This is a genomic window from Methylomonas koyamae (assembly GCF_006483455.1).
GTDB lineage: Bacteria > Pseudomonadota > Gammaproteobacteria > Methylococcales > Methylomonadaceae > Methylomonas > Methylomonas koyamae_B.
Genome location: NZ_PPPU01000012.1, coordinates 170,762 through 225,541 on the forward strand (window position 1 = coordinate 170,762; position 54,780 = coordinate 225,541).

Here is a 54,780-nt window from a genome sequence, read left to right on the forward strand (position 1 = left end):
AATCCATCGTTCTTACCGGCATCACCACCACCGGCACGCCGCATTTGGGCAATTACGCCGGGGCCATCCGGCCGGCGATCAAGGCCAGCAAAGACGAACAGGTCCGGCCGTTTTATTTCCTGGCCGATTACCATGCGCTGATCAAATGCAACGAGCCGGCCCGGGTCAAGCAATCGAGCCTGGAAATCGCCGCGACTTGGCTGGCGCTGGGGCTGGATACCTCGAACGCCGTGTTCTACCGCCAGTCCGACGTGCCGGAGATTCTGGAGCTGACCTGGATGCTGACCTGCGTTACCGCCAAGGGCTTGATGAACCGGGCTCATGCGTACAAAGCCGCCGTGGCCGAGAACGAGGAAGCTGAAGGCGCCGATCCGGACAAGGGCATCACGATGGGCCTGTTCAGCTATCCGATTCTGATGGCCGCCGATATTTTGATGTTCAATGCCAACAAGGTGCCGGTCGGCAAGGACCAAATCCAGCATATCGAAATGGCCCGCGACATCGCCGCCCGCTTCAACCATATCTACGGCGAACATTTCGCGTTGCCGGAAGCGGTGCTGGAAGAAAACGCCGCGACCTTGCTGGGCCTGGACGGCCGCAAAATGAGCAAGAGCTACAACAATACGATTCCGTTGTTCGAGCCGGAAAAGAAACTGCGCAAATTGATCAACAAGATCAAAACCAACTCGCTGGAACCGGGCGAACCGAAAGATCCGGAAGGCTGCACGCTGTTCGGTATTTACCAGGCCTTTGCCAACCACCACGAAGTCGACGCGATTCGTCAGCGCTATGCCGAAGGCATCGGCTGGGGCGAGATGAAGCAGGTGTTGTTCGAGAAAATCAACGACGAAATCGCCCCGGCCCGCGAGCGTTACGAAGCCTTAATAGCGGCGCCGGAACATATCGAACAGCAATTGCAGGAAGGCGCCGAAAAAGCCCGCGCCATCAGCCGGCCGTTCATTCAGCAATTGCGGGCAGCGGTCGGCATTTCCGGCTTGGCCGGCTAGGCAGCTTTGCCCGGCGGTTTGCGGTTTAACCCGGCGCAACCGGCCTAGGCTAGGATAGCCGCCATGCTGGTTTACGCGCTGCAGTCGCTGTTGTTGCCGCCGGTTTTACTGCTGGTTTTGGCGCTGGTCGGGGTCCTGGCCGGCAAACGCAAATGGGGGCGGAGCATGGCGCTGACGAGTTTGGTTTTGCTGTGGTTGCTGAGTCTGCCCATCGTCGTCAACCGCTTGGCGCAGTGGTGGGAGCGGGTGCCGCCGTTGCCGGCCGCAGCGGCCGCAACCTTCAAACCCGGCGCGCTGGTCGTTATCGGCGGCGGCCTGCAGTTCGACACGCCGGAATATCCCGGCCAAATCACCTTACATCCGCGCAATCTGCTGCGCCTGCGCTATGCCGCCAAATTGGCCTGGGAACTGGGCTTGCCGGTATTGGTCTCCGGCGGCGGCGCGCTGGCGGCGGACGATGTGGCCGAAGCCGACCTGATGGCGGCGATATTGGACCAGGAATTCAAAACCCCGGTGGCCTGGCAGGAGCGGGACAGCCGCAACACCGCCGAAAACGCCCGCTTCAGCCGGGACTTGCTACGCCAATACGGCATAAACGACATCGTGCTGGTGACGCAGGCCTACCACATGCCGCGGGCGTTGATGGCGTTTCGCCAAGCCGGCTTTAACGTCTTGCCCGCGCCGACCGCCTTCATCGGCCGCAGCGGCGACCCGCGTTTCGCGGACTGGCTACCGTCGCCGTCGGCCTGGGCCAACCTTTTCCTGCTGGCCCACGAGGCGGTCGGGATGGTTTGGTATCGGATTCGGTATTGATAGGGGGGCGCATAGCGTACCGTAAGAACTGATCGCTAACGGTTGAAATAACCGGAGCTGCGTGGCTTTATCGCGCTGCGTCCGTCTTGATGGATGGGGTGGGCGTCATTTTTCTGTGGACTTGGCTACTTGAATCCGTAGTACTTGAGTAACGCTTCTTTGATCACATCCGTGGCGACTGCAACTCCCATTTTCCAAGTGCCGGAGGCAGCCTTCTTGAGATTCTCAACGAGCCAGTTGCGCACTTGAGGACCCATGGGCTCTTCGTTGCTCTCAGGCTTTTCTGAAGCAGCGAGACGCGCTAGCTCTTGGGCGTCCTCTTCCACCATGCCAGAACCAGTCAAAAACTGCGTCAAGCTTTTTGCGTCATGCGGGGTCACTGCAACCTGAATCGTTGCCCGTTCGCCGGTGGCCGCGATTGATGTGAAGTTGCCGTAGATTATTTGCTGGGCAATTTGCGTTGCTGCGGCCGCGCTAGGCGCAGATGGCAAAGCAGCAGGACCTATGGCTACAGCGGCCGCATCTGGCACAGACTTCTCTAGTTCAAGGGTAAGTTCGAGTACCCGGCTGCGCACTGCGTGCCGAATAGAGGCAAGCGATGAGCGCGGAATGCTTCCAGTGACCGAATTGCAAGCGTAGTCTGGATAGACCTTGCCTTGAAGCATAAGGATAAGGTCGGCGGCATTTATTCCTAAATGGCCGCCGTATTCGGCGTTGGTCAGCAAGTCGTCCACTGCTGCGATGCTCTCCCGCATTTCGTGGCGTACCCAATGCTCCCCTGCGAACTTCTTCACCAAGTACGGTGAAATAGGCGCGTTCTTGATGCCGTACCCAAACGGGCCGGAAAAGTTGGCTGTGTAGCTGACGGGAATAAATCGATAGTCTGGGAGTTCCGCGTCGCGCGGGTACCCTTCCGATTCGTGACGCACCCACTCTGCAAGGGGCTGACTTCCGATCCGAGCTGCCAGGAGCCGAAGTCTGAGAAGTATTGGCCCAAGGTCAGCCCCCTCTTGGAGTACGGCAGCTTGGATTTCATGAAGAAGGCTCATACTCGATCCTTAATATGATGATCAACGCCCAGCTCACAGACTGAAACCGCATAGCTTTTTTTTGGTCGGGAGAGCGACGTGTTATGTGTGATCATGCTTTCTCCGGTGTGTTATAGACCAAGATGGCATCACCTATTTCAAGTGCGGACAAATAGCAGGAACGTTCAGGCTATTCCTTCCGCTCCGCTGTATAAGAGGGCAAAGTTCCCGCTTTTAATATTTCAAATTGCGACCACCCGCAATTTATCGCTACGTGTTGCGCCGTCTCCCAGTCGTGAGCCGAGCCAAGCGACTGCCGCAGGTAGATATGCATTGCGTGACGCTGGCCGGTGGGAAAGCCTTCTACATCTGACGCAGTGGCTTTCGCCAAAAAAATATGGACTTCATGTGTCATGGCAAGTAACGATCTAGTTTAACCTGCGCCGGAGCGCGGAGGGTACCGACATAGGCCATGAGAATGCCGCAGACATGGCCTGTGTTGCGTCCGCGTTGAACGACCAGTTAGCCATCACTTTTTAGCCTCAGCGACTTTTCTTTTCCAGAGTTGAACCAGTTCGGTGATGTTTGACTCGGCTTTGAGTGCTGAGATATCGACTGGCTGCGTAGATTCATCCATTTTTGATCGAGTATCCCAGAGCTTTGCCCCAACATCTTCGGCCAAGTGAGTCTCATTGCCCCCAGAGACGAGTACGTAATACATATTTTCCTGCTTTAGAGCGTCGATGTAGCTCATGCGTAAGAGCGTGACGGGCTCAAGAATCTCAACGTCGCCTCCAAGTGCTGGTTTGGCCCAGTGCAGGAATTGAAAAAACTCTTCGTTGTTGCGATACCCTTTCAGCGTTGTTAGTGCCCCCTTTGTATGGCCAGTGGGGTACTCGGAAAAGTAGTAGCCAGTGAATGGTTGATGGTAGGCAATAGAATCCCTAACCCTGAACTCAATCCAGCTAAGACGAGATAGCTTGAAGTTGTATATGGGGCCACCGTCGGATGTAATTTCAATATGCCTGTCGGTGTATTTGTCGCTATCAACTTTTTCAAGCAATGCCCTCACCTCAATTTGCGGCATCAGCGCTACGACAGCCGCCTTCGCCTGCAAATCTGCGGCTCGATACTGAGCGACGCTGGCGATGACACTAGCCGCAGTCAGTATGACGCCAAGGACCGATATGAAAGTGGCTGAACTCTCGGGTTTCATTGTGATGGCTAACTAGTAATTAATTGGTTTCCGTATATCACCAAGCTGACGTTCATTCGCACGATAACGGGTCGGTTAACATTGGAGTTTCCTATCTGGATATCGTCGTCGATTAGAAACGATGTTCGGTAATAGCTATGTCGGCGCCATTCAACCACTTCGCAGGATTGACCGCAACGGGGCTTGCCGGCAAGCAAAATAGTTAACCCAATAGCCCGATTAATCCCGCCGCGTTGCAACCCGCTAGCGCACGGCGTCAACGATAGCCGGAAAGCTCCCGGCGCATGTCGTCGAGTTGCCGTTCGTGGAAGTAAAGGTCTTGGCGGTGGTGATCGTAGTGGCGGTCCAGGTCCCGCAGTTCGCTGCGCAGTCGGTCGCGCTCTTTGTCGGTCAATTTGCTGTCGCGCAAACGGCTTTCCTTGTCGGACAAGTCGCTTTGCAGCTGGTCCAGTTCGTTGCGGTCTTCGTAAACGGCATAGGCCGCGGCGTTGTAACGGGCAAATTGGCTGTCGATGGCCGGTGGACAGACGTGTTGGTAGCCGCGGCCGTTGAGGCCTTCGGTGAACGCGTTGTCCAGCCGGCAATAATCGCGCAGGCCTTGGTCGCGGCCGGCGAAATAAGCTGCCTGGTCGACGACGATGCCGTGTTCGCGGCAGGCGTCGGCGTGGTCGGCCAGCCGAGCGCCGGGCTCGCCGCCGAGACCGTCGCGTATGCCGACGCCGAACCAGTCGCCGCGCAGGCAGTCTTCCCGGCTCAGGCTGGCGCAACCGGAATCAAACAATAAACCAAGTAAAGCCGCCGCCAGGTAAACGCTGCGGCGGAATCGGCGGCGGATACATTTAAGCGGCAGGTTCATCGCGGTCCAGTGCCGAGTCGCGCAGCGGCTCTTTCATGGTTACGGCAACGCACAATGCCAGTGCGGCGCAGCCGCTGACGTAATAACCGAACCAATCCGGGTGGCCCTGGCTTTTCAGCCATAAGGCCAGATATTCGGTGCTGCCGCCGAACAGGGCTACGGTCAGCGCGTACGGAAAACCGACGCCGAGGGCGCGAATGTGGACCGGAAACAATTCGGCTTTGACGATGGCGTTGACCGACGAGTAGCCGGAGGTAATCAGTAACGCGCACAGGTACCAGGCCAATGCGGTTTCGACGCTGCGCGCCTGCGCCAGCAACGACAGTAGCGGTGCGGTGCATACCGTGGCGCCGATGCCGAAACCGATCAGCAGCGTGCGGCGGCCCACGTAATCGGAAATCAGGCCGAAGATCGGTTGGAGCGCCATGAATCCCAACAGGCCCAGGCTGCAGATCAACGTGGCGTCGTCTTTGCTGAAGCCGCTGGTGTTGACCAGGAATTTTTGCATGTAGACGGTAAAGGTGTAGTAGGACACGGTGCCGCCGGCCGTCAGGGTGACGACGGTGAAGACCGCGCGCGGGTGGCGCGCCAGTTCCCGTAATGCGGCCCGGCGGCCGGGATGCTGGCGGGAATTGGCAAAGGCGCTAGTTTCGGCCATGTTGCCGCGCAGCCAGAGTGCGAGCACGGCCAGGGTGCCGCCGACGACGAACGGAATCCGCCAGCCCCAGGCGTGCAGTTGTTCGCTGCTTAACAGGTAGCGTTGCAGCAGCATCAACAATCCCAGGGCCAACAATTGGCCGAGCACGATCGTCACGTATTGAAAGCTGGAATAGTAACCGCGGTGCTTGGCGCCGGCCATTTCGCTGAGGTAGGTGGCCGAGCTGCCGTATTCGCCGCCGATACTGAAGCCTTGCAGCATGCGGGCAAACAGCAGCAGAGCCGGCGCCCAGTTGCCGATTTCGGCGTAAGCCGGCGCGCAGGCGATGATCAACGAGCCCAGGCACATCAGACTCACGGATAACAGCAGTGCGCTCTTGCGACCTTTGCGGTCGGCCAGACTGCCGAGCAGCCAGCCGCCCAGCGGGCGGAACACGAAACCGACGGCGAATACTGCCGCGTTATTCAGCAATTGCGCAGTCTGATCGCCTTCCGGAAAGAACAGCGGGGCAAAGTACAGGGCGAAGGCGGCGTAGATGGCCCAGTCGAAATATTCGACCAGATTGCCGGCGGAGCCGCTCAAAATGTAACGCAGGCGCTGCCGGTGCGACAGCGTCGGGTTGGCGGGCGGAAGTGCGGCGAAAGATTCCATCCCTGCGCCTCGTCGGCCTTATTCTGCGGCGGGAGCTGGCTGAGCGGGTTTGGCTGCGGCTTTTTTCGGCTTTCTTTTCTGCGACCGGTACTTCAGCCGTTGCGCCTGGGTGGCGTTGTCTTTGGTGACGCGGCCGGCTTCGTTACCGTTCAAATCTACCCGAATCGCGCCTTCGACCATGCAGGCCCAATAGCGGTTGCCGGTACACCAGGTTTTGATCGCTTCTAACAAGGCTTCCTTGGCGATGCCGAGTTGTTCGGACTGTTCGACCAAGTCGTTGTGGATGCCGATTTTGAGCGGGACTTTCGGATTGGGGCTTTTCGGGAAGATGGCCGGAAAACGTTTCTGCAACTGGCCGATGGTTTGCACGACCGGGTCGACGTCCGCGCTCGGCGCTTGGTGTTGCTTTTTCTGCTCTTGCTTTTTCGCTTTTTCGGCGGCGGCCTGTTGCGCCAGTTGATCCCGCAGCGATGCTAATTGTTCGAAGCCCATACGCAAACCGATAATGTACTGAAAAACGCGCATTGTACAACGATGCGGGCGGCGGTGAAATTTGCCGCGCATTTCATGCGGTTTATTTCGGCATTGATCCGGCTGAATGGCAGCGGTTTGCGGCTTAATTTATTTTTACATTCGGCAGACGGCGATTTACTTTATTTTGGGCATACTTGAGACTATGACTTGGATCTTTTTATGTTACCCGCGCCGGAGTTTCACACCGATGTCCGTTTTTTCGAAGTTTTCTCCAGAATTTCGCCTGGTTTTGGCAACTGCACTCCTGACCATGCTCGGTGCCTGTTCGTCCCGCCCGTCGCTGCCGGATATGGAAGACCAAACGGCAAAACTGGACCAAATGCTTCGCTCCGGTGCCTACCAACCGGCTGGCAGTTTCGAGCTGGATTCGGCGCACGATCTGTGGGTGCACGACGGCGTCGAGCTGGATGTGGAAATGCTTGCGCCGAAAATGCCGGGCCGTTATCCGCTGGTGATTTATCTGCCCAGTATCGGCGAAGACGCAAGGGCCGGTAAGTTGTGGCGGGAAAATTGGGTCAAGGCCGGTTATGCGGTATTCAGCTTACAGCCGGTGGAAATCGCCCAGGCGTTGAAACAATTGGAAGCCGAGCGTAAGTTCGACCTGCCGGACGAAGATGCCTTCGGCCCGGTCGAGGAACTGGACGCAGAAAGCCCGCCGGCGCGGGAACCCGGCGGCGACTCCTGGTTCGGCGAAAAACGGCCGCGGCAATCGCGTTCCGCGCGCAGCAGCGAATTGCATTACGTCGGCCATCAATATTTTGCGCCGGAGCGTTTAAAGAGCCGGCTCGGGCATTTGTATTGGGCTTATCGGCAACTGAAACTCCGGGCCGAGATGCACGTGCCGGTATTTGCCGCGGCGGATTTTTCCAAAGTGGTTTTGGCCGGTTACGATTTGGGCGGGCAAACCGTTTCCGCTGCCGCCGGAGAAGCGTTCGCAGCCGATATGCCTGACCGCGGCGATTTGCAGCCGCTTGCGGCCATCGTGTTGAGTCCGTCGGTGGATTTGGCCGAAGGCCAAGTGCGCGGCCGGTTTCAAAAGTTATCCTTGCCGATGTTGAGCGTTACCGGTAGCGAAGACAACGATCCGTATGCGATCAGCTCGGCGCCGGTCAGAACCGCTCTGTGGGAATACGCGCCGGCCGGCGGCAAATACTTATTACTGTTGCAGGATGGTGGGCATAAGCTACTGGCGGGGTCGGAACCGGGCGGCCGTTTCGCAGCGGCGGACCGGCGCAGTGACGCGGCGATGGCTGGCGAGCCTCCGATTGGAGGCGGTCGCCGTCGCGGTGGCGCGGGCGGACTGCCGGGCGGCAGCAGTTCCTGGTTCGGCAGTTCCCGCAGTGAAGAAGTCCGGCGGGAGCAGGGCTATAAACACGTTGCCGCCGTCATCGGCACCACAACCGCGTTTTTGGACATGATCGTTAAACACGATGCGTTCGCCCAGGCGTGGTTGCAGGAAAAAGCCAATCCCTGGTTAGGCCGCAGCGGCTCGTTAAAGACGCGTTAACCGGCCACGGCCGGCAAATTACGCCGGCTGCCCAGCGGCGGTTAGCCAGCGCGCCCGCAGCCGGTCGCGGTGGATATACAGCCACTGGATGGCGATGATCGGAATGCCGGATTCGATTTCGCGGCGTTCCATCATCGCGAACACTTCGTCGAATTTGATAGCGCTGACCCGGATGTCCTCGTCTTCCTCGTCCAGGCCGTGAATGCCGCCGACGTGGCTGCTGTCGACCCGGCCGCAATACAGCGTGATCCATTCGGAGGCGCCGCCCGGTGTCGTGAAAAATTGTTGAATCTCGATCAAGTCCAGAATTTCGCAGCCGGCTTCTTCCCGCGCTTCGCGGTAAGCGACGTCTTCGGCGGTTTCGCCTTCTTCTATGGCACCGGCCACGATCTCCAACAGCCAGGCCCGTTGCGGCTGCAAAATCGCGCCGACCCGGAATTGCTCGATGATGACGACTTCGTCGCGGTCGGGGTCGTACAGCAGCACCGCCACGCAATTGCCGCGGCGGAACAATTCCCGCGTCAGCGGCTGGCTCCAGCCGCCGTTGAACAGCGTGTGCCGCAGCGTATATTGCTCGAGCCGGAAAAAGCCGTGGTAGACGGTGCGGCAATCCAGTATTTCGAAACGCTTGTCGCTCATCGGCCGTAGGTCACCCGGTAAATCACGCCCAGGCTGTCGTCGCTGATCAGCAAGCTGCCGTCCGGCAGTTGCAGCACGTCGTTGGGCCGACCTAATACCTCGCCCTTCGGCGTCAGCCAGCCGCTGATGAAGGGCTGTTCGTTGTAGGGCTGGCCCTCGCGGAATTTGACGATGTCGACTTGGTAGCCCTGTGGTTGGCTGCGGTTCCACGAGCCGTGTTGCGCCACGATCAGTTGCCGGAAATAGACGTCGGGGAATTGCTTGCCGGTATAGAAGCGCATGCCCAGCGGCGCGATGTGAGCCTTGTAGCGCCAGGCCGGCGCCGCAAATTTGTAGCATTGTTTGCCGGCGCCGAATTCCGGGTCGGCAACATTGCCGCCATGGCAGTAGGGAAAACCGAAGTGTTGGTTGGTCGGGGTCCATTCGTTCAGCTCGTCCGGCGGCAGGTCGTCGCCCAGGTGATCGCGACCGTTGTCGTTGAAAAACAAATGGCCGGTCCGGGTTTCCCAATCAAAACCGACCGTATTGCGGATACCGCGCGCCAATATTTCCAGACCGCTGCCGTCGCGGTTCATCCGCAACAAGGAACCGTAGATCGGTTGCTCCGGATCGCAGACGTTACAAGGCGCACCGACCGCGGTGTACAGTTTGTTATCGGGGCCGACGCGCAAATATTTCCAGCCGTGGTGGCGGTCGGACGGAAATTGGTCGTATACGGTCACCGGTTTCGGCGGATTGGCCAGCCGCATACCGATTTCGTCGAAGCGGATGATGCGTTGGATTTCGGCCACGTACAGCGAGCCGTCTTTGTAAGCGACGCCGTTCGGCAGGTTGAGCTGTTCGGCGATGACGAAGCGCTGGTCGGCTACGCCGTCGCCGTCCTTGTCTTGCACGGCATAGACGTTGCCTTGGCGGGAACCGACGTAGACCACGCCCTTGTCGCCCAATGCCATTTGCCGGGCGTTGGGCAGATTGTCGGCGAAAATCCGGATATTGAACCCCGGTGGCAAGTGCAATTGTTTTAACACCGCCTCGTGTTCCGGGCTGGCGGCCAGGGTCGGCAAGCTGGTAAGCATGAGCAATAGCAGGGACTTTATTCTTTTCATTTTTATCTGCCTCTGAGTAAACTTTGAATGATGTTATCACTCTATAACCTTGAATTTAATCTTTTGGCGCCCCAAATCGCCACCACACCATAACAACACAGGAAAGTTACGCCATGATGAGAATATTGCTGTTTTTGGCTACCAACGTGGCCATCATGATTGCGATCAGCATCATTTTTAACGTTTTAGGCTTGAAAGGCGCGCTGGATGCTCAAGGCGTAAATCTGAATATCGAAGGTTTGCTGGCGACTTCCGCCGTGTTCGGTATGACCGGTTCGGTCATTTCGCTGTTCATGTCGAAATGGTCGGCAAAAAGCGCGATGGGCGTGCATGTGATCGAGCAGCCGCAAAACCAGACCGAACAGTGGTTGGTCAGCGTGGTAGCGCGCCAAGCGCAAATGGCGGGTATCGGCATGCCGGAAGTCGGTATTTTCGACGCGCCGGAAGCCAACGCCTTCGCGACCGGAGCCAATCGCGACAACGCTTTGGTCGCGGTCAGTACCGGTTTGCTCAGGAGCATGAATGCCGACGAAGTCGAAGCGGTGGTCGGCCACGAGATCAGCCATGTCGCCAACGGCGATATGGTGACCATGGCCTTGATGCAGGGCGTGGTCAACACCTTTGTCTATTTCTTCGCCACCATCATCGGTTATGTGGTCGACCGGGCGGTGTTCAAAACCGAACGCGGTTACGGCCCGGCGTACTACATCACCCAAATGGTCGCGCAAATTGCGTTGTCGATTTTGGCTTCGATGCTGGTGATGTGGTTCTCGCGTTACCGCGAATTCCGCGCCGATGCTGGTGGTGCCCAATTGGCCGGCCGGCAGAAAATGATCAGTGCCTTGCGCGCTTTGCAGCGTGCGCACGAACCCGCGCAATTGCCCGGCGAGTTGGCGGCATTCGGGATTAACGGCGGCGGCGTGCAACGTCTGTTTATGAGCCACCCGCCTTTGGAAGAGCGGATCGCCGCATTGCAAAACGCTCGTTAAGCGATTTAAGGGCCGGTCCGGTCGTCGCTTCCGGGCCGGCCTTGTGTATGGTCAACCAATTCATCCGCTTTAGACTCGATCTGAGTTACGATCGGTTTCTGGCTGTTTATCAAGGTCACGCCAAAACCATCAGCGTTCTAGCCGACGACGGCCGGCGAATTCAGTTTCCGGCCGGCAATATTCAACGTTATCTCACCAAAAACGGCATTCAGGGCTATTTCGAAATGGAACTGGGGCCGGCTAACAAATTCGTCGCACTGCGCCGACTGGACTAGCCCGGCCTCGATCCCGCAACCGGACTCAAGCCTTGGCGGCCTTCGCCAGGTACATGGCTTGGTCGGCCTGTCTGATCAACTCGTCCCAGGATTGTTTGCCGCGGCGGTAAATCGCGGTGCCGATGCTGACATCCAGCGTCAGGTAGCCAATGGCCGAGGCGTAGGGCGCGATCAGGTTTTCGTAGACTTTGTCGATTACCGCGTTTAACTGTGCCGAATTTTCGATGTCGGTCAGCAACACCAAAAATTCATCGCCGCCGTAACGGCAAGCGGTATCGCAATTGCGGATGCAGGTTTGCAGCCGGTTGGCGACCTCGGTCAACAGACGGTCGCCGGCGGCGTGGCCTAAGGTGTCGTTAACGGCTTTGAAATCGTCCAGATCGATGAACAACAACGCGAGTTGCGATTGTTGACGGTTTGTCCGAGCCATCGCTTGCTGCAGCCTGTCTTGCAGCAATGTCCGGTTTGCCAGGCCGGTCAGTGCGTCGTGATGGGCCGCATGTAAGGCCTGGTGGTAATGTTCACCGGCTTCTTGCAATTGTTGGCTGAGTTCGGCTCGGTCGGCATTCAACGCTTCGATTTGACGTTTCGCGTCGGCCAGTTGGCGTTGGCTCAAAGCCAGGGCTTTCTGCAATTCGGCGATTTCCGCGAAGTTTTGGTTCAGCGGTTCGCATTTGCCGGGAGCTGTGCCGCACGAGGTTGGCTTCAGCCATTGCGAGGCCGCAATATTGTCGGAACAGGAAAATGCTGGAATCGGGTTCAAAAAAAGATTGGGTTCGTTTTTCATGGTCAGCTCTGTCGGTAAAGGGATTGTGTAGGCCGTTTTCCGGCGACTTTTTTACCGTATCGATCAAGAGCCGTGCCATTGCGGATTTAATCGAATCAAGATGCTGCAATTCATTGAAATGAAATTGTTTTTATTGTAAGGCGTGGCGGGAACGCTGCTCCGGCAACCCTAGGATTGGCGCAACGGAGACGAAATATCGCTAAGCGCACGATATTTCGTATTTTTAACGCGGTCTAGCGCTTGGCCTTGACGGGCAAGTTAGCGTTGGCGAAACCGGATGTCGCCGAACAGTTGCTTCAATTCTCTCGGTTGGCAGCGCCAATATTGCCGTGGCGCGTCAACCTGTGCGCCGAGTTTCGCCGCGGCATGCCAGGGCCAGCGCGGATCGTACAGAATGCCGCGAGCGATCGCGACCAAGTCGGCCCGGCCTTCGGCAATTATGGCTTCTGCCGCTTCTGCTTCGGTAATCAAACCCACTGCAATCGTCGGCAACCCGCAGCCGGCACGAATCGCTTCTGCCAACGGCACTTGGTAGTTGGGGCCTAACGGGATTTTCTGTTGCGGCGACAGGCCGCCGCTGGAGACGTGAATGAAGGCGCAACCGCGCGCTTTCAATTCGTTGGCAAACACGATGCTTTGCTCGACATCCCAGCCGCCGGCCACCCAATCGGTGGCCGAAATCCTGACTCCGATCAGTATTCGCTCGGAAACCGCGCTACGCATCGCCGCAAATACCGCCAGCGGAAAGCGCATCCGGTTTTCCAGCGAACCGCCAAATTCGTCATCCCGCAGGTTGGCCAGCGGCGACAAAAACTGGTGTAACAGATAGCCGTGTGCGGCGTGGATTTCGATCGCGTCGACGCCGATCTGTTGCGCCCGTTGTGCCGCCGATACGAAAGCCTGCTCGATTTGCACCATGTCGAGCTGGCTCAGTTCCTGAGGTGGCATATCCTCGGGCATGAAAGCCAGCGGAGACGGGGCGACCGGCTGCCAGCCGCCGTCGTTTGCGCCCAACGGATGGCCGCCGTCCCATGGTGGCGCGGTAGAGGCTTTGCGGCCGGCGTGGGCGATTTGAATCGCAATCGGCATCGGCGAATAGCGCCGAATCGAATCCAGGATTTTACCCAAGGCCGCCGCGCAGGCGTCGGACCAAAGGCCGAGGTCGGCCGGCGAGATGCGGCCGCGGGCTTCGACTGCGGTGGCTTCGATGATCAGCAGCCCGGCGCCGGACAGTGCCAGATTGCCGAGATGGATCTGGTGCCAATCGGAGGCTATGCCGTCGACGGCCGAATATTGGCACATGGGGGCGATCACAATCCGGTTGGGCAAGGTCATCGGGCCTAAACAAAACGCTGTGAACAGTTGGCTCATGGCTTACGTCGGGAAAGTCTTGGTCGGTGAGGCGTGAGTCTATGGGCTGGCGGAGGGATTGGCAATATTGCCTGGCAATACTGCCACACCTGTCATTCCGCTGCCAGTGATGTCATTCCGGCATATTGGAAAAATTGATTGTGAACGGAGTCAAATAATTGATTCTAAAAATTTTATAGATATTGGCACAGGGCGTGCTTTGTATAGGGTTAAGGAATTCGTTCCGTACTATCCAACGTTATATTACTGATGCAAAGAAGGATGAAAAAAGTGGACAAATATTTGCCTGGATTACGCTTAGTCTTAATCGCCCTATCCCTAACCTTGTTTGCGGAACATGCTGTCTCCGCGAAATTAATCGACGACTTTTCCGATTTTCAAGCAGTCGATAACGGTAGCGACGGTCCGGTGGCCATCGTCGGTTCCGGCTTGAATGGTATTACCCGCACGCTGACCGCGACCCCGTTTTCGAATGGCGATACCTCCGAGGTGGTGGTTGAAGCGGGTTTGCTGACCGTCAGCAACGGTCCGAGCGGTGGTATTGCCAGCGTTTTCTATAGCTTCGACACGACTGATCTGGCCTCATTGGCGGGTGCATTTACGTTTGCCACCGAATTTATGGATTTGAGCCACCAAGTGCAGTTGATTGCCAATGGCAGCTCGATTTTCGGCTTTACCGATTTGGGGCTCGGCCAGCATGTCATCGCCTTTACCCAGTTTTCCGATCCCGGCGTGTTTTCCAATTTGAATAGCCTAGAACTCAAATTTCAAGGAAGAGATGCTTGGGATGCGCAATTCAAGCTGTTAGCAACTTCTAACAACACGGTACCCGAGCCGCCGGTAGTCGCTCTGTTAGCGATCGGATTGCTGGCGACCAGCTTCAGATCGCCGAAAAAAAGTGTTGCTCTTCAAGCTGTGAAGCGCGAATCCATTTCCGTTTAACGTCAGGACTATTCCCCATGTTTATAAAAGCCTTGAAATCCAGTTTGTCGGCGTTGTCGCTGCTCTGCACCCTGTTTATCACGCCTTATGCTGATGCCAGCGTTTTGACGATCGATAATTTTAGCCACGCCCAGACGGCGATTGACCGAGGCAATTCGGTCGGTAGTCCGACTACCGTCAATCAATTGACCGGTACCGATTTGACCAATGCCTCGCGTACCTTTATTGCCGTAGCCAGCGGTACGACATATGCCAATAAGGAAGAAATCGTTTCCGGCGGGAATGTATTGAAAATCGTCAACGGTGGTACTTCGGCCGGCACGGCGTCTATTGTTTGGAATTTCGATCCGATCAACTTTAAGGCTTATGGCAACGCGATTTTGTTGGAGATATTGAGCATTGATTTGGGCGTAAAAGTTGAAATGGTCGCGAACGGAACTTCGACTAGCGGTGTGCAAAGTTTCAGCGGTCCAGGAAATTTTTGGCTCGGGTTCGACGCATTCAGCAATCCCGCCGTGTTTTCCAGCGTCAATAGTTTTCGCCTGAACTTTTCCGGCCCGGCAGCTTGGGACGGACAATTCCGGGTGTTGGCGACCACTACTCCGGTGCCCGTGCCTGCGGCATTCGTGTTGATGGGTAGCGTACTGTTGGGCGGACTCGGCATCCGGCGTCGACCAGGCCGCTAATTTCAGCCCCTAAAAAACCAGGCCCTGGGTTACAGGCCTGGTTTTTTGTTGTCTGCAGAATCACGTCGCTGCCCTTGTAATTTTCAGTACTGGGGGTGGAGCGCAGGCAATTTAGGTTTGGCATTGGACAAGCCTGTTTTACGCGGTAATTTCTTCAGTTAGCAAGGCTTTGCCTTGATAGAAAAATAACCGATTGCAGGGGAGAAACTTATGGGACCGTATTACCGCGCAACATCGCAAACCACAGGAGCGTTTTTCGACACGTTTTACCAACACCCGATTTTGATGTTGTTTCTGGTCGCCGGTGTGGTTGGCTTAGGTGTCTGGTTTTGGCGAAAATCCGGCAAGCCGTCCGCCTAGCATGGTGTTGCCGGCGGGTGAGTAATGGGCGAACGCTTTATCGCCGTACCGGCGATTGCTATTTAGACGGTTTCCGTTGGCTGTTGCGCCAAAAGTAAAACAAAGCCAGTGCGGTGGCGAGAGCTAACGCTGACAGCATGAATCTCGGCTCGGCTACCTGCAGAGAACGGTTGTCATCTTTGAATTTAAATTTGGTCAACACCCCTAAAGCCGGGTCGCTGATATCGATAGAGATGGATTTTGCCGGCAGGTTGAGTAGCTGAAGCTCGCTACCGTCGAAAGGTTTGTTGTTACGGGTATCGGTACTGACCATGCCCGGATACAGCGGAGTTTGCGCCAATTGTGCGACACTGAGTTTGCCGGCAATTTCTTGTTCCAGTTCTTTACTGGTTTTACCGTCGGTTTTGATTCGGATCGGAGTTTGACCGTCGATGGCAATTGCGATTTCACCCTGAGAAGCCGAATGCGCTTTTTTGGCGGTGAAGTCGTCCAAATATTCCACGTCGGCGGTATACACCAAATCAATCGCCACCTGCACACCCGCGCTGTTGAAACTTTTATCGGACAAGTCGTACTTAAGTGCTTGATTGGAATAGTCGCGAATCGTGACGTTGGTTACCGAATATCCGGCTTTGTTGGTAATCACCAGTTCTGGCTGTTCCTTGGGTTGGGCCACGGTGACCCCGCGCCAGTTAGGGTCGAGTTGGACCATGCCGTCCTTCATTGCGGTCCACAGCTTTTTGGCTATATAAGCCTCCGGTTTGTCGTGGTCCAATTTTGACGAGTTCAAAAAACTTAAACCGGTGGACCGGTAGGTTTCGCCGTCGTCGATACGCCACTCCACGGTATAGGAGAACAAAGAGTCGCTGGCCCGGCGCGGAAGCCCTGTGTGGATGCGCAGCTGGTCCTGAGCCGCCGCCGTGTTTGCCGCGATGGCGGGTTGGAATTGAACGATGAAAACCGGTAATAGCAGGGCGGGCATGAATTTACGGATCTGTGTGGGCTTCATTTCAATTCCAGGCAATGGCCGTTAAATAATTCAACGTTAGCACAAGCGGCCGGAAAAGACATACTGCACTGTATGTGGGGTAATCCGCGTGGCGCCTCCCCTGAAATTGGTGATGGTCGAGTTAGCCGCGCGATTGCAGGGCTTGCAATTCGACCGGGGTGTTGATGTTGGCAAAAATCTCGGGTGTAGCGCTGAAATCGACTTCCATCAGCGGGTGTTGCCGAAACCAAGTCTGCAATCTACGCTCGCCGCGCAGTAAGTACTCCTGTAAATCGTCGCGTAAATGGGTCTGAATGGCCGCGAACACGGGATGTAAACGCTCGCCGTCGAAAGCTACCGCAATGCCGGCGCTACTGCCGTGTAAGGCCCGCAGCAGCTTTTGCAAATGTTCGGTGCGGACGAAAGGCGAATCGCACGGTGCGGTCAGTAACATGCCCGCCGGTGCGGTTTGCAATGCGGCGAGAATACCGGCCAACGGGCCGTCGAAGTTGGCGCTGGCGTCGCTGATCACCGGGTAGCCGAAGCCGCGGTATAGCTCCTGGTTACGGTTGGCGCTGATCACCAACGTGTCGGTAAGCGGCGCTAACGCCGCCAGCGCATAGCTGACCAAGGGCCGGTTGTCGAACAAAATCAGTCCCTTGTCTTGCTGCTGCATCCGTCGCGCCAAACCGCCGGCCAGCACCACGCCGCTCACTTTGTTTTGCCCGTTCATGATGGTAAGCTTTGCCGATGTTTAACAGAGCCGTCATTTTCGCAAGCTTGCCGCTGATTGCAAGCTGCGCCGGTCCCGCACTGCACACCGAGACGGTGACGTATTACCAGGTCGAGACCAACAAACCTTACGACGAGGTTCTGGCCGAATTGCAGGTGGCGATTGCCGAGCACAACTTTCGGATCACGGGCCATAGCCGGGTCGGCAAGGTGATTCGCGAACGCGGCGCGGAGAATTTTCCCGAATACGACACGCTACAATTTTGCAATTTGACCTTGGCGAAAACGGTGCTCGACATCACGCCGCACGCCATCGCTTATATGCCTTGTAATGTCGTCACCTATCAGTTCGAGGGTAAAACCATCGTGCGTACCCATTTGCTGCCGGAAGATGCCGACAATCCGGCGCTGAACAAATTTGCCGGCGAAATGAACCCGCAATTGAAGCAAATTGTCGATTTCGCCGCCGAACAGTAACTTTTTAACTACAACGAAACAGCCAGCACCATGAAAAACTTTTTGATCCCGATGCTCAGCGCTTTGGTTTTGCTTAGCGGTTGCGCCGTCACCGAACAGAGCGCAAAACCGGATGCCGAAGCTGCCGCGGCCGAGCCTGCGCCAATGGTCAACGATTACCCGACTCGCGACCGAGTCGATTACGTTTTGGAATGCGTCGCAAAACACGGCGGCTTGACCTACATCAGCCAGTACGCCTGTGGCTGCAAGATCGACAAGATCGCCGAGAAATTGAGTTTTGCCGAATACGAAGCGGCCAGAACCTTCAGCCAGATGCAGAAAACCGCCGGAGAAGCCGGCGCCGCGTTCCGCGACCCTAAGCAATCCAAGGATTTACGCACCCGCTTGAAGGAAGCCGAAGCCGAAGCCGAGAAAGCCTGTTTCGTCAAATAAACGGCTCCGCCACTCCAGGGCTTTAGCGTCGCTAAAGCCCTTTTGATTTGCAAATTTTTTCTTGCCTTTTTCGGCATGTCGGGCCTGTCGATCATGTTCAATACCTCCGCGATCCAATATCCTAAATTCAAATTGGCGATTCTGGCATTGCTGGCGCTGAATGCCGTCATCTACGGTTTTACCGATACGCTGACCAGTTTTACCGACGCCTTGGTCTGGCTGGTGTTACTGGTGATTTACGAACTGGAAGCGAATAAGGTCGAGTTGCCGCTGGGGGAAACAGCCATGCGCCGTTTGCGCAGCAGTTTGATCGCGGTGATCGGGTTGGTTTTCGGTAGTTATTGGCGCGATAACGAATGGCTGGATATCGCCAACTCCGCGCTTTGGTTTGGATTGATTGCGATCTTGGAAACCGAAGTCCGCTGGCCGGACTACGTACGCCGCCACGAGCGGCTGTTTTGGCTGGCGACGATTGTGACTTTTGCCGGTCTGCTGGCGATGGCCGGGATCTGGTTGGCGCGGGGCGCCTGGTTGGACGGCTACGACGCGTTGTTATGGATAGTCGCGTTCGGTTCCATCGAAGTCGATATTTTTCATCTGTTAAAACCCAAGCACGCGGTTTAGCCCAGCATGGCCAAGCGCTTGGGTGTATTTGCCTTCCTATTGGCGCCGTTGCTACTGAAAGGCCTGTTCGTAGATCATTTTATCTACGAATACACCGGCACCCGTTTCCTGGGATGGGCCCGGGTGTTGGCTAACGACGCGGTGGTCTATGCGGTATTGCTGTTGCTGCTGTACCTGTCGTGTTGGCCAGGTATTTGGCGTGTGGTTTCGGCACTGTTGCGCCTGCTGGCATTAGTCCTGTTTGCGATTTACTGGATCGATTATTTGGTCATCGCCAATTTCGACACCCATCTGGCACTCGGCGATGCGATCAAATACGCCGGCTATTCGCATAAGTACATTCAGCAAATTTACGGATTACCGGATTGGGCCTTGTGGGGAATCTTGCTGATACTGTTGGCTGCGATTGCCGCGTTGGTCTCGGTACCGTACCGCCTTCCCGCTGAACGCAACCGTAAACTGCCGTTGTTTGCTATCGCCGGGCTGCCGTTAATTTCCGGTTTCACCGATAACGACGTTTACGCCCACGCCTGGATTTATAAAAACGTTTTCGATTACAACCTGACCATACGTTCCGAGGCTGAGCCTTACAGCGCCGAGTTTATCCGCGGCTTTCGCTACGACGAAGCGCAAACTTGCCACGCCGAGCCGGCGCAAACCAAAAACATCGTGATACTGATGGTGGAATCGCTGTCCGCCTACCAAAGCCGTTACTTTTCCGGGATTCGCGATTGGACGCCGCAACTCGATGCGATTGCGGCAAACCATCTGGCGTTTCGTAACTTCTATGCAAACGGGTTCATCACCGAAGACGGAGAAATCGCTCTGCTGACCGGCTTGTCGCCGATCTATTCGCCGTCCAGCTATTCCGACGGCGGTAGCGCGTCTTTTGCCGGGTTTTACGCTGTCGAACAATCGTTGCCGCATCGGCTAAAAGCGCGCGGCTACCGCAGCGAATTTCTGACCAGCGCCGATCTCGAATTCGGCAATACCGGAGTCTGGGCCAACAGCATCGGCTTCGATTACGTCGAGGGCCACGACCATCCCGATTATGCGGGTTGGGAACGGTTTCATTTTCGCGCCGCGCCCGACGCAGCTCTTTACCTGCGGGCGCTGGATAGAATCGCCAAAGCTGGACCACAACCGCTGTTGTTGTTCATCAAAACCGTCAGCACCCACCATCCTTATCTCGATCCGGAAACCAAACAAAAATCGGAAGAGGCCGCGTTTCGTTATGCCGACAAACAATTGGGCCATTTTTACCGGCAATTGCAGGACGCCGGATTTTTTCGCAACGGCATACTGCTGATCGTCGGCGACCACCATTCGATGACGCCATTGAAGCAGGAAGAAGCCGCGCACTTCGGCCATTACAAAGCCTCGGCCAAAGTGCCGCTGCTGGTGGTGTCCGCTAGCGGGCACGCAGACGAGGACCGGCAATTTCAACAGACCGATGTGTTCAATACCTTGCAAGGCATGGTCGACGGCAGCCAATGCAGTAGTGCTTGGCAAGGCGTGTTGTGGGGCGAGCATGCCGCGCCGCCGCGCTTTATCGCCCACCGCCGCGGCGACAATCGCGATAAGGTCAGCGTATTCAGCGACGACGGCGACTATCTGGTGAAACTGGACGGCGATACTACCCGACTTGGTAACGCAGCGGCGGAGCCGGCGTTGAGCCGCATGCTGGTCGACAAGATCAATGCCTTGCGCATCGCCCGGCTCAATTGGCTGGCAAAATCCGCCGAAACGTCAAATTGATCCGTGCTTGTTTGATTTGCCGGGTTTTCGGCAGTTCGTGGCGCCAATGGTGTTGCAGCGCGCCGGCCATCACCAGCAAATCGCCGTTGGCCAATTCGATATCCAGCCGCTGTTTGCTGCGGTTGTGACGCAGGCGGAACAGACGGCTGTCGCCGAGGCTGAGCGATGCGATCAACGGATTGGCGCCCAGTTCCGGCTCGTTATCGGCGTGGCAGCCCATCGAATCGCGGCCGTCGCGGTATAAATTGGCCAGCACGCTATTGAAGCGATTCCGGCAAACCGATTCCAGGTCGGCTTTTATCGCCAATAAAGCTCCGTTCCAAGGCAGCGGAGCGTGGTCGACGCCGGAATAGCGGTAATGGGCGTCCGGATCGCCGTACCAAGCCATCAGCCGCGGCACTGTCAGCAAGCGGCCGAAGATTTGGATTTGCTCGGTTTGCCATGCCAGGCCGTGCAGTAGGTCTTGAAAATAACGGTCGGCGGTATTGCTCGGGTAAAACCCGTGCAGCAAATACAGTTCGCCGTCGCACGGCGCCAGATTTTCGGTGTTGGCCGGCATTGCGGCGGCGCTGTCGCTAATCATGCATCCGCCGAATCAGGCTTAGTTGACCAGTAAAATAATCAATTGCGCGGCTATGATGCGCAAAATCATCACCAGCGGATACACCGTCGCATAAGCCATCGACACCGCCGCCGACGGACTCAGATTGTTGGCGAAGGCCAGCGCCGGCGGATCGGTCATGCTGCCGGCCAACAGACCGCACAGCGACAGGAAATTCAATTTATAGAAGATGCGGCCAACCGCAGCAACGGCCAATAGCGGCAGCAGCGTAATCAGTGCGGCGCAGGCCATCCAGTAAAAACCGTCGCCCTTGACCAGGGTTTCGACGAATTGGTCGCCGGAATGCAGCCCGACGCAGGCCAAAAACAGCACGATGCCGATGTCCTTCAAAATGATGTTGGAGCTTTTCGGCAGATGCCAGGTCATCGCGCCCCAATTGCCGATCCGGCTGAGCATGATCGCCACCAGCAAAGGCCCGCCGGCCATGCCCAATTTGACCGCGGACGGGATGCCGGGCAGATATAGCGGAAAACTGCCCAACAACACGCCCAGCGAGATGCCGATAAAGATCGGCATGATTTGCGGATGGTCCAGTTCCTCTAGCGAATTGCCCAGCGCTTTTTCGATGCTGGTCAGTGCATCCTGGCTGCCGACCACGTGCAACTCGTCACCGAATTGCACATGCACGTGGCTGGTCGGCGAAAATTCGACGTCCGGCCGGTGAATCCGCGAGATCGTGACGCCGTAAAGCAGGCAGAGGTTGCCGATGGTTTCATTGATCGCCGCCTTATTGGTGACCACCAAACGTTTGCTGTGCAGATTGGTGGCAATTTGTTTCAGGTCGATATCCGATTCCGGGCCGATCAGGATTTTTAGTTGCTCCAGCGGTTCGCGCTCGCCGACCAGCCGGATCGTATCGCCGACCGCAAGCCGACTGTCCTGGCCGGCGACGTCGACCTGGCCGTTATGCAGAATTCGGGTCATGACCACGTTCATGCCTTCGAAAAACGGAATCTGGCTCAGCATCAGGCCGTTAAGATTGGGGTTTTCGACTTTCAAGTCCTTCCAGATCGGTACGTGCGCTTGCTGTTGCTGGTTGTCGTCGAACAGCTTGGCTTCGTCGGCGATATCGATCTTGAACAGGCGCTTGTTCAACAGCATCGCCAGAATGATTCCGGCAATGCCGAACGGATAGGCCACGGCGTAACCCAAGCCCGGCATTTTTAGGGTCTGCGGGCTGATATTCGGCAAACTGCCCAAGACTTGTTGGGCCGCAGCCAGCGATGGGGTATTGGTCGTCGCCCCGGAAAACAGGCCCACCGCGACCGGCATCGGAATGTCGCCGACGATGCTGATCAGTACCGCTATCAACGCTCCCAGCAAAACCACGGCGGCGGCCAGCCCGTTCAAGTGCAGGCCGTAACGGAAGAAGGCGCTGACGAAGCTGGGACCGACCTGCAAGCCGATGGCGTAAACGAACAATACCAAGCCGAACTCGCGCAGGAAGTGCATGACTTCCGGATTAATGCTGAGATGAAAATGGCCGAAGATCAGGCCGGAGAACAACACGCCGGCGATGCCGAGCTGGATGCCGGCCAGCGACAAGCGGCCCAGCACCAGGCCGCTGGCGACTACCAGACTGATGATGAGTAGCGTGTGGGGTACGGAATCTTGATTGAAAAGCGATAGCAACCAGGACATGGCCTATTCCTTAGGGATGGGATTTACGGGATTTTAGGTTTGCTTACTCAAAACGGCCTGACTATGATGAGTCTTCCCCGCCGGTGCGAAAGCGCTGACCGGATTGTACAACAAGCCAACCAAGGGTGATCGGGATGAACAATAACTACTACAACATCAAATTATTCGTCATGCTGGGGTTGTTTGCCGCCGGAGCGAATGCGGCGGATATCAATGCCGGCAAAGCCAAGGCGGCGGTTTGCCAGGGCTGCCACGGCAGCGCCGGCGTCAGTAGCAGTCCGCTGTGGCCGAGTTTGGCCGGGCAAGGTGCAATCTACATCGAAAGCCAGTTGAACAAATTCAAGTCCGGCCAACGCGAAAACGAGGTGATGAAACCGATTGCGGCCGGTTTATCGGAAGCCGACATGCAGAATCTGGCGGCTTACTACGCCAGCTTGCCGGGCAAATCGGCGGGTGGCGGGCTTGATGCCACCATGATCGCTCAGGGTAAGGAAAAAGCCGGCATGTGTCTGGGCTGCCACGGCAATAATGCGCAGGGAACCGGAATGGTGCCCAAGCTCGCCGGTCAGCAACCGCAATATCTGGCCAAGCAACTGGCCGATTTCAAGAAAGGTGCGCGCAAGGCTTCGCAAATGAATGCGATGGCGCAATCGTTGAGCGACGACGATATCAAGGCTTTGGCCGCTTATTTAGGATCGTTGTAGCGGCGTTTGCCCCAGCCATTTGTTTGCCGGAGGATCAGCGGTAGGGAGGTGGCGGCGGAGAACCTGGCGGTGGCGGCGGAATTCTCGCCGGAGTAACCCTTTGCGCCGGGGATTGATCAGAAAATTCTGCCGATACCGGAACCTTGTGGCCTTTGCCGTACATGCACTGAACGTAGGCATTGTCGTAGTTTTGTTGGGTGGCATAACCGGCGCGGCGGGCTTCGCCGCTGCCGGCGATGGTGCCCGCCATTAATCCGGTACCGGCGCCGATGGCAGCACCGCCGCCACCGCCCAAAGCCGCGCCGGCAGCCGCACCGACCGCCGTACCAACGGCGGCGCTGCCGATCTGGCTATCCGCGCTGGCTTGATTCGGTGTGGCGCCGACTTGTCCGCCAGCGTACTGTTGGCACAGATAATCGTCCTGGCGGAATTGCTCGAACGTCATGCTGCTGCCGGGCAAGGCCATCACGCTCGGCCCGGATGGCAGGTGGGCGCAGCCGCCGCCCAGCAAAACAATGCCGACCAAGCCGATAACGCCGTTACGTTTCATGACGCGTCTCCACTCAATTCGGCGGCGTTGGCGCGACTTGGCGCCAGCCGCCGGGGCATTGGCTGATGTAAGGGTAATAGCCGGCCGGATTGTCGCAGTAATACCAATAGCCTTCCGGCAAGGGTGCGTTAGGCGTGGCTGGTCGTTCGCGTTCGATGTAAACCGGCGGTTGGGCCGGAACCGTTATGATTTCCCGCGGATAGTAAGGATATGCCGGGTAGTAGGGATAAGCCGGATAATAAGGCCGCGGAAACAGTGGGACTCCCAAGTAAAAACCGAAGCCGGGATGATAGTGGCGGCCGAAACCATGGACGTGGTGGTGCGGGCCGGCTTCGGCGCCGAATGCCAAGACCGACATGACTGCACCTGCGGCCAGCCGAGGCCGGAGTCTAAGTTTGTCTCTACCCATAAAATCCTCAACTGGTTTGCCGACTGGGGAACGGGATATCGATCGTGACGCGCAAGCCGCCGGCTTCGCGGTTTTCGGCGCCGATCCGGCCGCCGTGCGCTTCGATCGCGCGTTGGGCGATGGTCAGGCCCAAGCCGGTACTTTGGGCTTTCGCCGGTGTGCCGCTGCGAAAAAACGGCTGAAATATCGCCGTTAAATCTCGATCGGGAACCCCTGGGCCGGTATCGTCTACCCGGATTCTTAAGCGCGCATTATGACGGTCGAAATCGGCGGCTAACGCCACGCGACCGTCGCGCCGGCAGTGCTGGACCGCATTGCGCAGGACGTTTTCGACGGCTCGGTGCAGCAATTCGGGCAGGCAATAGCCGCGCGCGTCGCCGATCCCGGAATAATCCAGTGAAATTCCGTTCTGTTGCGCTTCGAAGCCGACGTCCTCGACGATATCGGCCAACAAGTCGGCAATATTGATCAATTCGAACGTTTGCTTATTGATCCCCGCTTCCAACCTGGACAACATCAGCAGTTCGCCCACCAAGTCGCTGATGCGCTGAGACTCCCGTTCGATGCGCTCCAAGGTTGCCGGTAATTTTTCCGGCTGTTGCTGGGCCAGCCCGATCGCAGCTTGAATCCGCGCCAACGGCGAGCGCAATTCGTGCGACACGTCGTGCAGCAAATGTTGCTGAGCGCCGACCAAATTGCCGATTTGCTGGGCCATGTGGTCAAAATCCCGTCCCAAATCGCTTAATTCGTCGCGGCGCCGGCCCATGCCCAGGCCGATACGGGTATCCAGCCGGCCTTGGGCCACGGCATGAAAGGCATTGCGCAGATTGCGGATCGGTCTGGCGAAGTACCATGCCAACAGCGCGCTAAAAACCAGGCTGGCGACGCTGCCGGCCAGTATCGGTGCAATGGGCGACGGCGGCGTGCGCGGCGGCGGGCGGCGATTGTCGCGGTCGGGCGGCGGGCGTTGGCCGGGGCCAGCCAAGCCCAGCAGGTCCGGCGGATTGGGCGGCAGGGCCATTCTGAAATTGTCGGCGAAACCGTTTTCCGGCGACGGTACGAATAACAGATAACGGTGGCCGTCGTCGGCAGAGACCATGCGGATCGCGTCCGGATATTGGCCGTTTGCGTAAAGCGTCCGCGCCTGTTGCAAAATCTCCGCCGAGACTTCGCGGCCCAACAATTCCCGGTCCTGGTCGTCCACCGCGAAAATCGGCGGAAACCGTTCCTGACGCAAAGCATGGATAAAATCGCGCAAACCGGCGACGCCGCTGCGCGGTAACAAATTGGCGGCAACACTGACCATCGAAGCGATATGCCTGACGTTGATCCCATTGGGTTGATTGGCGCGTTCCGCTTGTTGTTGCGATTCCCGCAGCCAGAATATCGTGCCGACACCGATGCCCGCCGTCAGCCAGGCCAGCCAGAATGCGAAAAAGAACTTCCAGAACAAGCGGCCCATCTCAATCCTTAACCAGTTGGTAGCCTTGGCCGCGCACGGTCTGGATGTAAGAGCGGCCGTCGGCCTGATTGCCCAGTTTCTGGCGAATACTACTCATGTGCACGTCTATGCTGCGGTCGAAGCGGGCCAGCGGCCGGCCCAAGGCTTTTTCCGACAAGGCTTGTTTGCTGACCACCTGGCCGGCCTGGCAAGCCAGCGCTTCGAGTAGATTGAATTCGGTGCTGGTCAATTCCAGGGTTTGGTCGAACCAGATCGCCTTGCGTTTTTCGCTCCAGATTTGCAGCGGTCCGACCAAAATCGGCCCATGTTGCCGGAGGTCGGCAGCAGCCTGGGTTCGGCGCAAAATCGCCCGGATTCGGGCGACCAGCTCGCGCGGTGTGCAAGGCTTCGGCACGTAATCGTCGGCACCGGATTCCAGGCCGATGATCCGGTCCACATCGTCGCCTTTGGCGGTGAACATCAGGACCGGCACCCGGCTCTCCAGTCTAATTCGGGCCAGGATTTCGGTGCCTTTGATGTCCGGCAGCATGATGTCCAAGATGACCAATTGGTGTTTGCCGGACAGGGCCTGTTGCAGGCCGGAATGGCCGGTCATGGCGATGTCGACTGCGAAGCCTTCCCGCTGCAAATACTCGCTGAACAGCCCCGCCAGTTCCTCATCGTCGTCGATAATCAACACGTTGCTCATCTGCTTTGACTCCACCAAAATTCGATGCCGCATGATAGCGGTTGCCGGCGCAATCGCGCCAACCGCTTTTACTTAATTTTACTTTGCGCTAACCGCAGTTAACTCCCTGTTTGCAATACTGGATTCCGGCATATAGCTGCTCGGCGTTGCCGTTTATCCCATCAATCCAAGTCACGGAGTTGTTATGAAGAAGTTCTTAATTGTTGTAAGTCTGTTGCCGCTTGCCGTCGCCGCCGGCCCTCGCCACGGCGAACCTCGTTGCGAGGGCGGTTTCGATTCGGCTCGTCATGGCGAGTTTGTTGCCGGCGAGCATCTGCCGCACTTTCTGCGGCCGCTGAATCTGAGCGATGCGCAGCGGGCGGAGATCAAAAACCTGTTGCAGAACCGGTTTAGCCAGGGCAAGGAGAAGATGGGCCAGGGGCGGGCGATGCACGAGGAGTTACGGAAACTGAGTTTTTCCGCCGACTATAGCGACGAGAAAAGCCTGAGCCTGGTCGAAAAGTCGTTGGAATTGCACAAGCAAGCCGTGTTGGATAAGGCTAAACTCGACAATCAGATCTATAAACTGCTGACCCCGGAGCAACAGCAGAAGTTACAAGCCGAGCTGGACAAAGCCGAACATTGAATCACACTGTTAATTGCCCATGATCCCAGGCAAGGCATATTGGTCGGGGAGTCGGTGGATTGAAGGCCGGTTGGCGTCGGTTGACCAGGATTCTTGGCTCGGTGTGGCCGGTGTGCACCAAAACGGAAAATTGTTAATGACCAAACAAGCATAATTTCGTAAAATCTCGCTGTTTTTATCTCTCCGGAACGGGATCGGCCGCAAGGCTTATCCCGTTTTCTACATCTAAGGTGGCCAATCTTGAATAAACCCGCATTACTGGTATTAGAGGATGGGACTGCGTTTCACGGCGTTTCGATCGGCGCCGATGGCTGTTCCGTCGGGGAAGTGGTATTTAATACGGCGCTGACCGGTTACCAGGAAATCCTGAGCGATCCTTCCTACGCCAGACAAATCGTGACTCTGACCTACCCGCATATCGGCAACGTCGGCACCAACGCCGAGGACGACGAGTCGGCAAAAGTATTCGCCAGCGGTTTGGTGATTCGCGACTTGCCGTTGCTCGCCAGCAGCTGGCGCCAGCAACAAACCCTGCCCGAATATCTGCAACAGCACAATGTGGTGGCGATCGCCGATATCGATACCCGCCAGCTGACCCGCTTGCTGCGCGATAAAGGCGCCCAACGCGGCTGCATCATGGCCGGCGAAACCGTCGATATCGACGCGGCAACCCGGGCAATCGCCGATTTCCCAGGTTTGCAGGGTATGGATTTGGCCAAGGAAGTCACCACCGGCCAGGCCTACGAGTGGACCGAAAATGTCTGGCGATTGGGCGCCGGCCATGAAACCGCGCCGGACTTGGTCAAACATGTCGTCGCCTACGACTTCGGCGTCAAACGCAATATCCTGCGGCTATTGGCGAACCGAGGCTGCCGGGTCACGGTAGTGCCGGCGAAAACGCCGGCGGCCGACGTATTGGCTCTGAATCCGGACGGGGTGTTTCTGTCCAACGGCCCCGGCGATCCGGAGCCTTGCGATTACGCGATCGAGGCGATCAAGGTTGTTTTGGAGAAAAAAGTACCGGTGTTCGGGATTTGCCTGGGCCATCAATTGTTGGCGCTGGCCAGCGGTGCGAAAACCGAGAAAATGAAATTCGGTCACCATGGCGCCAACCACCCGGTCCAGGACTTGGCTAGCGGCCGGGTCATGATCAGCAGCCAAAACCACGGATTTGCGGTCAGCCCCGACAGTTTGCCGGCCAATCTGAAAGCCACCCACGTGTCGCTGTTCGACGGCAGCTTGCAGGGCATCGCCCGCACCGACGTACCGGCCTTCAGTTTTCAAGGCCACCCGGAAGCCAGTCCGGGGCCGCACGATGTGGAATCGTTGTTCGACGATTTCATTACGCTGATGGACCAGTCCCGTTAAGCCCAGTTTTTTATAGAGTGATATGCCAAAAAGAACCGACATAAAATCGATTTTATTACTGGGCGCCGGACCGATCGTCATCGGCCAGGCCTGCGAGTTTGACTATTCCGGTACCCAGGCCTGCAAAGCCTTGCGCGAAGAAGGCTACCGGGTGATTCTGGTCAACTCCAATCCGGCGACGATCATGACCGACCCGGACATGGCCGATGCGATTTACATCGAGCCGATCGACTGGCAGACCGTCGAAAAAATTATCGAAAAAGAACGCCCGGACGCGATTTTGCCGACCATGGGCGGCCAGACCGCACTGAACTGCGCGCTGGCCTTGGATAAGCACGGCGTGCTGGCCAAATACGGCGTGGAAATGATCGGTGCCACCAAGGAAGCCATCAACAAAGCCGAGGACCGCGACCTGTTCAATCAGGCCATGCGCAAGATCGGCCTGGAAGTGGCCAAATCCAAAGTCGCCCACAGCATGGAAGAAGCCTTTGCCGCGCAGGAAGAGGTCGGTTATCCGACCATCATCCGGCCCTCGTTCACGATGGGCGGCAGCGGCGGCGGTATTGCCTATAACCGCGAGGAATTCATCGAGATTTGCGAGCGCGGCCTAGATTTGTCGCCGACCAACGAACTGTTGATCGAGGAATCGATTCTGGGTTGGAAGGAATTCGAAATGGAGGTAGTGCGCGACCGTAACGACAACTGCATCATCGTCTGCTCGATCGAAAACTTCGATCCGATGGGCGTGCACACCGGCGACTCGATCACCGTCGCCCCGGCGCAAACCTTGACCGACAAGGAATACCAAATCATGCGCAATGCCTCGCTGGCGGTGTTGCGCGAAATCGGCGTCGATACCGGCGGCTCCAACGTGCAGTTTGCAGTCAATCCGGATAACGGCCGCTTGATCGTGATTGAAATGAATCCGCGGGTCAGCCGTTCCTCGGCCCTGGCTTCCAAAGCCACCGGTTTCCCGATTGCCAAAGTCGCGGCAAAACTGGCGGTCGGTTTTACGCTGGACGAGCTGCGCAACGAAATCACCGGCGGCGCGACGCCGGCTTCGTTCGAGCCGAGCATCGATTACGTGGTGACGAAGGTGCCGCGGTTCGCGTTCGAGAAATTCCCGCAAGCCAACGACCGGCTGACCACCCAAATGAAGTCGGTCGGCGAAGTGATGGCAATCGGCCGTACCTTCCAGGAATCTCTGCAAAAAGCCTTGCGCGGCTTGGAAGTCGGGGTCGATGGTCTGGACGAAGTGGCCGATTTGACCGATTCGAACGCCCAGGACATTATCCTGCGCGAATTGCGTTACCCCGGTCCGCAACGTTTGTGGTACCTGGCCGACGCATTCCGTAGCGGTTTGAGTTTCGCGGAAATCCACCAGGCCTGCAAAATCGAACCCTGGTTCCTGGCTCAGGTTGAAGATTTGATCTCCACCGAAAAGGCATTGTCCACCAAAACCCTGGCAACCTTGGAGCCCGGCGAATTGCTACGGCTGAAACGCAAAGGTTTCTCGGACAAGCGTCTGGCGAAATTGCTGGAAACCAAAGAGTCGGAAGTACGCAACGTCCGCCACAAGAAAGGCATTCGGCCGGTGTTCAAGCGCATTGACTCTTGCGCGGCCGAATTCGCCTCCGACACGGCTTACCTGTATTCCACCTACGAGCAGGAATGCGAAGCCAAACCGTCGGACCGGGAAAAAATCGTGATCTTGGGCGGCGGTCCGAACCGGATCGGTCAAGGCATCGAGTTCGATTATTGCTGCGTCCATGCAGCCTTGGCGCTGCGCGAGGATGGCTATGAGACCATCATGGTCAACTGCAACCCGGAAACCGTATCGACCGACTTCGACACCTCCGACCGCTTGTATTTCGAGCCGTTGACCTTGGAAGACGTGCTGGAAATTATCGATCTGGAGAAGCCCAAGGGCGTTATCGTGCAGTACGGCGGCCAAACCCCGCTGAAACTGGCGCGTGCACTGGAAGCTGCCGGAGCGCCGATCATCGGCACCTCGCCGGACTCTATCGATTTGGCCGAAGACCGCGAACGCTTCCAAAAATTGCTGGAGCGCTTGAATCTGTTGCAGCCGCCCAACGCGACCGCGCGTTCGGTGGAGCAGGCCGTCAATTCTGCCAAGGAAATCGGCTATCCGCTGGTGGTGCGGCCGTCCTACGTGTTGGGCGGGCGGGCGATGGAAATCGTGTTCAACGAAGACGGTCTGCGTCGGTATATGAAAGAAGCCGTCAGCGTCTCCAATGACTCGCCGGTATTGCTCGACCGTTTCCTGGACGACGCGGTGGAAATGGACGTCGACGCGATTTACGACGGCGAAACGGTGCTGATCGGCGGTTTGATGGAACACATCGAACAGGCCGGCGTGCATTCCGGCGACTCGGCCTGCTCGATTCCGCCTTACGATTTGCCGGCCCATTTGCAAGATCAGTTGCGGGCGCAGGTGGCGAAAATGGCCGAAGCCTTGGGTGTGCGCGGGTTGATGAACACTCAGTTTGCGATTCAAGGCGAGACCGTATACGTGTTGGAGGTTAATCCACGCGCGTCGCGGACTGCACCGTTCGTCTCCAAAGCCACCGGCTATCCGCTGGCGAAAATCGCCGCGCGCTGCATGGTCGGCAAGTCGTTGAAAGAGCAGGGCGTGACCGAAGAACGCATCCCCGAGTATTTCTCGGTCAAGGAAGCAGTGTTCCCGTTCATCAAATTCCCCGGCGTCGATCCGTTGTTGGGGCCAGAGATGAAGTCCACCGGCGAGGTGATGGGCGTCGGCAAAACCTTCGGCGAAGCCTTCGCCAAGTCGCAACGCGCTTGCGGCGTGGATTTGAGTCATAGCGGCAAAGTGTTGATCAGTATTCGTGATGCCGATAAACCCAAGTTGCCGGAATTGGCGAATATGCTGATCGCCAAAAATTACGAAATCGTCGCGACTCCAGGCACCGCCCGCGTGTTGCGCGAGGCCGGGATCGCTTGTAAAGACGTGTTCAAGGTCAACCAGGGTCGGCCGCATACCGTGGATATGATCAAGAACGGCGAAATTCAGATGGTCATCAACACGACCGACGGCGCGAAAGCGGTAGCGGATTCGTTCACGATGCGGCGGGAAGCGCTGCAGCGCAAGGTGACTTATTACACGACGATGGCCGGCGCCAGAGCGGCTTGTTACGCGTTGGGTGAACTCGATGCCGGCGACGTCAATTGTCTGCAAGATTTGCATAACAGTTTTAACGGATGAAGCAAAAAGGGGAGCAGTAGATGCAAAAATTTCCGCTGACGGTGGCTGGCGCCAATAAGCTGCGCGCCGAGCTGGAGGAATTGAAAACCGTGATTCGGCCGCGGATTATCCAGGCCATCGCCGAGGCCCGCGAGCACGGCGATTTGAAAGAAAATGCCGAGTACCATGCGGCGCGCGAACAACAAAGTTTTGCGGAAGGGCGGATTGCCGAAATCGAAGGCAAGTTGTCCAATGCCAATATCATTGACGTGACCAAAACCGATGCCAACGGCAAGGTCGTATTCGGCGCGACGGTGGAAATCGAGGATCTGGATTCGGGTAAGGTTGTGACTTACCAAATCGTCGGCGAGGACGAAGCCAATATCAAGGAAGGCAGGATTTCGGTCGGATCGCCGATCGCGCGGGCCTTGATCGGTAAGGAAGTTGAAGATGTCGTGACGGTGAAGGCGCCGGGCGGCGATGTTGAGTACGAGATTATTTCGGTCAAATATATCTAGCCGGTTCGAGCGGGGAGGCGCTGCCTCCCCAATAGGCTATTTTTTCGGGTTCTGCCGGTAAACCACAGCAATTTGGCCAATAGACTGAATCAGCTCGGCTTGGGTTTCAGCGCAAATTTGTTCCGAGATCACTGCGCGTTCGTCCCGGTCGGCGCGAATTTTAATTTTGATCAGTTCGTGCGCATCCAGCGCGACATTGATTTCTTTCAGCACCGCTTCGGTCAGGCCGGCCTGACCGATGATCACCACCGGGTTCAAGGCATGTGCCTGGGCTTTGAGTTTTTTCTTTTGGATGGGATTCACGCAGTTTCCTTGACTTCTAAAACCGAGCGATTTTACACGAATAGAAAATATGGCACGCAGCAAAAGTAGCCAGCAGTGGATGCAGGAACATTTCCAGGACGAATATGTCAAGAAAGCCCAAGCCCTGGGTTACCGCTCGCGGGCGGTATTCAAGCTGATCGAAATTCAGGAAAAAGACAAAATCATCAAACCTGGTATTAATATAGTTGACCTGGGTGCGGCGCCCGGAGGTTGGTCGGAATACGCCAGCAAGATCGTCGGCAAGAAAAGTAAAGTGATTGCGCTGGATTTGTTGCCGATCGAACCGATCGAGGGTGTCGAATTCATTCAAGGCGACTTTCGGGAAGACGAAGTCCTGGAAAAATTGTACAAAGTGCTTGATGGTGAGCCGGTGCACTTGTTATTGTCGGATATGGCCCCCAATATGAGTGGTAGCCGGGAAATGGATCAGCCGCGCTCTATCTATCTCGGGGAATTGGCATTGGACGCCGCCCAGCGGATTTTAGTCAAGGGTGGGACGTTTTTAATAAAAATGTTCCAGGGCGGCGGTTTCGACGAGTACTATAATCAGGTGCGGCAGCAATTCAGCAGCGTCGCAATCAGAAAACCCAAGGCTTCGCGAGCGCGGAGCAACGAAGTCTACATTCTGGCGAAAGGTTTTAAATGAACCGGCGAAATGCCTCGATTACAGGCGGTCCCAGCCGGTAGGGTGCGAGTACTCCTGATACAATTACTCGGTTTTTAAATATGTTGGCCATTCCTGGCTGGAGCGCGTAACTTGAGCGATATGATTAAAAATTTGGTTTTGTGGGTGGTCATCGCGGTGGTATTGATGGCCGTATTCAACAATTTCGGGTCGCGGGCGGTTCGTAGCGACGCCAATTTGTCGTATTCGCAACTGATCGACGCGGTTAAAGCCGGTCAGGTTCAGCAAGTCGCGATCTCCGATAATACGGTCAAAGGCCGCATGCACACCGGCGATAAGTTCAAGACTTATATGCCGAACGACCCGCATTTGATTGACGATTTGTTGGCGAACGGGGTCGAAATCACCGTGCAGCCGCCCGAAGAACCGTCGATGCTGATGCAGATATTCGTGTCTTTCGGCCCGATTCTGTTGCTGATAGCGGTTTGGGTGTTCTTCATGCGGCAGATGCAGGGCGGTGGCGTCGGCGGCCGCGGCGGTGCGATGGGTTTCGGTAAAAGCAAGGCCCGGATGCTGGACCAGGATCAGAACAAGGTCACTTTTGCCGACGTCGCCGGTTGCGATGAGGCCAAGGAAGAAGTCCAGGAAATGGTCGACTTCTTGAAAGACCCGGCCAAATACCAGCGCTTGGGCGGTAAAGTCCCCCGCGGTGCGCTGATGGTCGGACCTCCGGGTACCGGTAAAACCTTGTTGGCGCGGGCAATTGCCGGCGAAGCTAAGGTGCCGTTCTTCACCATTTCCGGTTCGGACTTCGTCGAAATGTTCGTCGGTGTCGGTGCCTCCAGGGTGCGCGATATGTTCGAACAAGCCAAGAAGCACGCGCCATGCATTATCTTTATCGACGAGATCGACGCGGTCGGTCGTTCCCGCGGTGCCGGTCTGGGCGGCGGCAACGACGAGCGCGAACAAACCTTGAACCAATTACTGGTCGAGATGGACGGCTTTGAAGGCCACGAAGGCATTATTGTTATCGCGGCAACCAACCGTTCCGACGTACTGGATAAGGCGTTGTTGCGTCCCGGTCGTTTCGACCGTCAAGTGGTGGTTGGCTTGCCCGACGTCCGCGGCCGCGAGCAGATTCTGAATGTGCATTTGAAAAAAGTGCCGATGGCCGACGACGTCAAAGTCAAATACATCGCCCAAGGCACCCCGGGCTTTTCCGGTGCCGACTTGGCCAACCTGGTCAACGAAGCCGCATTGTTTGCCGCCCGCTTCAACAAGCGCTTGGTCAGCATGGTCGATTTGGAAAAAGCCAAGGACAAACTGATCATGGGTGCGGAACGGCGCTCGATGGTGATGGACGAGAAAGAGAAGAAAATGACCGCCTACCACGAAGCCGGTCATGCCATCGTCGGCCGCTTGGTGCCGGACCACGATCCCGTCTATAAAGTCAGCATCATGCCGCGCGGCCGGGCTTTGGGTGTGACGATGTTCCTGCCGGAACGCGACCAGTACAGTGCCAGCAAGCGCAAGTTGGACAGCATGATTTCCAGTCTGTACGGCGGCCGTATCGCGGAAGAACTGATCTTCGGTTGGGAAGAGGTGTCGACCGGCGCGTCCAACGATATCGAGCGTGCCACCGAACTGGCCCGCAACATGGTGACCAAATGGGGTTTGTCGCAGCGCCTGGGGCCGTTGGCTTATAGCGAAGAAGAGGGCGAAATCTTTTTGGGCCGGTCCGTGACTCAGCACAAATCGGTTGCCGAGGAAACCTCGCATACCATTGACGAAGAGATTCGCTCGATCATCGATCGCAACTACGAGCGCGCCGAAACCATTCTGAAAGAAAACATGGACATCCTGCACGCGATGGCAGAGGCGTTAATGAAGTACGAAACCATCGACAAGTACCAAATCGACGACTTGATGTCGAGAAAACCGGTTCGCGAGCCTAAAGGCTGGGACGATACGCCGTCGCCAAGCGATGAGCGGAAAAACGACCATTGGGATCAAAAAAGCGGCGATGAATCGATTGGCGGTGCAGCCGAACAGGGCTGATAACGCCGCATGGAATAACAAGAGAGGCTCCGGCCTCTCTTTTTTTTGGTTTAAATAAGGTAGATTCGAGAATGGCAAAAAAATATTTCGGTACCGACGGTATTCGGGGTAAGGTCGGCGAGTACCCGATAACCGCCGACTTCATGTTGAAACTGGGCTGGGCCACCGGCAGGGTCTTTGCGCGGGAAGGCAGCGGCTTCGTCTTGGTAGGCAAAGACACCCGGATTTCCGGCTATATGTTCGAATCGGCGCTCGAAGCCGGTTTGTCGGCGGCCGGCGTCGATACCCGGATGTTGGGGCCGATGCCGACGCCGGGTATCGCGTATTTGACCAGGACGCTGCGGGCCAGAGCCGGCATTGTAATCAGCGCTTCGCATAATCCTTACTACGACAACGGCATCAAGTTCTTCTCGGTCGACGGCGCCAAATTGCCGGACGAAGTCGAGCACCAAATCGAGCAATATCTGGACGCGCCGATCACGACCGTTGAGTCGGCGAAATTGGGCAAGGTCAAACGCATCAGCGACGCGGCCGGACGCTACATCGAATTTTGCAAGGCTACGGTACCGCCGCATCTGGACTTCAAAGGCATGCGCATCGTTATCGATTGCGCCAATGGCGCCACTTACCATATCGCGCCGCACGTGTTCAGCGAGGTCGGGGCTGAGGTGGTGACGATAGGCGCCGAGCCGGACGGCTTGAATATCAACGACGAATGCGGCGCTACCAAACCGGAGTATCTGGCTGCCAAGGTGCTCGAGTACCGCGCCGACTTGGGCATCGCGCTGGACGGCGACGGCGACCGCGTCATCATGATCGACCATAAGGGCGAGATCGTCGACGGCGACGAACTGATCTACATCATTGCCAAATCGCGCCTCGACGAAGGCAAATTGCTTGGGCCGGTAGTCGGTACTCTGATGTCCAATCTGGGTATGGAACACGCCTTGAACGCATTGAACCTGCAACTGCTGCGAGCCAAGGTTGGCGATCGCTATGTAATGGAAATGCTGACGGAGAACAAAGGCATGTTGGGCGGTGAAGGTTCCGGCCATATCATTTGTCTGGACAAAACCACCACCGGCGACGGCATCGTCGCGGCATTGCAGGTGCTGGCGGAAATGCAGCGTACCGGCAAAAGCCTGCACGACCTCAAATCCGGTATGAAGAAATACCCGCAAGTGCTGGTCAACGTCAGAACCGAGAAAAAAGTCAAAATCGAGGAAATCGACAGCATCAAGAAAGCCGTCGAAGCCGTCGAGAAAAAACTCGGCGACAAAGGCCGGGTGTTGTTGCGTTCGTCCGGCACCGAACCATTAGTCCGGGTGATGGTGGAAGGTGTCGACGAAGACGATGTCACCCGTTACGCCAACCAGTTGGCGGCAGACGTGAAGAAGGCCATTGCGGCTTGAATAAGCGGGCTTATCCCGATATCATATGCGGTCTTATTTAGCTTGGAGGGTGCAATGCGTCGATCTTTGATTATGGGGAATTGGAAAATGAACGGCTCTCGGGAAGAGGGGCAAAAGCTGGCGCAAGCCTTGGCCGACGGCCTTGGTAACGTCGAGCAAGAAGTTGCCGTGTGCGTTCCATTCGTCTACCTGTCAGATATCCGCACGATATTGGCGTCCTCGCCAATCGCCTTGGGTGCGCAAAATGTGGCGGACCAAGCGGCTGGCGCCTATACCGGTGAAGTATCCGCGGCGATGCTGGCCGATGTCGGCTGCAAATACGCTCTAGTCGGCCATTCCGAGCGCCGCAGCTACTACGGCGACACCAACGCATCCGTCGCCAAACGTTTCGCTCAAGCTTTGAGCAAAGGCGTGGTGCCGGTATTGTGCGTGGGTGAAACCCTGGAAGAGCGCGAGCAAGACAAAACCTTCCAAGTCGTCGACGAGCAATTGGACGCAGTGATTGCCGAAGCCGGCATCGAAGCGTTCGAAAAAGCGGTCATCGCTTACGAACCGGTGTGGGCGATCGGTACCGGCAAAGTCGCTACCGACGAGCAAGCGCAAGAAGTGCACCAGTACATTCGTAAACGCATCGCAGACAGAAATGCTGCCATTGCCGAGAAAGTACAAATTTTATACGGCGGTAGCGTCAAACCTGATAATGCCAAAGGTTTGTTTGCGCAGCCGGACATTGATGGCGGTTTGGTGGGCGGGGCATCTCTCGATGCCAAAGGCTTCCTGCAAATTTGCCATTCGGTTTAGTTCCATCCGATTAAGGTCTTTATGTTGTACCAAATTATAATAATTATTCATATCTTCCTGGGCATAGGCATCATTGGTTTGGTGTTGATGCAACAAGGAAAAGGCGCGGACGCCGGAGCAACTTTCGGCGGCGGCGCATCCGGTTCGGTGTTCGGCGCCCAGGGTTCCGCATCGTTCCTGTCCAGAACCACAGCAATTTTCGCGACCCTGTTTTTCATAACCAGCTTGGGTCTGGCGGTGATGGGCGGTTATCAAGGCAAAAAGACCGACATCGTTCTGGAATCGGCTCCGGCAGCGGCAGAACCCGCTAAGTCGGAACTGCCGTTACCGCAGAGCGCTGCCGAGGTTCCCGCTGCAGTGCCGGGCGTAGTCGACGCCAAAATCCCCGAAGCGCCGGCCATCAAAGAAGTCGAAAAACCGGCCGCGCAATAAGTGTTAATGCCGACGTGGTGAAATTGGTAGACACGCCATCTTGAGGGGGTGGTGACGCAAGTCGTGCCGGTTCAAGTCCGGCCGTCGGTACCAGATGAGAATGCACTGAGGTGCAAAGAAGTACAAAAACCCGCGAATCTTCCAGGTTCGCGGGTTTTTTATTGTCCAACGATGTGCAAAGAAATGCAGTAACAACTTGCAATTTTCGCAGTAACTTTTTCAGTAACACTGAATTGTAATGGTCAACAAAAACCGGACACCTGTTTAGACAGCGTCTTTCGAAAATTCCCGCTCCGATTCGCAGGGGATTTGATGGCCTAGCATTCAATGTGACTAGCGTTTATTGAGATAGCCGATCACGCTTAGTTTCGCTGCCTCTTGGTTTTTGATTTTCCTAGCTGACCATCTTGGTACACGAGCTATGCCATTTACACCAGCGCGATCATTCCGACGCCTTCTGGAACGAAGTGGACAAAGTCATGCCGGATTATGGCCGGCGTAAGGCATGGCTGCGTGATCGAGGGGTTGCCTTAGCGATTTAGTATGCGCCGGACCGGCCATAGCAAATGAATTGTCTATAATCAGGCTTGGCGAATTTATTTTACCGAGCTCCCATGTCCGACAATCACTCAAGCAAAGCCATTCTTTACGCTTTCTCCGCCAATTTGGCGATTGCGCTGACCAAGACCGCGGCCGCGGTTTGGACCGGGTCCGGTTCGCTGGTGGCCGAGGCGGTGCATTCGTTTGCCGATTGCGGTAACCAAGTGTTGCTGTTCATCGGCATGAAACGGGCGGTGAAGGAGCCGACCGCGCGCCATCCGATGGGCTACGGCCGCGAGTCCTATATCTGGTCGATGATGGTGGCGATTACCTTGTTCTCGGTCGGCGGTCTGTTTTCGATTTACGAGGGCATAGAGCGTCTGCACGACAACCATGCGGTGGAAAACGCCGAGATCGCGATCGGTATTCTGGCGGCTGCCGTGGTGATGGAGGCGCTTTCGCTGAAAGGCGCATTGGGGGCGATGCGCGGCGAACGGGGCGAGCGCAGTTTGTGGCGCTGGTTCCGCGAAACCCATTCCAGCGAGTTGATGGTGGTGATAGGCGAGGACTTGGCCGCCTTGCTCGGCCTGGTTCTCGCCGCCGGCATGCTGGGTTTGACGCTGCTGACCGGCGACGCGATTTACGACGCGATCGGCTCCATGCTGATCGGCGGCTTGCTGATTCTGGTGGCGCTGGCGGTGGGCCGCGAGGTACACGCCTTGCTGCTGGGCGAAACCGACCGCGAGATTCGCGATGCGGTGGTGGATTTTCTAAAACAGCAACCGGTCGTGGTTCAGGTGTTCAACGTTTGGGCTGTCAGTCATGGTAACGACGTGATGCTGGCGATCAAGGTCGAATTGTTGCCGGATTTGACCGTTTCGCAGGCCGTGTCGCTGAGCAACTCGTTGGAGAAGAACATCAAAGCCAGCCAGCCGCGGGTGAAATGGGTGTTTTTCGAAATCGATAACGCCGATTAACCGACTTTGGTTTCAAGTTTCGAAAGACCGTTTTTCGGCGAAGACCGTTTGCCAATCCTGCTCGAATTTGGCGACGGCGGCGTCGGTGGCCGGCACCTGCAACATCTGCCGGGCAATATCCGGCGGTAACGTGGCCGAATGCACGCCCAGCTTTAACACCTCCAAAACCTGGCGCACGTTCTTAAAGCTGGCGACCAACAGTTTTGCCGGCAGTCGGTAGCGCTCGACGAACTGCTGCAAATCGGCAACCACGCCGAGGCCGTCGCAGCCCAGGTTGTCGATCCGGTTCATATAGGGGGCCAGATAATCGGCGCCGTTCATTGCCGCCAAGATGCCCTGCTGCGCGTTGTAAATCGCCGTCGCCAGCACCGGAATGTCCAGTTGTTTCAAGCGTTTGATCGCGGTCAAACCGGCGGCGTGGGCCGGAATCTTGACCACGATGTCGTAGGGCAGCGCATGCAGGCGTTCGGCTTCGGCGACGATTTGGTCGGTGGTATTGCTCAGCACCTGCACATGCAGCCGGCAGGCCGGACCTAAAATATCGCTAACTGCCGGCAGCAGCGCAGTCAAACCCAAGCCGCCGGTCGCCATGATGCTGGGGTTGGTGGTAATGCCGGCCAGAGGCAGAGTCGCTGCTAGCGCCCGGATTTCGGAAATATCGGCGCTGTCCAGATAAAGTTCGTACATAGTGCTTGCCTAAAAATAACGTCAGGCCGGCGATTATTCAGAATGGCGGCGGCAAAGGCAACTAATGACCGGTTTTAAATGATTTAACCGCTCGTGCTGAGCTTGTCGAAGTACAACAGCCTTTCGACAGGCTCAAGGACCGACATTAAAACTTCACAAGGCCGGATCACTCATGCTTGGCGAGTGCCTGTTTGATTTTGTCGGCCAGGGCGGCGACGCCGCGTTCGGTGACTTTGCGGTGATTGCCTTTCAACTCGATATCGAATTGATAGGCCGCGGTTTCGGTGTTGACCTTGACCAAATCGCCGATTAAATACGAAAACAAAAAGCTGGGCTTGCTGTGCTGCCCGACCAGCACCCAGTCGGCGCCGGCCGCGCGGCCCAGTTTTGCCGCCTGGTCGGCGTAACGGAACAGGTAACCGAAGCCTGCATTCGCCGCGGCTTGCCGTTGCGGCGCAATCCTGACGATTTCAATGTCGCCACCCTGGCTTAAAGCCTGTTCCAGCAAGGGACGGATGCTGCCGGTGCGAGCCACTTCTGCCGGCGTATTCGGTAACGAGGTCAGGTCGTTGGCTTCGAAGTCCAAGATCGCCAGCCGTTGCGCGCTATGGCTGCAGGGGCTTAACAATATCCATGCGGCGCAGCAGAGCGGTCTCAACATGGCGCACCTCCGCTCAGGCCGCGGCCGCTGCGGCGCATTGGGCGCGGTACAGTTCCGCGAACTCTGTCATCCCCAAGCTGGCCACGATTTGGCCGGCATCGTCGAGAATTTCGTAGAACACGCCGCCGTCGCCGACTATTTGAAACAGCACGATGACATCGATTTCGCCACCGCCTTCGCGATGCGGTTCTTCCTTGGCCGGGCTGACCGTGTAACTGCCGGTGGCGCGAATTTCCTTCAACGAACCGTCAGGGTGGTACAAGCGGTGTTCGCCCTGGACGACAAAGGTCTTGTTCAATACTTTGTGGCGGTGCAGCACGATCTGGCGGTTCGCGGCAAATTTGAACAAAACATCGACGCTGCCGCGGGCTTCGTCCAAGTCCAGAATCGAATAGGTCAAATGTTCGAAGCCGGCCAGGGTTTGCCAGCGGATACGGCGGTCGTCGAATCGGTACGCGGTCATAGTGCTCTCCAATGGGGTTGCCGAAATAACGGTGGATAACTGCGGGCAAAGCTTAGCGGCGGCGCATCGGCCTGTAAGCCGAAATTTGCCCGGCGGATACGGGCAAATTGCCCGGCGTATGCGGCGGGCTTTGCCGGCGACGGTGCGGCTTTTAGAATGAAGCGACTTTTTGGTATCCGGACCGGCGGTATATGGCATTACATTGGCATTTGTTGATTCGAATCGTCCTGGCCGGCGGGTTGAGCTTGCTGGCAACGCTGACCTACGCCCTTTATCAAAGCCATAGCCTGGCGCAGCGGAACGCGGCGGAGGCGGCGGATGGCGTAGCGCGGCAGTTGGAAGCGCAATTGCTGTTGATTGATGCCGGCCTGGGGCGCGGCGGCAGCTTTCCGGATTTCGAGTTGTGGAAACAGGCCGGCGGCCAGGCCGGTACTTGTCTGGCCTACCAGCCGGAAACCGGCGGAACCCCGCGCAGCCTGTGTTACGGCGGCAAGCCGACGGCGCGGAATTGGCCGTCGGGTTTCGAGACCGCTTACCGCAGCCTGTTTCAGCCCGGTCTGCCGGTATCGCGCAGCATCCGCCGTCAGAGTGGGCAATTCGGCATGCTGACCTTCGCCACCAGCGCGGAAACCGAAATCGCCGCCGCCTGGCAGAACGTACGCGATCTTGCGACTTTGTCGGCGGTGACCCTGGCCGCGGTTTGCGCTTTGGTGTATTGGAGCGTGCGTCAGGCGTTGCGGCCGGCGCAAACCATCGTCCGCGGCTTGACTACGTTGGCGGCCGGCGATTTGGCGCACCGCTTGCCCGGATTTCAACTCGACGAATGGCGGCGGATCGGCATCGCGGTCAATGCCTTAGCCGAATCCCAGCAACAGTTACTGCAACAGCGGCGCCAACTGGCAGCGAAACTGATCCAACTGCAGGAAGACGAGCGCCGCTATTTGGCCCGCGAACTGCACGACGAATTCGGCCAATGTCTGGCCGGTATCAACGCGGTCGCCAGCTCGGTTAGATTCGGCGCTGCCGAACGGGCGCCGGATTTGGCGGCCGAGGCCGAACAAATCAATGAAATTGCCGGCGGCATGTTGCAGCGCTTGCGCGGCTTATTGCAACGGCTGCGGCCGGCCGAGCTGGAGCAGTTGGGGCTGGCGGCCAGTTTGCACAGCGCGGTCGCGGACTGGAATCGGCTCGCAGCCGGCAAGACCGCTTACCGCTTGCAGGTGGCCGGCGACTGCCGCCGCTTAACGGACGAGCAGGCGTTGGCTTTATTCAGAATTGCCCAGGAATGCCAGACCAATATCGTCAAACATGCCGCGGCGGAAAACGTGAGGCTGGCGTTGCAAATCGATGAAGGCCGGGCCTTGCTGCAGGTCGAGGACGACGGCGTGGCGCGCGAGTTGCCGCTTGCCGGCGGCGGCCTCGGCTTGCTTGGTATGCGCGAGCGGGTTGCGGCTTTGAATGGCGAACTCAGTCTGGCAATTGCCGAACCGCACGGTCTGCGGGTTGCGGTGAGCCTGCCGCTGGCCCCGGAGCCGGAAGCGCAATGATCGCCATCCTGTTGGTCGACGACCACGCCGTGGTTCGTGCCGGCTACCGGGCTTTGTTGACGAAACAGCCCGATTTGCAAGTCATTGCCGAAGCCGCGGATGCCGCCGAGGCTTACCGGAAATATCGGCAGCAGCCGGCGGATTTGGTGATTACCGATATTTCCTTGCCCGGCAGCAGCGGCTTGGAGTTGGTTGCCCGCTTGCGCCAGTTGCAGCCGGACGCCAAAGTTCTGGTATTCAGCATGCACCAAAATCCGCTTTTTGCCGAGCAGGCCTTGCGGGCCGGGGCCCTGGGGTATGTCAGTAAAAGTAGCCAGCCGGAGGAGTTGCTACGCGCGGTGCGCGAGGTATCTGCCGGACGCCACGTGTTGAGCGCCGATATCGCCCAGGCCATGGCTTTGGCAAAGTTGGGCGACGGCAGCCCGGCCTTGCGCAGTTTGACTGTACGCGAGTTCGAAATTTTGCGTTTGCTGGTGGCCGGCCATAGCGTCGAGGCCATCGCGGCGACTTTGCATATCAGTCCGAAAACGGTCTGCAATTGTCATTATTTAATCAAACGTAAACTTGGGGTTGGCAGCGACATCGAGATGACCCGTCTGGCCATTCAATGGCAGGTGCTGGATTTGGCGGAGCTGGCCGGCAAATAACGGTTTGTGCCGTTAAACCAAGCTCGGCGTCGCCCCGGCAGGGAAACAGGGCTCCCGCCAACGCGGGAGCCACGGTCGTTAAGGGCCGCTGTAACGGCTGTTCGATTTTCATCAATTCTTAATCTGTTCCTAATCGGGACTTCAATTACGCGCATTAGAATCCTTGGCAATGGAATTTTATATGGAGCGTTTTATGTTAAGAGCGGTAACTGTTGCATTCGCGGGATTATTGACTTGTTCGGCCGCATTTGCGGATGGCCACGGCCACGGGCACAAACACGGTCATCATAAACACCATCATCACGACCACTATGTCGAAGTGGAACGCGCCTACTATCCGGAACGCGTCGTCCAGTATGTGCCGGCCCCGCAACCGGCGCCACGCTACAACAGTTACGACCAGCGCTCCACCCAGGGTTTGGTCGGCGGTGCGTTGGGCAGCATGGCGGGTTACGAGATGAGCAAAGGCGATCCGTTGGGCGCGGGTATCGGTGCGGCGGCGGGTGCGTGGCTGGGTAACGGGATGAGCCGTTAGTTCTTTTGCTACGTTGGCAGTTTGTCGTCATGCCCGCCAAGCTAACCAAAGGGCACAAGCGCGGGCAGCCAGCGCCATGGACGGTCAGCGTCGATGCCTAAGATACGGAACTAGGCGAATCGGTTTTAGCGTGGCGGAATAGCCCAGGAGTCGGAATGTCGCACAGAGTATTGGCAGGGCGCTTGAAAGCCCGGAAAACCAAGAAAGAAACCCACGAGAGTTGCAGCAGGATAGAGCGGTTGTTGAATGCGTTGCTGTTTTTCATCGCCGTCTGCTACGGCTACTACGTATTGTCCTTCTCCCACCATCTGGTTTGATGTTGCGCTGCCCGTTCGTGGCGTTAGTCATCGAACGGGCCGGCCGGACTTAATCACTGTTTTTCCATGGTCTTAATGAAGGCGTCCGCTTCGTTAATCGACTTTTCCATTTCCACCACCAGCGCCGAGACGTCGGATTTAACCGAGTCCAACTGGCCTTTCAACGACGCGATGGCTTGGGCGTTCAGGTTGTGTTTCAAATAGAGCACCTGATCTCTGAACACGCTCAACACCGGTTCGATTTTGGTCTCCGCTTTCCGCATCGCCGTAATCAATTGCTGGTAATGGGCTTTGGTGGCCGTCAGCTTTTGCTGGCTGTCGCGACGCAGTTTTGGATTGCTGTACTGGCTTAACTCGGTTTCCCATTCACTGAACAACGCCGCGGATACGTCTTCGATATCCGCTATCCGCTTATTGACTTCAGCCGCTTTGCTGACGCTGGCTTCGTATTCGCCGTTCAACTTGTTATAGGTCGCTTCCAGATCGCCGCCTTTGAAGTTGGTGACGAAGGTGAATTGCTCCAGCGCCGATTTGAACTGTTGTTTGGTTTCTTCCTGGGTATCGCGGGCCTTTTCCACACGATGCACCATCACATCCCGCTTCGGAATGCCGATTTTTTCCAGGCCGCTGTAATAGACCTTGGAGCAGGCAGTGGCCGCCAGAAGCAGGCAGCATAAAAAGAGGCGTAAAAATTTCGGCATAAAAACTCCCGTTGAACTGGCTGGTCATTATAAGGCGGAGCAGTTGCCGGACAAGCGGAAATCGGGGGCGTTAGGGCCATACCGTTGAGTTAAGCCGTTATATCGACATGGCTGTAGGGAACCCCCGTTCCCACGCTACCGTTATACACATCCTTGTTTGTAACCGTCATTCCGGCAGGGATTGCCGGAATCCAGGCTGCAAGGATCGCTTGAAGCTGCCGTCCATGGCACTGGATGCCCGCGTCCTGCGGGCATGACGGCACTTGTGTATAACGATGAGCGCTTCCGCGTGGGAATGCGTAAGGTTGGGGTTGTTATTTTGGGCGGGTGCGGTTTGGGAATTACGTGTCGCTATCGCGACGGGTGTTTTAATGCCGGTTCGCGGACCGGCGACCGCGATACTTTCGTTACGAAAACCATCCCTGGTTTTCGCCCTCCGGGCCAGCCTATCGGCTGTTCAAATTCGTTCCGGACGAATTTGTGCTCCGCCAAAGAAAAGTATCCAAAAGAAAGGCGGCCCGGATGCCGCTTGTTTCCTGCGCGCCGAAGTTTTTGAATGGGGTTGACGGAAGGGGCTTCCTGCCCCTCCGTCAACGCGATGCATCCCTGCATCGCCCCTGCGGGCTATACCATCCAAAAACTCCGGTGCTCGGCGCGGCATACGGGAGGAACAGCGTCGCGGGCTTGAAAGGCTTTGAAGATTCTTTTGGGATTAGTGGAGTAGCTCCGAATAGCGAAGCGTATTCGGAGGAACGAGGGATATTCCAAACAGCGTTTGGACCATCTGCGAGAGTGCACACGTCCCAAATATTTGGCCAACATGCGTCCGATTACGCTACGCTAATCGGACCTACGAGCTGGAGAAAAACGATCCCGAAGTTTGCAGGACACTTTAGTTTTTATAAAAATGTAACCTCGATGGAGTGTAACGAAATCGAGGTTTTGTTGGCTTTGGTTATCCCGGATTTCGCTGCGCTTCATCCTGGCTACTTTCTCAATCAAAGGTTGATTACGTGAAAATTCCATTTTTTGATGCGTTGGCAAAAGGACAACGCCTTTTAATCGCTGGTGTTGGCGGCGGATTCGACATTGTCAGCGGTGTCCCCATTTACCTATATTTGCGCCGCCTTGGTAAGCAAGTGGCCATGGCCAATCTCTCTTTCACAGCGCTAGGTTTTTCTAAATGTGAAGAAATTAGCCCTGGCGCTTTTTTTGTTACCAAACAAGCTGCCGATTTGCCATATTTTCCAGAAAGACACATTTTGAATTGGTTGTCGTCTCGGGGAGAAGAGCCAGCAATGTATGCTTTTTCTAATGAAATGGGTGTCTTACCGTTAAGGAGTGCGTACGCCGAAATTGTCGAGCGCCATCAAATCGATACGCTGGTGCTGGTGGACGGCGGCACCGACAGCCTGATTTTTGGGGATGAACCAGGTATAGGAACAGTTGTTGAAGACGCGTGTTCAATGATTGCCGCCAGTGGCGTTGCCGTAAAACAAAGTTTTATGGCCGTGGTCGGCTTTGGAATAGATCATTTCCACGATGTTAACCACCATGCCTGTCTTGAGAATATTGCGACCCTAATCAAAGATGATGGCTATTTGGGTGCTTTTTCTCTAACTAAAGATATGTATGAGGGGAGGGGGTTCTTAGAATTGGTCGATTACCTCAATCAAAATATGCGCGTCCGACATTCTATCGTTACAAATTCGGTTGCTAGCGCAATGCAAGGTGAGTTTGGAGACCATCAAGTGACCAGTAGGACCAGTGGCAGCGAGTTGTTTATAAATCCATTAATGAGTTTGTATTGGACTTTTTCGTTACCTGCTGTGATAAGACGAATGGAGTTTGCTGCAAAAATTGAGAACAGCACTGAAATGGAAGAAGTTGCTAAATTGATCCGCTCTTTCAGGATAGGAAGTAGGATAAGGGTTCGTAAACGTATTCCATTATAAAAACTCGTAGCTTTGAATCAGATTGCGGGGTTGTACGTTGATACCGCGAGGGTTTCCCTCCCGTATGCCGCGCCGAGCACCGGAGCTTTTGAACGGATCAGCCCGTTAGGGGCGCCGCAGGGATGCGGCGCGTTGCCGAAGGGGCAGGAAGCCCCTTTCGGCGACCCCGTTCAAAAGCGAGGAGCGCAGGGAATAAGCGGCGTCCGGGTGTCTTTTCTTTTGGATACTTTTCTTTGGACAAGCAAAGAAAAGTATCGCGGTTGTCGGTCCGCGAACCGACATTAAAACAACCGTCGCGTTAGCGACACATAAACATCAAACGTTATACGGCGTAGAAATCCAATCCCTCAAGACCGCCTCGTCCCGTTCCGGCAAGTAGGCGAAATCCCCGGAAATGTCCTTGTACACCGATTCGGCGCTGTGGGTGGATACCAGCTTGCCTTTCAGCATGTAGAAAAACCAGGCGAAGGGGTAGCCGGCCTGGCGGTCGAAGCGGCTCAGCACGTTGCTGAGCGAGCTGCCTTTTTTGCCGGCGAAATCTTCCAGGTGCGGCAGGTGGTTTTTGTGGGTGTTGACGATTTCAACGTTAACGATTTGTTCGCCGAAGCGGCCGGTGTGGCGGTAAGGGCGGATGATCCAGTCCTCGCTCATCCGGTGTTTCTGGCCGGCGCTGCTGCGGTTCCAGTCGTCCATGAAGCGTTGCGCCGGATGTTCGCCGGGGTGGCGTTCGTTGATCACTTCCATGAACAGCCTGACGTCGGTCTTGCGCCGGTAGGTGTAGCGGGAGTGGCCGAAGCCGTAGCTTTCGATGCAGAACGGCTGGATCGGGTCGATCAGCTCTTCCAGGTCGGCCGGCGGATTGGTTTCGTCGATCAGCATCCGGTCCGAGACTTCGTGGGTTTTGTCGATTTCGATCAAGGTAAAGTCTTCGGCCTTGTCGCCGGTTTGCACGACGAAATACAGGGTCTTGCCGGTCTGGCGGGTGGCGATCAACTGCAACTCGAGCGCGTGGTCGATCAGGGTTTGCAGATTCTGGCCGCACTCCAGGTAGGTGCGTTCGGCCCACTCGATGATGTCGTTGGCGATGCGGGAGCCGTTCATGTCGACCACGCCGCCCAGCTTGTACCACTCGTCGCCGGTCAGGGCCAGATGAATCGGGTAATCCGGCACCAGTGCCTGCAATTTGCTGAGCAGCAGGTCGTCGGTTTGCCCCGGAATGACTTTTTTACAGCAGTCGGTGATGTCTTGTCCGGCAAGATTGAGTTTGGCTTCAGTCATGATCGGCTTCTGGAGTAGAGGTTGATTGTAAACGTTGCCGCACCAGTTCGCGCACGTCCGGTTCCGGGTCGTCCGCCAGCGCGACCAGTTCGGCCGGATCGGCCTTCAGCGCCGCGGTATAGCGCACTACCCAGTCGCTATCGTGCAGTAGCAGCGCCGCATTGTCGGCCGGCATGCGTTCGGCGACGATGCGGCGCACGTCCGGCGCCGGGTCGTTGGTCATCAGGCCCAGGCTGACTTCCGGCAGGCGTTCCGCGACCCGCTTGCGCACTTGCAAATCCTCGTCCTTGATGAAGCGGAACAGCCGGCCCGGCGGCAGGCGCTTGGCGACGGTGAGGCGGACGATGTAATCCGGATCGTCCGCCAGCCGTTCCAGATTGTCGGCGTCGATCCGATCGGCCACGGTCATCCGCACTTCGCGATCCGGGTCGTCGATCAGCGCCGCCAGTTGTTGCGCGGGCAGGCGGAAGGCGACGGCGCGGCGTACCACCTCGTCCTCGTCTGCGATCAGCGGCAACAAGGCTTTCAGCGGCGAGTAACGCACGGCGATGGCGCGGCGCTCCCAGAATTTATCGCGCAGAAAATTGACTGCGTACACCGGGTTGACGCGGAAGAAGCGGTCGATTTGGCGGCCGCTTTGGGCGGCAACGCAGGTATCGCCGGGCATGCAGCGGCCCATCAGCAAGGTTTTGCCGCGGAACGGGCAAATGCTGCAATCGGCGATCGGTAGGCTGACGGGACGGTCCGCGTCGCTCATGCCGCCTCCCTATTCGGGAATGACTTCGGCGATGACGATGCCTGACGCGTGTTCGTAGTTACGGGTCAGACACAGGCAATGTTCGCGGCCGTCGACCAGATACAGATTAAAGCCGCTGCCTTCCAGCAACGGTTCGTGGTTGGGAATGTCGTCTTCCATGCAATAGGTGAAGTGGATGCCCGGAAATTCGCCGCGCAATTCGGTGACTACGCTTTCGCTCAGCGTGGTGCCGTTGATGCGGTCAGCAATGGTTTGCAGTTGGTCTGGACTGATCATCTTTAAGATTCCTGTTCGAAACAAATGCGTGGTGCCGGGGCAATCCCCATCGATTTGGCCAGCCATGGCGGCGGGGTTTGGCTCAGCACGCTTTGCAGTTGGTGGATGACTTGGTTGATCGCTTCGCCTTGCTCGGTTTTAATCGGGTGCAGGCCGTACTTGATGATTTTGGCGGCGGCCGGCCCGCCGATCGAGGCCACATACAGCACGCGGCAATCGGCGATCAATTGCCCGCGGTAGGCGTTTTTGTCGTCGTGGCGGCGTTGGGCGTCGCTATCGACGCTGCGGATATCGATCAAACGCGCTTCGCTAGCCGAAACCTGATACACCAGGAATTGGCGGCAAGAGCCGAAATGGCCCACGACTTGTTGCGGATCGTCGCTGCCCACGGCTACCAGGATGGAGCCGGGCAGGTCGGCCAAGCGCGGTTGCGGCGCCGGACTGGCGTGCGCTGTCGGGCTTTGCAAGAGCGTCAGCGCGGTGCGCACCGAATCGGCATCGGTTTTTACACCGAAATTGCCGAGCGCTTGATGCAATTGCGCTTCGCCGAGTTGGGCGAGCTTCGTTTCGTCAAGCACGGGGCCGGCGCAGGCGCGCAACACCGAGACGAACAATTTCGGCGAGGTATCGGGCAGGGCGCGTGCGGCCAACCCGATCCTGAGAGCCAGTTCCCGGCTTAAGCTCGACCGGTCCATCGCTCTACGCCGCTAGCGGCAGAATGCAATTGTCGATCGGGCAGACTTTGACGCATTGCGGTTCGTCGTAATCGCCGTTGCACTCGGTACAGGTTTTTTTGTTGATTTCAAAGACGATGGCGCCTTCCTTGATCGAATCGGTCGGGCACACCGGCAGGCAATCGCCACAGGAAATACACTCTTCGGCTACGATGTAAAGGGACATGGCTTTATTCCTCCGCTAAACGTTTCGCTTGTAACGTGGTCGGGATTTTCGGTGCCGGGGACAGCGGTTCGAAGTAGTATTTCGAGCCGTCGCCGAGCATAACTTCGCCGCCCCATTTGTCGGCGGTATCGAACTCGAGGGATTCTATGGTTTCTTCCAAGTCTTTTTTGGCAATGTAGAACAACAGCTTACCGTCTTCGCGCTTTCTAAGCATGACGCTGGGCATGGGGATTCTCCTTTGGGATAGCGTGAGGCGGGCAATTGCCCGCCTGGCAGGAATGGCGGTGGGCGCCTGGCGGCGCCCACCCTACGCGCTTCGATCTTAGCGGATCAAGTCGTAGTTGTAGTCGGTAGTGCCCATGCCTTTGGTTTCTTTGTCCAACTGCTCCAGAACCGCATTGACCAGGGTGGTCAGCACATACATGCCGCCTTCGTAACCCAGGGTGGTCATGCGGTGCAAGTGGTGGCGATCGAAGATCGGGAAACCGATGCGGATCAGCGGCACTTCGAACTCTTCACCTTTGTAGAAGGTGTCGCGTTGGATGAATTTGCCGTAGCTGTTGCCGATCATGAAGTCCGGTTTGTTGGTGAACATCAAGGAACGGAAGTGCCACAAGTCGCGACCGATATGTACCGTGGCATTTTGGCCGTAAGGAGATTCGGCCAGGATAGCTTCGCAGGCTTTTTTCCAACGTTTGTTGGCGTGGTTAACCAGCACGTCGCTGACTTCGGCACCGAATTCCAGCAGCATTTTGGTCATGCCCAAGGCAAAGTCGGCGTCGCCGTACAGCGCGAATTTTTTGCCGTGCAGCCAGGCGTGCGAGTCGGTGATCATGTCCACGTAACGACCGCGCTCTTTTTCCAACGATTCAGGAATGGCTTTGCCGCTCAGTTCGGAGATTTTCATCAGGAATGCGTCGGTCCATTCCAAGCCCATCGGAATGTTCAGTTTCGGTACGTCGTGATTCCAAGTGGTTTCGGCGAACTTCTTGGTTTTTTCCAATTGCCAGGGTTGCAGCAGCACGGTGGTAATCGCGTTCGGCGCATCCTTGATTTCGTCCATGGTGGTGCCGCCGGAATACATCCGGAAAGTACCGTCGGCCGGAGTATCCAATACTTCGGTCGGATCGCTGAGCAGGGTATAGCCCACGCCCATTTCTTTCATCATCCGGTGGATGATGCGGTAGTTGCCCAAATACGTTTCGAAACCGGGTACAAAATTGATTTTACCGTTTTTGCCTGGCTCTTTGCCTTCCATGCTTTTCAGCGTGAAGTAACGCGCCATGCCTTCGAACATGTTGTCCCAGCCGGTGGTGTGGCTACCCACGAAGCTTGGGGTGTGAGCAAACGGTACCGGGAAGTCCTGGTCGACGTGGCCTTCTTTTTTGGCGTTGTTGATAAACGCGTTCAAGTCGTCGCCGATAACTTCCGCCATACAGGTGGTCGATACCGCGATGATGTCCGGTTTGTACAAGGCTTTGGCGTTTTCCAGGCCGGCGAACATGTTTTTCTGACCGCCGAATACCGCCGCATCTTCGGTCATGGAGTCGGATACGCAAGATACCGGCTCTTTGAAGTGACGGTTGAAGTAAGTCCGGAAGTAAGCGACGCAACCTTGCGAACCGTGCACGTACGGCATGGTTTTTTCGAAGCCCAGTGCGCACAGTACCGCGCCCAGAGGTTGGCAGGCTTTAGCCGGGTTGATCGTGATCGCTTCGCGGCTGAAGTTCAGTTCTTGGTATTCCTGGGTGGTGGTCCATTGGAATACTTCGTCGATTTGATCTTGCGGATGACGTTCTTCGTACATCGCGCGCTTGTTGGCAAGATTTTCCTTGTATTCGTCGGTACGGAATAAAGGATAACTCGGTTGGATATTGTCGACTTGTTGGCTCATGATAATCTCCTAAACGCGCCACTAATCTGTGGTCCGGCGTTGAATGGATTGGGTCTGGAGGGTGGTTGCCGTTTCGACGTCCACCCATCGATCTGGGAAGGTGAACGCGATACCGCGTCCACCCTGCCGATTAAGCAACCGCTTTTACCGCTTCGCTTTCGGATTCGGCTTTTTTCCAGGGCACCTGGATTTGTTTCCAGCAAGGGTTGTTCAGGGTCATATCCATATCGCGGGCGAAGATGGCGAAACCGTCATAGCCGTGGTATGGGCCTGAATAATCCCAAGAGTGCATTTGCCGGAATGGGATACCCATTTTTTGGAAAATGTACTTTTCCTTGATGCCGGAACCGACCAAGTCGGGTTTGACCTTTTTCACGAATTCTTCGAATTCGTAGCCGGTGACGTCGTCGTACAACAAGGTGGCATTGCCCATTTCCTTGATGGTACGGTCGTAGTCATCGTTGTGACCGAATTCGTAACCGGTACCGACCACTTCCATACCCAAGTCTTCGTAAGCACCGATGACGTGGCGTGGACGCAAGCCGCCGATGTACAACATGACTTTTTTGCCTTGCAGACGTGGTTTGTACTTGGCGATAACCGCTTCATACTCGGCTTGGTAACGAGCGATCACGCGTTCTGCGCCTTCTTTGATGGTGTCATCGAAGTGAGCGGCGATTTTGCGCAAGCTCTCGGCGATTTTGGTCGGGCCGAAGAAGTTGTACTCGATCCAGGGAATGCTGTACTTTTCTTCCATGTGCCGGGCGATGTAGTTCATCGAACGGTAGCAGTGGATCAGGTTCAGTTTCACTTTCGGGGTTTTTTCGATCTCGGCGATGGTACCGTCGCCGGACCATTGCGCAACGACGCGCAGACCCATTTCTTCCAACAAAGTCCGTGAAGCCCAAGCGTCACCACCGATGTTGTAGTCGCCGATTACCGCGACATCGTACGGAGTGGTCGGGAAGCTATCGTCGCCGTCGCGTTTGTCCAATACCCAGTCGCGAATCGCGTCGTTGGCGATATGGTGGCCCAGAGATTGGGATACGCCGCGGAAACCTTCGCAACGCACCGGCACCACGGTTTTACCGATGTCTTTGGCTTTGTTTTTGGATACGGCTTCGATGTCGTCGCCGATAAGACCGATCGGGCACTCGGATTGCACGGAAATACCTTTGTGCAATGGGAATAAAGCTTCGATCTCGTCGATACATTTGGCCAGTTTTTTGTCGCCGCCGAAGACGATGTCTTTCTCTTGGAAATCCGAAGTGAAGTTCATCGTACCGAAGGTGTTGACACCGGTGGTACCGACGTAATAGTTACGGCGGCCGGCGCGGGAATATTGGCCGCAGCCGACAGGACCGTGGGAAATGTGGATCATGTCCTTGATCGGACCCCAAACCACACCCTTGGAACCGGCATACGCGCAACCACGGATGGTCATCACGCCCGGCAAGGATTTACGGTTTGAAGTAATGCATTTATTGGATTTTTCCAAGCTTTGATCGTTTACCGCCAAGTGCTTGGCGCGGTCTTTCTTGGCTTTCTCAGGATAGACTTCCAGCACTTCTGCGATCAGCGCTTCAGTCTCTTCTCTTGTCATGGCAGCCATGATGTTTTCCTCCTAATGTCGTGGGCAATCCCCCAACAGACAGTTTTTGGGAACAGATAGGGTGGCGGGCGGTCAACCGCCCGCCGGTTTCTAGCTAGACTTATTCTTCAGCAGCGGTTTTGCCGACCAAAGTTTCGTCTTCTTCTTCCATCAGACCGAAGTTCATCAACAACTCTTCCAACTCGTCCATGCTGATCGGAGTAGGGATCACCAGGTTTTTGTTGTGCAGAACTTTTTGAGCCAAGGCGCGGTATTCGTCGGCTTGTTTGGCGGTCGGTTCGTACTCGATAACGGTCATACGACGGATTTCGGCGCGTTGTACGACGTTGTCGCGCGGTACGAAATGGATCATTTGAGTGCCCATTTGTCTTGCCAATTCTTCGATCAGTTCGTCTTCACGAGCTGTTTGACGAGAGTTGCAGATCAAACCGGCCAAACGGACGCCGCCTGAGTTGGCGTATTTAACGATACCTTTGGCGATGTTGTTGGCAGCGTACATCGCCATCATCTCGCCTGAGCATACGATGTAAATTTCTTGCGCTTTGTTTTCGCGGATAGGCATCGCGAAACCGCCGCAAACAACGTCACCCAATACGTCGTAGAACACGAAGTCCAGTTCGTCGTCGTAAGCACCTTCTTCTTCCAAGAAGTTGATCGCGGTGATAACACCACGGCCGGCGCAACCGACTCCTGGCTCTGGACCGCCTGATTCAACGCATTTGACGTCGCCGTAGCCGACTTTCAACACGTCTTCCAATTCCAAGTCCTCGACGCTACCGGCTTCGGCAGCCAAGTGCATGATGGTGGTTTGAGCTTTTGAGTGCAGGATCAAGCGAGTAGAATCGGCTTTAGGGTCGCAGCCGACGATCATCACTTTTTTACCGGCTTCCGCCAGAGCGGCAACCAGGTTTTGGGTAGTGGTCGATTTACCGATACCACCTTTACCGTAAATAGCACATTGACGTAGTTTCGCCATGGTCTTCTCCTCTTGAGTGGGTGTTGTTAATAACAACCTGATAAGAGCAATGGCCGTGCCAATGTGGTATTTGTTTTTATCTTGTTGATTTTAAATGATAAAAAATTCGGATTTTCCGGTTTGGCATGGTGGGGTTGGCAACATTGTTTGTAGGGTCTT

The 54,780-nt window shown here is 56.5% G+C and carries 60 protein-coding genes and 1 tRNA gene (1 of these 61 running past the window's edge); 30 read left to right on the forward strand and 31 right to left on the reverse strand.

The annotated features are described in order from the left end of the window. On the forward strand, positions 1 to 1,007 hold the 3' portion of the coding sequence (locus C2U68_RS06815) for a tryptophan--tRNA ligase (RefSeq protein WP_140911760.1). 7 nt of this gene lie to the left of the window's left edge; the window shows 1,007 of its 1,014 coding nt (coding positions 8-1,014); its start codon lies beyond the left edge, outside the window; the stop codon is at positions 1,005 to 1,007. A gap of 63 nt (positions 1,008 to 1,070) precedes the next feature. Continuing rightward, complete coding sequence (locus C2U68_RS06820) at positions 1,071 to 1,820, forward strand: YdcF family protein (RefSeq protein ID WP_140911761.1); 750 nt, start codon at positions 1,071 to 1,073, stop codon at positions 1,818 to 1,820. A 125-nt stretch (positions 1,821 to 1,945) separates the two neighbouring features. On the opposite strand, the gene C2U68_RS06825 is transcribed toward C2U68_RS06820, so the two are convergent. The 5 genes from C2U68_RS06825 to C2U68_RS06845 all read right to left on the reverse strand — a co-directional run bounded on the left by C2U68_RS06825 (position 1,946) and on the right by C2U68_RS06845 (position 6,754). Beyond that, positions 1,946 to 2,869, reverse strand: coding sequence for a hypothetical protein (locus tag C2U68_RS06825; RefSeq protein ID WP_186289517.1), 924 nt, complete (start codon positions 2,867 to 2,869; stop codon positions 1,946 to 1,948). 508 nt (positions 2,870 to 3,377) lie between these two features. Beyond that, on the reverse strand, positions 3,378 to 4,064 hold the full coding sequence (locus C2U68_RS06830; RefSeq protein WP_140911763.1) for a hypothetical protein: 687 nt from the start codon (positions 4,062 to 4,064) through the stop codon (positions 3,378 to 3,380). A 256-nt stretch (positions 4,065 to 4,320) separates the two neighbouring features. After that, positions 4,321 to 4,920 (reverse strand): DUF2799 domain-containing protein, encoded by a 600-nt coding sequence (locus C2U68_RS06835; protein WP_140911764.1) that lies wholly within the window; start codon positions 4,918 to 4,920, stop codon positions 4,321 to 4,323. Beyond that, on the reverse strand, positions 4,904 to 6,229 hold the full coding sequence (locus C2U68_RS06840; protein WP_186289518.1) for an MFS transporter: 1,326 nt from the start codon (positions 6,227 to 6,229) through the stop codon (positions 4,904 to 4,906). The genes C2U68_RS06835 and C2U68_RS06840 overlap by 17 nt, the downstream gene beginning before the upstream one ends. Positions 6,230 to 6,247: 18 nt before the next feature. Then, positions 6,248 to 6,754, reverse strand: a complete 507-nt coding sequence (locus C2U68_RS06845; protein WP_260839245.1) for a ProQ/FinO family protein — start codon at positions 6,752 to 6,754, stop codon at positions 6,248 to 6,250. 196 nt (positions 6,755 to 6,950) lie between these two features. Here C2U68_RS06845 and C2U68_RS06850 point away from each other — a divergent pair, with 196 nt between their 5' ends. Next, complete coding sequence (locus tag C2U68_RS06850; protein ID WP_140911765.1) at positions 6,951 to 8,270, forward strand: hypothetical protein; 1,320 nt, start codon at positions 6,951 to 6,953, stop codon at positions 8,268 to 8,270. A gap of 18 nt (positions 8,271 to 8,288) precedes the next feature. Here C2U68_RS06850 and C2U68_RS06855 read toward each other — a convergent pair whose 3' ends face one another. Together C2U68_RS06855 and C2U68_RS06860 are read right to left on the reverse strand one after the other, a co-directional pair. Beyond that, complete coding sequence (locus tag C2U68_RS06855) at positions 8,289 to 8,909, reverse strand: NUDIX domain-containing protein (RefSeq protein ID WP_140911766.1); 621 nt, start codon at positions 8,907 to 8,909, stop codon at positions 8,289 to 8,291. Beyond that, positions 8,906 to 10,015, reverse strand: coding sequence for a PQQ-dependent sugar dehydrogenase (locus C2U68_RS06860; protein WP_140911767.1), 1,110 nt, complete (start codon positions 10,013 to 10,015; stop codon positions 8,906 to 8,908). Before C2U68_RS06860 ends, C2U68_RS06855 begins: the two co-directional genes overlap by 4 nt. Before the next feature lie 113 nt (positions 10,016 to 10,128). Here C2U68_RS06860 and htpX point away from each other — a divergent pair, with 113 nt between their 5' ends. Next, entirely contained in the window at positions 10,129 to 11,004 is an 876-nt protein-coding gene (gene htpX / locus C2U68_RS06865) for a protease HtpX (protein WP_186289519.1), read from the forward strand. 47 nt (positions 11,005 to 11,051) lie between these two features. After that, positions 11,052 to 11,279 carry a DUF2835 domain-containing protein gene (locus tag C2U68_RS06870; RefSeq protein WP_140911768.1) on the forward strand — a complete coding sequence of 76 codons (228 nt, stop codon included), beginning with the start codon at positions 11,052 to 11,054 and terminating at the stop codon, positions 11,277 to 11,279. 25 nt (positions 11,280 to 11,304) lie between these two features. On the opposite strand, the gene C2U68_RS06875 is transcribed toward C2U68_RS06870, so the two are convergent. Next, entirely contained in the window at positions 11,305 to 12,066 is a 762-nt protein-coding gene (locus tag C2U68_RS06875; RefSeq protein ID WP_140911769.1) for a diguanylate cyclase domain-containing protein, read from the reverse strand. A gap of 258 nt (positions 12,067 to 12,324) precedes the next feature. After that, positions 12,325 to 13,437, reverse strand: coding sequence for an NADH:flavin oxidoreductase/NADH oxidase (locus C2U68_RS06880; protein ID WP_140911770.1), 1,113 nt, complete (start codon positions 13,435 to 13,437; stop codon positions 12,325 to 12,327). Between the two features lie 261 nt (positions 13,438 to 13,698). Here C2U68_RS06880 and C2U68_RS06885 point away from each other — a divergent pair, with 261 nt between their 5' ends. The 3 genes from C2U68_RS06885 to C2U68_RS21125 all read left to right on the forward strand — a co-directional run bounded on the left by C2U68_RS06885 (position 13,699) and on the right by C2U68_RS21125 (position 15,425). Next, positions 13,699 to 14,379: a hypothetical protein gene (locus C2U68_RS06885; protein WP_140911771.1), complete on the forward strand. Its 681-nt coding sequence runs from the start codon at positions 13,699 to 13,701 to the stop codon at positions 14,377 to 14,379. Positions 14,380 to 14,396: 17 nt separating this feature from the next. After that, positions 14,397 to 15,065 carry a hypothetical protein gene (locus C2U68_RS06890; RefSeq protein ID WP_140911772.1) on the forward strand — a complete coding sequence of 223 codons (669 nt, stop codon included), beginning with the start codon at positions 14,397 to 14,399 and terminating at the stop codon, positions 15,063 to 15,065. Positions 15,066 to 15,275: 210 nt separating this feature from the next. Further along, on the forward strand, positions 15,276 to 15,425 hold the full coding sequence (locus C2U68_RS21125) for a hypothetical protein (protein ID WP_186289520.1): 150 nt from the start codon (positions 15,276 to 15,278) through the stop codon (positions 15,423 to 15,425). A 58-nt stretch (positions 15,426 to 15,483) separates the two neighbouring features. Here C2U68_RS21125 and C2U68_RS06895 read toward each other — a convergent pair whose 3' ends face one another. Further along, positions 15,484 to 16,434, reverse strand: a complete 951-nt coding sequence (locus C2U68_RS06895; RefSeq protein ID WP_186289521.1) for a hypothetical protein — start codon at positions 16,432 to 16,434, stop codon at positions 15,484 to 15,486. Positions 16,435 to 16,555: 121 nt separating this feature from the next. Beyond that, a complete protein-coding gene (mobA, locus tag C2U68_RS06900) occupies positions 16,556 to 17,146 on the reverse strand; it encodes a molybdenum cofactor guanylyltransferase MobA (protein WP_140911773.1) in 591 nt (196 codons plus the stop codon). A gap of 17 nt (positions 17,147 to 17,163) precedes the next feature. On the opposite strand from mobA, the gene C2U68_RS06905 reads away from it, so the two are divergent. From C2U68_RS06905 to C2U68_RS06920, 4 genes are all read left to right on the forward strand, one after another. Beyond that, a complete protein-coding gene (locus tag C2U68_RS06905; protein ID WP_140911774.1) occupies positions 17,164 to 17,622 on the forward strand; it encodes a DUF302 domain-containing protein in 459 nt (152 codons plus the stop codon). Positions 17,623 to 17,652: 30 nt separating this feature from the next. After that, positions 17,653 to 18,054 carry a hypothetical protein gene (locus C2U68_RS06910; RefSeq protein WP_140911775.1) on the forward strand — a complete coding sequence of 134 codons (402 nt, stop codon included), beginning with the start codon at positions 17,653 to 17,655 and terminating at the stop codon, positions 18,052 to 18,054. A 93-nt stretch (positions 18,055 to 18,147) separates the two neighbouring features. Then, complete coding sequence (locus tag C2U68_RS06915) at positions 18,148 to 18,678, forward strand: hypothetical protein (RefSeq protein ID WP_140911776.1); 531 nt, start codon at positions 18,148 to 18,150, stop codon at positions 18,676 to 18,678. A 6-nt stretch (positions 18,679 to 18,684) separates the two neighbouring features. After that, positions 18,685 to 20,436, forward strand: coding sequence for an LTA synthase family protein (locus C2U68_RS06920; RefSeq protein ID WP_140911777.1), 1,752 nt, complete (start codon positions 18,685 to 18,687; stop codon positions 20,434 to 20,436). Here C2U68_RS06920 and C2U68_RS06925 read toward each other — a convergent pair. Further along, positions 20,399 to 21,019, reverse strand: a complete 621-nt coding sequence (locus C2U68_RS06925) for an alpha-ketoglutarate-dependent dioxygenase AlkB family protein (RefSeq protein ID WP_140911778.1) — start codon at positions 21,017 to 21,019, stop codon at positions 20,399 to 20,401. The genes C2U68_RS06920 and C2U68_RS06925 overlap by 38 nt on opposite strands. 18 nt (positions 21,020 to 21,037) lie before the next feature. Continuing rightward, positions 21,038 to 22,699 carry a putative transporter gene (locus C2U68_RS06930; protein ID WP_140911779.1) on the reverse strand — a complete coding sequence of 554 codons (1,662 nt, stop codon included), beginning with the start codon at positions 22,697 to 22,699 and terminating at the stop codon, positions 21,038 to 21,040. Positions 22,700 to 22,833: 134 nt separating this feature from the next. Between C2U68_RS06930 and C2U68_RS06935 the strand changes: the two genes are divergently transcribed. Further along, positions 22,834 to 23,403 (forward strand): c-type cytochrome, encoded by a 570-nt coding sequence (locus C2U68_RS06935; protein ID WP_140911780.1) that lies wholly within the window; start codon positions 22,834 to 22,836, stop codon positions 23,401 to 23,403. A gap of 34 nt (positions 23,404 to 23,437) precedes the next feature. Here C2U68_RS06935 and C2U68_RS06940 read toward each other — a convergent pair whose 3' ends face one another. From C2U68_RS06940 to C2U68_RS06955, 4 genes are read right to left on the reverse strand one after another with little or no spacing between them, the layout of a single operon-like run. Next, positions 23,438 to 23,953: a hypothetical protein gene (locus C2U68_RS06940; RefSeq protein WP_140911781.1), complete on the reverse strand. Its 516-nt coding sequence runs from the start codon at positions 23,951 to 23,953 to the stop codon at positions 23,438 to 23,440. A 13-nt stretch (positions 23,954 to 23,966) separates the two neighbouring features. Continuing rightward, positions 23,967 to 24,311 carry a hypothetical protein gene (locus C2U68_RS06945; RefSeq protein ID WP_260839246.1) on the reverse strand — a complete coding sequence of 115 codons (345 nt, stop codon included), beginning with the start codon at positions 24,309 to 24,311 and terminating at the stop codon, positions 23,967 to 23,969. 58 nt (positions 24,312 to 24,369) lie between these two features. After that, positions 24,370 to 25,824: an ATP-binding protein gene (locus tag C2U68_RS06950; protein ID WP_140911783.1), complete on the reverse strand. Its 1,455-nt coding sequence runs from the start codon at positions 25,822 to 25,824 to the stop codon at positions 24,370 to 24,372. Position 25,825: 1 nt separating this feature from the next. After that, positions 25,826 to 26,512, reverse strand: a complete 687-nt coding sequence (locus tag C2U68_RS06955; protein WP_140911784.1) for a response regulator transcription factor — start codon at positions 26,510 to 26,512, stop codon at positions 25,826 to 25,828. Positions 26,513 to 26,696: 184 nt separating this feature from the next. Between C2U68_RS06955 and C2U68_RS06960 the strand changes: the two genes are divergently transcribed. The 4 genes from C2U68_RS06960 to greA all read left to right on the forward strand — a co-directional run bounded on the left by C2U68_RS06960 (position 26,697) and on the right by greA (position 32,246). After that, complete coding sequence (locus tag C2U68_RS06960) at positions 26,697 to 27,137, forward strand: Spy/CpxP family protein refolding chaperone (RefSeq protein WP_140911785.1); 441 nt, start codon at positions 26,697 to 26,699, stop codon at positions 27,135 to 27,137. 240 nt (positions 27,138 to 27,377) lie between these two features. Then, positions 27,378 to 28,505 carry a glutamine-hydrolyzing carbamoyl-phosphate synthase small subunit gene (carA, locus tag C2U68_RS06965; RefSeq protein ID WP_140911786.1) on the forward strand — a complete coding sequence of 376 codons (1,128 nt, stop codon included), beginning with the start codon at positions 27,378 to 27,380 and terminating at the stop codon, positions 28,503 to 28,505. A 22-nt stretch (positions 28,506 to 28,527) separates the two neighbouring features. Beyond that, on the forward strand, positions 28,528 to 31,749 hold the full coding sequence (gene carB, locus C2U68_RS06970; RefSeq protein WP_140911787.1) for a carbamoyl-phosphate synthase large subunit: 3,222 nt from the start codon (positions 28,528 to 28,530) through the stop codon (positions 31,747 to 31,749). A 20-nt stretch (positions 31,750 to 31,769) separates the two neighbouring features. Then, entirely contained in the window at positions 31,770 to 32,246 is a 477-nt protein-coding gene (gene greA, locus C2U68_RS06975; RefSeq protein WP_064020763.1) for a transcription elongation factor GreA, read from the forward strand. Positions 32,247 to 32,282: 36 nt separating this feature from the next. On the opposite strand, the gene yhbY is transcribed toward greA, so the two are convergent. Further along, a complete protein-coding gene (gene yhbY, locus C2U68_RS06980) occupies positions 32,283 to 32,549 on the reverse strand; it encodes a ribosome assembly RNA-binding protein YhbY (protein WP_140911788.1) in 267 nt (88 codons plus the stop codon). A 49-nt stretch (positions 32,550 to 32,598) separates the two neighbouring features. Here yhbY and rlmE point away from each other — a divergent pair, with 49 nt between their 5' ends. The 8 genes from rlmE (at position 32,599) to C2U68_RS07020 (ending at position 39,415) form a co-directional block, all read left to right on the forward strand. After that, entirely contained in the window at positions 32,599 to 33,216 is a 618-nt protein-coding gene (gene rlmE, locus C2U68_RS06985) for a 23S rRNA (uridine(2552)-2'-O)-methyltransferase RlmE (protein ID WP_140911789.1), read from the forward strand. Positions 33,217 to 33,336: 120 nt separating this feature from the next. Next, positions 33,337 to 35,253, forward strand: a complete 1,917-nt coding sequence (ftsH, locus tag C2U68_RS06990) for an ATP-dependent zinc metalloprotease FtsH (RefSeq protein WP_186289524.1) — start codon at positions 33,337 to 33,339, stop codon at positions 35,251 to 35,253. A gap of 71 nt (positions 35,254 to 35,324) precedes the next feature. Next, the gene (gene glmM, locus C2U68_RS06995) at positions 35,325 to 36,665 is read left to right on the forward strand and encodes a phosphoglucosamine mutase (RefSeq protein WP_140911791.1); all 1,341 of its coding nucleotides are present in this window, start codon (positions 35,325 to 35,327) and stop codon (positions 36,663 to 36,665) included. Between the two features lie 54 nt (positions 36,666 to 36,719). Continuing rightward, positions 36,720 to 37,466: a triose-phosphate isomerase gene (tpiA, locus tag C2U68_RS07000; RefSeq protein WP_140911792.1), complete on the forward strand. Its 747-nt coding sequence runs from the start codon at positions 36,720 to 36,722 to the stop codon at positions 37,464 to 37,466. Positions 37,467 to 37,487: 21 nt separating this feature from the next. Beyond that, positions 37,488 to 37,898 (forward strand): preprotein translocase subunit SecG, encoded by a 411-nt coding sequence (gene secG / locus C2U68_RS07005; RefSeq protein ID WP_140911793.1) that lies wholly within the window; start codon positions 37,488 to 37,490, stop codon positions 37,896 to 37,898. Positions 37,899 to 37,906: 8 nt separating this feature from the next. Further along, a tRNA-Leu gene (locus C2U68_RS07010) sits at positions 37,907 to 37,991 on the forward strand. A 314-nt stretch (positions 37,992 to 38,305) separates the two neighbouring features. After that, positions 38,306 to 38,440 carry a M48 family metallopeptidase gene (locus tag C2U68_RS21760; protein ID WP_222101878.1) on the forward strand — a complete coding sequence of 45 codons (135 nt, stop codon included), beginning with the start codon at positions 38,306 to 38,308 and terminating at the stop codon, positions 38,438 to 38,440. A 72-nt stretch (positions 38,441 to 38,512) separates the two neighbouring features. Next, positions 38,513 to 39,415: a cation diffusion facilitator family transporter gene (locus C2U68_RS07020; protein ID WP_140911794.1), complete on the forward strand. Its 903-nt coding sequence runs from the start codon at positions 38,513 to 38,515 to the stop codon at positions 39,413 to 39,415. A gap of 12 nt (positions 39,416 to 39,427) precedes the next feature. On the opposite strand, the gene C2U68_RS07025 is transcribed toward C2U68_RS07020, so the two are convergent. From C2U68_RS07025 to C2U68_RS07035, 3 genes are all read right to left on the reverse strand, one after another. Then, positions 39,428 to 40,102 carry a transaldolase family protein gene (locus C2U68_RS07025; RefSeq protein ID WP_140911795.1) on the reverse strand — a complete coding sequence of 225 codons (675 nt, stop codon included), beginning with the start codon at positions 40,100 to 40,102 and terminating at the stop codon, positions 39,428 to 39,430. 166 nt (positions 40,103 to 40,268) lie between these two features. Next, positions 40,269 to 40,763, reverse strand: a complete 495-nt coding sequence (locus C2U68_RS07030) for a DUF2380 domain-containing protein (RefSeq protein ID WP_140911796.1) — start codon at positions 40,761 to 40,763, stop codon at positions 40,269 to 40,271. 13 nt (positions 40,764 to 40,776) lie between these two features. Next, positions 40,777 to 41,226 carry a cupin domain-containing protein gene (locus tag C2U68_RS07035; protein WP_140911797.1) on the reverse strand — a complete coding sequence of 150 codons (450 nt, stop codon included), beginning with the start codon at positions 41,224 to 41,226 and terminating at the stop codon, positions 40,777 to 40,779. A gap of 191 nt (positions 41,227 to 41,417) precedes the next feature. On the opposite strand from C2U68_RS07035, the gene C2U68_RS07040 reads away from it, so the two are divergent. From C2U68_RS07040 to C2U68_RS21130, 4 genes are all read left to right on the forward strand, one after another. Further along, entirely contained in the window at positions 41,418 to 42,773 is a 1,356-nt protein-coding gene (locus tag C2U68_RS07040) for a histidine kinase (protein WP_140911798.1), read from the forward strand. Beyond that, positions 42,770 to 43,420, forward strand: coding sequence for a response regulator transcription factor (locus C2U68_RS07045; RefSeq protein ID WP_140911799.1), 651 nt, complete (start codon positions 42,770 to 42,772; stop codon positions 43,418 to 43,420). The genes C2U68_RS07040 and C2U68_RS07045 overlap by 4 nt, the downstream gene beginning before the upstream one ends. Before the next feature lie 193 nt (positions 43,421 to 43,613). Continuing rightward, positions 43,614 to 43,955: a hypothetical protein gene (locus tag C2U68_RS07050; RefSeq protein WP_140911800.1), complete on the forward strand. Its 342-nt coding sequence runs from the start codon at positions 43,614 to 43,616 to the stop codon at positions 43,953 to 43,955. A 155-nt stretch (positions 43,956 to 44,110) separates the two neighbouring features. After that, positions 44,111 to 44,272, forward strand: a complete 162-nt coding sequence (locus C2U68_RS21130) for a hypothetical protein (RefSeq protein ID WP_186289522.1) — start codon at positions 44,111 to 44,113, stop codon at positions 44,270 to 44,272. A gap of 53 nt (positions 44,273 to 44,325) precedes the next feature. Here the strand turns inward: C2U68_RS21130 and C2U68_RS07055 are convergent, their stop codons facing one another. Then, positions 44,326 to 44,973: a DUF2959 domain-containing protein gene (locus C2U68_RS07055; RefSeq protein ID WP_140911801.1), complete on the reverse strand. Its 648-nt coding sequence runs from the start codon at positions 44,971 to 44,973 to the stop codon at positions 44,326 to 44,328. Between the two features lie 1,013 nt (positions 44,974 to 45,986). Between C2U68_RS07055 and C2U68_RS07065 the strand changes: the two genes are divergently transcribed. Continuing rightward, positions 45,987 to 46,928, forward strand: coding sequence for a DUF1152 domain-containing protein (locus C2U68_RS07065; RefSeq protein ID WP_140911802.1), 942 nt, complete (start codon positions 45,987 to 45,989; stop codon positions 46,926 to 46,928). A 315-nt stretch (positions 46,929 to 47,243) separates the two neighbouring features. On the opposite strand, the gene C2U68_RS07070 is transcribed toward C2U68_RS07065, so the two are convergent. From C2U68_RS07070 to nifH, 9 genes are all read right to left on the reverse strand, one after another. After that, entirely contained in the window at positions 47,244 to 48,206 is a 963-nt protein-coding gene (locus tag C2U68_RS07070; RefSeq protein WP_140911803.1) for a hypothetical protein, read from the reverse strand. Continuing rightward, entirely contained in the window at positions 48,199 to 48,963 is a 765-nt protein-coding gene (locus C2U68_RS07075) for a 4Fe4S-binding leucine-rich repeat protein (RefSeq protein WP_140911804.1), read from the reverse strand. The genes C2U68_RS07070 and C2U68_RS07075 overlap by 8 nt, the downstream gene beginning before the upstream one ends. A 9-nt stretch (positions 48,964 to 48,972) precedes the next feature. Further along, a complete protein-coding gene (locus C2U68_RS07080) occupies positions 48,973 to 49,239 on the reverse strand; it encodes a DUF6129 family protein (protein ID WP_140911805.1) in 267 nt (88 codons plus the stop codon). Between the two features lie 2 nt (positions 49,240 to 49,241). Beyond that, positions 49,242 to 49,934, reverse strand: a complete 693-nt coding sequence (locus tag C2U68_RS07085) for a NifB/NifX family molybdenum-iron cluster-binding protein (RefSeq protein WP_140911806.1) — start codon at positions 49,932 to 49,934, stop codon at positions 49,242 to 49,244. A gap of 4 nt (positions 49,935 to 49,938) precedes the next feature. Next, entirely contained in the window at positions 49,939 to 50,139 is a 201-nt protein-coding gene (locus C2U68_RS07090) for a 4Fe-4S binding protein (RefSeq protein WP_140911807.1), read from the reverse strand. A 4-nt stretch (positions 50,140 to 50,143) separates the two neighbouring features. Beyond that, positions 50,144 to 50,365, reverse strand: a complete 222-nt coding sequence (gene nifT, locus C2U68_RS07095; RefSeq protein WP_140911808.1) for a putative nitrogen fixation protein NifT — start codon at positions 50,363 to 50,365, stop codon at positions 50,144 to 50,146. 96 nt (positions 50,366 to 50,461) lie between these two features. Then, entirely contained in the window at positions 50,462 to 52,033 is a 1,572-nt protein-coding gene (gene nifK, locus C2U68_RS07100) for a nitrogenase molybdenum-iron protein subunit beta (protein WP_140911809.1), read from the reverse strand. 130 nt (positions 52,034 to 52,163) lie between these two features. Continuing rightward, complete coding sequence (gene nifD, locus C2U68_RS07105; RefSeq protein ID WP_140911810.1) at positions 52,164 to 53,645, reverse strand: nitrogenase molybdenum-iron protein alpha chain; 1,482 nt, start codon at positions 53,643 to 53,645, stop codon at positions 52,164 to 52,166. A gap of 100 nt (positions 53,646 to 53,745) precedes the next feature. Then, positions 53,746 to 54,621, reverse strand: a complete 876-nt coding sequence (nifH, locus tag C2U68_RS07110) for a nitrogenase iron protein (RefSeq protein ID WP_140911811.1) — start codon at positions 54,619 to 54,621, stop codon at positions 53,746 to 53,748. Positions 54,622 to 54,780 lie beyond the last annotated feature (159 nt).

Bases quoted from the DNA above. Each gene is read 5' to 3' on its own strand.
- C2U68_RS06820 (WP_140911761.1), top strand. From the start codon at position 1,071: ATGCTGGTTTACGCGCTGCAGTCGCTGTTGTTGCCGCCGGTTTTACTG.
- C2U68_RS06825 (WP_186289517.1), bottom strand. From the start codon at position 2,869: ATGAGCCTTCTTCATGAAATCCAAGCTGCCGTACTCCAAGAGGGGGCT.
- C2U68_RS06830 (WP_140911763.1), bottom strand. From the start codon at position 4,064: ATGAAACCCGAGAGTTCAGCCACTTTCATATCGGTCCTTGGCGTCATA.
- C2U68_RS06835 (WP_140911764.1), bottom strand. From the start codon at position 4,920: ATGAACCTGCCGCTTAAATGTATCCGCCGCCGATTCCGCCGCAGCGTT.
- C2U68_RS06840 (WP_186289518.1), bottom strand. From the start codon at position 6,229: ATGGAATCTTTCGCCGCACTTCCGCCCGCCAACCCGACGCTGTCGCAC.
- C2U68_RS06845 (WP_260839245.1), bottom strand. From the start codon at position 6,754: ATGCGCGTTTTTCAGTACATTATCGGTTTGCGTATGGGCTTCGAACAA.
- C2U68_RS06850 (WP_140911765.1), top strand. From the start codon at position 6,951: ATGTCCGTTTTTTCGAAGTTTTCTCCAGAATTTCGCCTGGTTTTGGCA.
- C2U68_RS06855 (WP_140911766.1), bottom strand. From the start codon at position 8,909: ATGAGCGACAAGCGTTTCGAAATACTGGATTGCCGCACCGTCTACCAC.
- C2U68_RS06860 (WP_140911767.1), bottom strand. From the start codon at position 10,015: ATGAAAAGAATAAAGTCCCTGCTATTGCTCATGCTTACCAGCTTGCCG.
- htpX (WP_186289519.1), top strand. From the start codon at position 10,129: ATGATGAGAATATTGCTGTTTTTGGCTACCAACGTGGCCATCATGATT.
- C2U68_RS06870 (WP_140911768.1), top strand. From the start codon at position 11,052: ATGGTCAACCAATTCATCCGCTTTAGACTCGATCTGAGTTACGATCGG.
- C2U68_RS06875 (WP_140911769.1), bottom strand. From the start codon at position 12,066: ATGAAAAACGAACCCAATCTTTTTTTGAACCCGATTCCAGCATTTTCC.
- C2U68_RS06880 (WP_140911770.1), bottom strand. From the start codon at position 13,437: ATGAGCCAACTGTTCACAGCGTTTTGTTTAGGCCCGATGACCTTGCCC.
- C2U68_RS06885 (WP_140911771.1), top strand. From the start codon at position 13,699: ATGAAAAAAGTGGACAAATATTTGCCTGGATTACGCTTAGTCTTAATC.
- C2U68_RS06890 (WP_140911772.1), top strand. From the start codon at position 14,397: ATGTTTATAAAAGCCTTGAAATCCAGTTTGTCGGCGTTGTCGCTGCTC.
- C2U68_RS21125 (WP_186289520.1), top strand. From the start codon at position 15,276: ATGGGACCGTATTACCGCGCAACATCGCAAACCACAGGAGCGTTTTTC.
- C2U68_RS06895 (WP_186289521.1), bottom strand. From the start codon at position 16,434: ATGAAGCCCACACAGATCCGTAAATTCATGCCCGCCCTGCTATTACCG.
- mobA (WP_140911773.1), bottom strand. From the start codon at position 17,146: ATGAACGGGCAAAACAAAGTGAGCGGCGTGGTGCTGGCCGGCGGTTTG.
- C2U68_RS06905 (WP_140911774.1), top strand. From the start codon at position 17,164: ATGTTTAACAGAGCCGTCATTTTCGCAAGCTTGCCGCTGATTGCAAGC.
- C2U68_RS06910 (WP_140911775.1), top strand. From the start codon at position 17,653: ATGAAAAACTTTTTGATCCCGATGCTCAGCGCTTTGGTTTTGCTTAGC.
- C2U68_RS06915 (WP_140911776.1), top strand. From the start codon at position 18,148: ATGTTCAATACCTCCGCGATCCAATATCCTAAATTCAAATTGGCGATT.
- C2U68_RS06920 (WP_140911777.1), top strand. From the start codon at position 18,685: ATGGCCAAGCGCTTGGGTGTATTTGCCTTCCTATTGGCGCCGTTGCTA.
- C2U68_RS06925 (WP_140911778.1), bottom strand. From the start codon at position 21,019: ATGATTAGCGACAGCGCCGCCGCAATGCCGGCCAACACCGAAAATCTG.
- C2U68_RS06930 (WP_140911779.1), bottom strand. From the start codon at position 22,699: ATGTCCTGGTTGCTATCGCTTTTCAATCAAGATTCCGTACCCCACACG.
- C2U68_RS06935 (WP_140911780.1), top strand. From the start codon at position 22,834: ATGAACAATAACTACTACAACATCAAATTATTCGTCATGCTGGGGTTG.
- C2U68_RS06940 (WP_140911781.1), bottom strand. From the start codon at position 23,953: ATGAAACGTAACGGCGTTATCGGCTTGGTCGGCATTGTTTTGCTGGGC.
- C2U68_RS06945 (WP_260839246.1), bottom strand. From the start codon at position 24,311: ATGTCGGTCTTGGCATTCGGCGCCGAAGCCGGCCCGCACCACCACGTC.
- C2U68_RS06950 (WP_140911783.1), bottom strand. From the start codon at position 25,824: ATGGGCCGCTTGTTCTGGAAGTTCTTTTTCGCATTCTGGCTGGCCTGG.
- C2U68_RS06955 (WP_140911784.1), bottom strand. From the start codon at position 26,512: ATGAGCAACGTGTTGATTATCGACGACGATGAGGAACTGGCGGGGCTG.
- C2U68_RS06960 (WP_140911785.1), top strand. From the start codon at position 26,697: ATGAAGAAGTTCTTAATTGTTGTAAGTCTGTTGCCGCTTGCCGTCGCC.
- carB (WP_140911787.1), top strand. From the start codon at position 28,528: ATGCCAAAAAGAACCGACATAAAATCGATTTTATTACTGGGCGCCGGA.
- greA (WP_064020763.1), top strand. From the start codon at position 31,770: ATGCAAAAATTTCCGCTGACGGTGGCTGGCGCCAATAAGCTGCGCGCC.
- rlmE (WP_140911789.1), top strand. From the start codon at position 32,599: ATGGCACGCAGCAAAAGTAGCCAGCAGTGGATGCAGGAACATTTCCAG.
- ftsH (WP_186289524.1), top strand. From the start codon at position 33,337: ATGATTAAAAATTTGGTTTTGTGGGTGGTCATCGCGGTGGTATTGATG.
- glmM (WP_140911791.1), top strand. From the start codon at position 35,325: ATGGCAAAAAAATATTTCGGTACCGACGGTATTCGGGGTAAGGTCGGC.
- tpiA (WP_140911792.1), top strand. From the start codon at position 36,720: ATGCGTCGATCTTTGATTATGGGGAATTGGAAAATGAACGGCTCTCGG.
- secG (WP_140911793.1), top strand. From the start codon at position 37,488: ATGTTGTACCAAATTATAATAATTATTCATATCTTCCTGGGCATAGGC.
- C2U68_RS07020 (WP_140911794.1), top strand. From the start codon at position 38,513: ATGTCCGACAATCACTCAAGCAAAGCCATTCTTTACGCTTTCTCCGCC.
- C2U68_RS07025 (WP_140911795.1), bottom strand. From the start codon at position 40,102: ATGTACGAACTTTATCTGGACAGCGCCGATATTTCCGAAATCCGGGCG.
- C2U68_RS07030 (WP_140911796.1), bottom strand. From the start codon at position 40,763: ATGTTGAGACCGCTCTGCTGCGCCGCATGGATATTGTTAAGCCCCTGC.
- C2U68_RS07035 (WP_140911797.1), bottom strand. From the start codon at position 41,226: ATGACCGCGTACCGATTCGACGACCGCCGTATCCGCTGGCAAACCCTG.
- C2U68_RS07040 (WP_140911798.1), top strand. From the start codon at position 41,418: ATGGCATTACATTGGCATTTGTTGATTCGAATCGTCCTGGCCGGCGGG.
- C2U68_RS07045 (WP_140911799.1), top strand. From the start codon at position 42,770: ATGATCGCCATCCTGTTGGTCGACGACCACGCCGTGGTTCGTGCCGGC.
- C2U68_RS07050 (WP_140911800.1), top strand. From the start codon at position 43,614: ATGTTAAGAGCGGTAACTGTTGCATTCGCGGGATTATTGACTTGTTCG.
- C2U68_RS21130 (WP_186289522.1), top strand. From the start codon at position 44,111: ATGTCGCACAGAGTATTGGCAGGGCGCTTGAAAGCCCGGAAAACCAAG.
- C2U68_RS07055 (WP_140911801.1), bottom strand. From the start codon at position 44,973: ATGCCGAAATTTTTACGCCTCTTTTTATGCTGCCTGCTTCTGGCGGCC.
- C2U68_RS07070 (WP_140911803.1), bottom strand. From the start codon at position 48,206: ATGACTGAAGCCAAACTCAATCTTGCCGGACAAGACATCACCGACTGC.
- C2U68_RS07075 (WP_140911804.1), bottom strand. From the start codon at position 48,963: ATGAGCGACGCGGACCGTCCCGTCAGCCTACCGATCGCCGATTGCAGC.
- C2U68_RS07080 (WP_140911805.1), bottom strand. From the start codon at position 49,239: ATGATCAGTCCAGACCAACTGCAAACCATTGCTGACCGCATCAACGGC.
- C2U68_RS07085 (WP_140911806.1), bottom strand. From the start codon at position 49,934: ATGGACCGGTCGAGCTTAAGCCGGGAACTGGCTCTCAGGATCGGGTTG.
- C2U68_RS07090 (WP_140911807.1), bottom strand. From the start codon at position 50,139: ATGTCCCTTTACATCGTAGCCGAAGAGTGTATTTCCTGTGGCGATTGC.
- nifT (WP_140911808.1), bottom strand. From the start codon at position 50,365: ATGCCCAGCGTCATGCTTAGAAAGCGCGAAGACGGTAAGCTGTTGTTC.
- nifK (WP_140911809.1), bottom strand. From the start codon at position 52,033: ATGAGCCAACAAGTCGACAATATCCAACCGAGTTATCCTTTATTCCGT.
- nifD (WP_140911810.1), bottom strand. From the start codon at position 53,645: ATGGCTGCCATGACAAGAGAAGAGACTGAAGCGCTGATCGCAGAAGTG.
- nifH (WP_140911811.1), bottom strand. From the start codon at position 54,621: ATGGCGAAACTACGTCAATGTGCTATTTACGGTAAAGGTGGTATCGGT.